Raw genomic sequence first — 57,671 nt, 5'->3', positions numbered from 1 at the left:
CATTAACGATATAAGCTATTTGGGTATCGCTTTGACCGGCTACGGGAAACTTTGCTCGTCTATTAAAGGTGATCTGTTTTTCACGTTCATCTTTTAAATTATATAGGAATACGTCATTCATTAAAGAGGAATTCTTCCCTCTAACTAGTCTTGAGTACAATAGTTGAGTTTCATTGCTCCAGCTTAAATCACTGTTAATAGCACCTTCACCTATCAAATTTGTGGTTTTAGTAGAGTCTAGGGTAATCAGGTGAAGCCTCTTAACCGGCCTTGACATTGATGTGAGCGATAAAACGGCTGCTACACTGTCATTTGGACTTATGGATGCATCGTAATAAAATTGCCCAGGAAATCTTAATTCATCTGCATTCAGAGAATCGGTACGCTCCATTTGTCCGGCTAGAGTATTGTAATAGACATTTTTATGTTTTCGCCAATTATCATAAAATTTACTGTACCCTCCTTCAATGGTTTCCTCAAATGCAGTTCCAAAATCGTGGTATCTGAATAACCCCCAAAGTTTATCTCTATGCGCCAGTAAATCTGCAAGAGTTGAATCGCCATATTGCTCCGCAAAGTAACGAAGTTGAGCATTTCCCAATGCATACCGCAGCCTGCCGTCTTCCATAGATTGACCAGATGCGTAGTTCAGGTTGTCATCAAATATAGCCTTTCGGAGCCATCGATCGCCTCTTTGGGAATCCCATTCTTCCGTTTCGTATTGAGCAAGTCCTTCTGTCCAAAAGCTAGGAAGGGGATTTGCGATGGCATACTGAAATAATCCCATTGGAGATTTAACAGCCTCAAAGTGAAAAATATGAGCCAGCTCGTGGGCTACTACTTTTCGGAGCCACTTCTCCTGCCCTGTCCAAATTTCACTATAGTCGTTTAAGTTAACCCAAATATCGGTGTAGGCGTTATTAAAAGGTACAGCAAAGCCATTATTAATCTCGTCTTCATCCGAAAGATAGATTCTAATTTTAAAATCAAATGTGACCTCAAGGTTCTTTGATAATACATCATAGGTCTCTTCTGCAATGGAAGCTGCTTTGTCTTCAATCCCCCTTAACCGTTCCGGAAACATGATTTTAAAATGCTCAGTTTCAGCAACCTGCCACTTTAATTCGGGGTGATTTCGTCCATTCGAGGAATTGAACCCTTGTGCGTATATAAGCTGTGATGAGAGGAAAAAAGTGAATAATAGCGATACGTATTTTATCAATGCCTTCTGCCTAATTTTTATGAACGAATAAAAAAGGAAATTAATCACTCAATTGCTGTTGATTTCCCTCTGAAAGCTGATTTTGTTCTTCCTCTACCAACTTCCACTCTTCTACTAATTTGTCATTCATCTCTTTAAGGAATCGTGAAGGTTGCGTAAAATAATCTCCATAAGCAGATTGAGCCAGAACAGGATAGCTGAAATAGAGCATATCTTTAGCTCGGGTTGCCGCTACATATAAAAGCCTTAACTCTTCATCCAGTTGATCCTCATCTTCCACGGAATATGCAGAAGGAATAATACCATCCAGGCACTGAATGATAAATACATGTTTCCACTCCAGTCCTTTTGCAGAATGGATGGTACTTAGGATTAAAGGAGCTTCTTCCTTGGTTTTTTGCTCGGTATCAACAGCTGTTGCATTAATAGGATCGAGAGCAAGTTCTTCAAGCATTTTAGGAAGTGAAGTAAAGCTTTCTGATACATTAACAAAAGCCTCTAAGTCTTTAAGGCGCTTTGGATAATCATCGTATCTATCTTTGCAGAAATTACGGTAATAGTCAACAATTAGCTCTATAACTTTGGATACTGAATGATCGTTTTCATTGAGCTCAATGAGTAATTTACTAAGAACCTTTAGCTGATCGAGGTATGCTTTACTCGTGGTGTCAGAAAGGTCTAGTTTGTAGGGATTCTTTGCTAAGCGAATCCAATCAAATAAATCCTGAGCTGTTTTTGGGCCAATTCCGTCCAGCAGCATAAGCACTCGATTCCAGGCAATGGTATCCATGGGATTTACTAAAACCCGGACATGGGCTAATACATCTTTAATATGAGCGGCTTCCGTAAACTTCTGCCCACCATACTTTACAAAAGGGATATTCTTGCGATTCAACTCTACTTCAAGATCAAAAGAATCACGACCATTTCTGAATAATACAGCCATCTCATTAAGTTCCATGCCTTGTTCCCGCAGCTGGAGTACCATCTGAGTTAGAAATCGACTTTGGTCATGCTCACTGGAAGATTGTACTAAAGCGGGCAACTCTCCTTCTTCATTTTTTGAAAAAAGCTCTTTCTCAAACTTAAAGTTAGCTTGCCTGAGTAGGTTGTTAGCCACTTCCAGAATTTGAGGTGTGGATCTATAATTCTCTTCAAGCTTGATCACTTTAGTTCCGTCAAAACGATCCGGAAAGTCCATAATGTTTTGATGGTCAGCTCCCCGGAATGAATAGATGCTCTGAGCGTCATCGCCAACGGCCATCACATTTCCATGAACACTCGAAAAAAGCTCGGTAAGTTCAGCCTGCAACTTATTGGTATCCTGAAACTCATCCACCATCACAAATTCATTTTTCGAAGCTACTTTAATCCGTATATCATCATGCTGTGTAAGAAGTTGCCTCGTTTTTATAAGGAGATCATCAAAGTCCATTACAAAGTTCTTCTCCTTATAATCCTGATACCCAAAAGCTACTTGCTCAATCTTTTCTTCCTGCTCCATAAACTGCGGGTATTGCTCCTGCAAAACGATTCGTAAATCCAGGTGCTTATTGATGCACGTACTGATGATATTAAGTAAGGTGTTTTTATTTGGGAATCTTTTTTTCTTTTTCTGAAGATTAAGCTCAGTCCGCACAAACTGTATCACCTCTAAAGCATCCGCTGTATCTATAATGGTAAAGTTTGATGGAAAGCCGATGACTTCTGCGTGCCGGTGAAGTAACAAGCTACAGTAAAAATGAAATGTCCCTCCTTGCACTTGTTTACACCGTTCGTCCAAAATATTACTGGCTCGGTTTAGCATTTCCTTCGACGCTCTCCGAGTAAAAGTAAGAAGCAGAATATTGGATGGGTTAATACCGCTTTCTACCAATCGTGCTACTCTGTGGACTAAAGTGCGTGTCTTCCCGGTCCCGGCTCCAGCTACAACTAAAGCCGGACCTTTTTCATGGAAGACGGCCTCTAACTGCTGTTCATTTAGTAATTCAGCATACGGAATGGAATAGTCTTCGGGGCGCTTTCGAGGCTCTTCTTTTTGGAGAACGAATTTTTTCATACCCTAAAATAGTAAATGATGGATATATGTAAAAATTATGTGTTAATTAAAGGGTATTTAATTATTCAATATCAGTAGAAATAAGAATGCAGTTACCTTTGTTTCGCGAAGATGTAAAGATCAGTGAAGTCTTGATTGTCATCGAACCGCCAAAAGAGATTGTTGAATATATTGCGTTGCTCAAGAAAGAGATCTCTGAAGAGTTTGGTGATTTCACTTCCCGCTACTCTACCGCACATGTAACAGTCAATGACTTTTTAGTAGCTGATGAACGAATGAAGCCGGTTTTATCTGCAATAGAAAAACATATCTCAGAGTTTAAAGCTTTTAGTATCAGACTCAATGGCTTCTCCTCTTTTGAGAATGGTAATACGATTTTTGTGAATGTTGAAGTACCCGACTCTTATAATAGCCTTATTGATGAATTCGAAATACTCAGGCAGGAAGTAGTAAAAACAAAAAAGAAAAATTTCTACAACAGCAGAACTCCACATATCACAATAGCTAATCAGTTAGCAAATTCTTCCTTTAAGGAGCTTAAAAAAAGGTTTAGCCCTATTCATTTTAATCACGAGTTTAGTGTTGAGAAGCTGGTCATTCTCAAACGAGATAAAAACCTGGGTAAATTTGAACACATCGGAGATATAAATCTTAAGAATTAGTTTTTCCAATTGTCCGAATACCCAAATATATTCCGTCCTCAAAATCAAAAGGTTCAAATATTAAGTAAACAGTAAATGATTAACGAACCTTCGTTAGCGCCAAGGGAATTTGGATGGATAGAAGTCGTTTGTGGCGGTATGTTTAGCGGGAAAACCGAAGAACTGATTCGCCGTGCTAAGCGCGCTCACATTGCAGGACAAAAAGTTGTGGTTGTTAAACCCGCTCTCGACAAAAGGTATAGTGACAACGAAGTCGTATCTCACAACGAGACAGCCCTTCCCAGTATTTTAGTTGATACTGCCGACCAGATTGTATTACTAACCGGTGATGCCAAGGTGGTTTGTATTGATGAAGCCCAGTTTTTTGACGACCGTGTAGTGGATGTGGCTAACTCTCTGGCAAATGATGGAAAGCGAGTCATAGTTGCAGGGCTTGACATGGATTTTGAAGGCAAACCTTTTGGTCCTATGCCCTACTTGCTGGCAATTGCCGAGTATGTAACCAAACTTCACGCCGTATGTGCTGAAAGTGGTACTATGGCGCATTATTCACAACGTATCGTAGAGAAGGAAGCTCAGGTTTTAGTTGGGGAGTACGATGCATATGAACCCCGGGCACGTCATTGCTTCCGCCCTCCCGTCGATCGGCGTCGTGGTCGGCCTATTAAGCCATTTATTATACCTGCTGCTCCTGAATCTGGAAAGCAAAAGGAAGAAAAAACAGAAGAAATCAACTCAGAAAACAGCTAATGGATATTATAAGAGGTCTTATCGGAATTGTAGGCTTAATTGGGCTTGCTTTTATTTTCAGTAACAACAAGAAAAATGTAAACTGGAGATTAGTCGGTATTGGAATAGGGATTCAGTTTATCCTGGCTATTTTTATACTCAAGGCTGATGTTCTTGCAGGCTTTTGGGGTCCGCTCGGATGGCCTATGATTTTGTTCCAGAAGATTGCCAGTTTCTTTGTGGTCGTTTTGAACTATACCACTGAAGGAGCTTCTTTTATTTTTGGGCGATTGGGACATGGCCCTCAATATGAGGATAGTCTTGGCGTCTTTTTTGCCTTTCAGGTGCTCCCTACTATTGTCTTCTTTGCTTCGCTGACGGCCATATTGTATCACTATGGCGTTTTGCAATTTATTGTAAAGATGGTTTCTAAAGGAATGCAGAAACTATTGGGAACCTCAGGAGCAGAAACCCTCTCGGTTGTCTCGAACATTTTTGTAGGGCAAACAGAAGCTCCCCTGGTTATTAAGCCATTCATTGAGAAAATGACTAAATCTGAACTCATGGTTGTAATGACCGGAGGTATGGCAACAATCGCCGGTGGTGTTATGGCTGCTTATGTAGCAATGCTTGGCGCTCCATTTGCTGAAGCGAATGGGTTGGAAATACAGGTTGCTCAACAACTTTTTGCTGAACGACTTTTAGGGGCCAGTTTAATGGCTGCTCCTGCTGCTTTAGTGATTGCTAAAATTCTTTATCCGGAAGATGGCGAACCGGTTACCAAAGGTGATGTATCGATGAACGTTGAAAAAACCGATGCCAATGGTATCGATGCAGCTGCTACTGGTGCGGGAACCGGCCTTCATCTTGCTTTAAATGTAGGCGCTATGTTATTGGCGTTCATTGCATTACTAGCGATGTTTAATGGAATATTAGGTTGGGGAAGTGATCTTACAGGTATTACCTCATTACTTGGAGAAAGCCTGACTATTGAGATGGTTTTGGGATGGGCTTTTGCCCCTATCGCCTGGCTCATTGGAGTTCCCTGGGCTGATGCCGTGAACATGGGTTCCTTGCTAGGTACTAAAATAGTACTGAATGAGTTTGTTGCTTATCTGAAGCTTGCTGAGAATGTTAGTGCAGCTTCAATTTCACCCAAAACAATAGCTATGGCAACTTTTGCGTTGTGTGGTTTTGCTAACTTTTCGTCTATCGCCATTCAAATTGGAGGTATCGGGGGGTTGGCTCCAAGCAGAAAATCAGATTTGGCTAAGTTTGGAATTAAGGCTGTTTTTGCCGGAACTTTAGCTAACTTAATGACGGCTACATTTGCCGGAATGCTCTTTTAATTAACCGTAATCATCAAGAAAATTAATCTTACTTCGTAATGGCGAACATAACGAACCGATATTTTTACAGCTTATTTATACTTCTATTTATACCGGCTCTTTTAATGGGTCAGTCAAAGAACGATAAGACCGTTGTTGGTACAGTTGGTGATCAGAAAGTCACCTATGCTGAGTTAAAAGCAAACTATAGCAGCGGTTCAACAGCAACACCTACCCTTGAAGATCTTGAAAGCTTCCTCCCTATCTATCTGGACTATAAAGCAAAATTGCTGGCAGCAAAAGATCAGGGTTACTATCAGGATTCAACGTTAAAAGCTGAGCATCAGTCTTACGTAAAACAAGCAGCTTACGCTTTTTGGCTTGAGCAAGAAATCAAGCCTTTGGCATTTGATGAATTTAAGGCGAGATCTAATGAAGAGTTAAAGACCTATCATATTTTGATTGCTGTAGGCCCGAATGCTTCTCAAGATGAAATCGATGCAGCCATAGAAAAGTTGAATGAAGCAAAGAAAGAGATTGAAAGTGGAGTTGCTCTTGATGAAGTGAACCAAAAGTATTCTTCCGTCCGAGGCGGCCGCAGCATGGGTGGAGACATTCCATGGATTTCAGCTGGAAGAACCGTTGCAGAGTTTGAGGATGTAGCTTTCGGGCTTGAAGTAGGAGAATTATCGGACCCCTTCAAAACGCAGTTTGGCTACCATATAGTTTTGCTTCAGGATAGAAGAGAACGAACTCCTGCCCGCCTGACTTCTCATGTTTTTGTAAGAGGAACTGGCGATTCTACAGCCTATGACAAGATTTATCAGGCGTATGAAATGCTTGAAAGCGGACAGGATTGGGGCGCTGTTGTAAATCAAATGACAGAAGATGCCGCATCCAAAAGGAATAATGGCCGCATTGGATGGATTAGTTACCAACAGAATTTCCCATCAGATATTGTAGAAGCTGTAGCTTCTGTTGATCCTTCAGATACATATTCGGAACCCTTCAAATCCCAATATGGGTTTCACATTTTCAAGATTGATTCCGTAGAGAGTTATCCTTCCGAAGAAGTCAGAGATGAATTGCTCATGCAAAAGCTTAAAGAAACACCCTATTATGAAGAGAGCAATGATTTTGTAGTCGATTTTCTTGAAGAGAAATTCGAGGGTACTTCATTCGAGAAAAACATAAACCAGTATAAAAGCTGGCTTCTAAGTAATGACACTACTACCATAGGTGCGATTCCATCCCCATCGTCAATGCAGAATATGGATGTCTATTCTTTTAATGGAGAGTCTTATTCAGTTCAGGACTTTCATAATTATCTGGTAGACACTTACGGCAGCAGGATGGCAAAAATTTATTCCGATAACTGGTTCAATACTTATACCCGTACAATAGTGGATTCTAAGATTGTTGAACTCACCATATCCACATACCCTGATTTTCAGCAGCAATCCGATAGCTATCTCAATGGCCTGGTTGTTTATAACATAAATGAAGCCAATGTATGGAGTGCAGCAACTGTTGATACTTCGCGCCTGCGTAGCATTTATAACGACAATATCAGCAACTACCAATATCCTGAGCGTCCTTTCTATTATCTGTTGACTGCACGCAACGATTCTACTTTGATGAAAGCAAAAGCCTTTGTTAATAATGGTGGATCACCGGATAGTCTCAGATCAAACATTGAGAGATTAGGTGTGGCAGTTGATTCCACTACTAATTTCACTGAAGATCCCTTCGATAGACTAGCTGAGATGAGCGAAAATAGTTTCTCAGAGCCCTTTGATTATAACAACAGAGGCATGTTCTGGCTGGAAGAACGCTTACCTGCTCGCAACATGACATTTGATGAGGCTTTTAACCGTGTCTTGTCAACGTACCAACCAATTCGAGAGCAAGAGTGGTTGGCCGAACTGCGAAGTGAGTACAATATTAAAGTACATCGGAATAAGCTAAAATCGGCATTCCGAAAAGACTCCTGATTATATAATGAAAGCAGCATCTCTCTTTTTAGTTAGCGCCTTGTTCTTTTTTGCAAGTTCATGCACAAATAACACAGGTAATTCTACGGTTCTATTAGCTGAAGTAGGCGCTGAAAGACTTACTAAAGAGGCAGCTAAAGCTGAAATACCCAAACACATATTTGAATCGGACAGTACTTCGGCCTACCTCAAATACCGTGAAGATTGGATTCGGCGGCAAGTTATTTTACAGGAAGCAGAACGGCTAAACTTCACCCGAAGAAGCGGAGTTGAAGAAAAACTACAGCGCATTCGGGAAGAATATATCCTCCAAGCCGTCCAGGATTATATCATTGCTGAATTTGAGGAAGACTCTGATGTAAGCGAACAAGAAGCTCGAAACTACTACCAGCAGAACAAAGATAAATTCACGCTCGATGAGCGTTATGTACGCTATCGACATTTGATAGCAAACTCAAATGCAGAAGCTGAGCAAGCTAAAAGGGATCTCATGCGAGGAATTGAATGGGAAACTGTCGCCCAGGATTATTCTAAATATGCTGAATTGAAGATCAGAGAATCTGAGCGATACTGGCCTATATCCATTGCAGGCGGCGATATTGCTATGTTGAATCGATATTTAACGATCATTGGTCCTTCCGAAATATCACCAACATATCGTTCGGGCAATGAATATCACTTTGTACAGTTAACAGATGAAAGGCCTGAAGGCGATCATCCTGATTTAGACTGGTTAATTGATCAGATTGAAGAATGGCTAACGCTTGAAAAGCGAAAAAGAGCATTCAACACATACGTAAAGAATCTTTATCTTCAGGGACAGGCCAATAATGAAATTAAAATTTATAACGTTACGAATGAAACGAATACAGCAGTAAGCGATACTGTTTCATTGAACCAAATTACTAATGAAGAATAATTACTTATTTCTCCCTCTCCTTTCACTATCCTTACTACTTACATCCGGTTTACAGGCACAGCAAAAACAAATTGCAGATCGTATTGTTGCTCATGTTAATGACAACATCATTCTAAAATCTGAGATCGATCAGAGTGTTGCTGATTACATGAGACAATCTCAAGTTCAGGGGCAACGAGTACAATTCAGTCGTGAACTTTGGTTTAACTTTCTAGAATCAGCTATTGATAATTACGTGCTTCTGGAAAAAGCTCAGATTGACTCTATTGTCGTTTCAGATGATGAAGTTGAACTCCGTATGGATCAGCGAATTCGTGAGCTAACAGCCCGTGCAGGTAGTGAACAAGCTCTTGAGGAAACATTCGGCAAATCAATTTTACAACTGAAAGCAGACTTCAGAGAAGACTTTCGTCAGCAAATGATTACAAGTCGTGTACAACAGGGTAAAATGCAGTCAATCTCCATTACCCGTCCGGAAGTGAATCAGTTTTTTGAAAACATCCCAACTGACTCCCTCCCTACTATCCCTGAACAAGTTGCTCTATCTCAAATTGTAATTCTACCTCCCGCAAAAGATAATGCGAAAGAAAATGCTTTTGAATTTGCCAAGCAGTTAAGGGATTCCATTTTAGTACACGGTAAATCAATTGAGGAGTTAGCACGTCGACACAGTGATGATCAAGGCTCTGCAAGAAACGGTGGTTTACTACCGCTTATGTCATTGGATGAATTGGTCTCTGAGTATTCAGCGGCGGCTTCTGCCCTGCAACCGGGTGGGATTTCCAAAGTAGTTGAGACTCAGTTTGGCTACCACGTAATTAAGCTAAACCGCAGGGTTGGTGACAGAATTGAGACTAATCACATCCTCATTACTGTAGATAATGAAGAGCTAGATGATGACTACGCTATTAACAGACTTAATACTATCCGTGATAGCATTATGACCAATCCAGAAGTTAAATTCCCTGCTGTTGCACGTGAACTCAGTGAAGATGAAGCAACGGCGAATTTAGGCGGAAAAATCTTTGATCCTCAAAGCGGTGAACGACTGATTGCTCTTAACCGTTTAGATCCGGCAATGTATAGAATTGTTCTTCTTATGGATGAAGTGGGATATATCTCTGAACCTAAGTCATTCACACTAAGAGGACAGAATAAGAAAGCCTATCGAATTGTTCGATTAGATAGACAGATTCCTGAACACATTGCTAACCTTGAACAAGATTATGAGCGTATTAAAAACATTGCGCTACAACAAAAACAGTATAGAGTGATGCAGACGTGGATGAAGGATCTGCGCGATGAAATTTATATTGAATATAAAATTGATGTCCCCGGTAAGGAGAATAGTTTATGAGCACAGATGTACAGGACCCGGTGAAGTTGGCGGATGAATTCCATAAGGTTTTTCATCAGATAAAAAAAGAAATACATAAGGCAGTTATTGGTCAGGATGATATTATTGACCTCCTGCTTATCAGTTTGTTCTCCAGAGGACATTGCGTTTTGGTAGGTGTTCCCGGACTGGCAAAAACGTTGTTAATCCGAACTCTATCAGAATCTCTTAGTCTGACTTTCAATCGTATACAGTTTACTCCGGATCTAATGCCTGGTGATATTACAGGTACCGAGGTTATTGAAGAGAATAAAGACACTGGGCGTAAAGAATTTACTTTTATAAAAGGGCCTGTTTTTGCAAACATCCTTTTAGCCGACGAGATCAACCGTACTCCTCCAAAAACTCAGGCAGCTTTGCTTGAGGGGATGCAAGAATATCACGTAACAACCGGTGGTAAGACCTACGACTTGGACACCCCCTTCTTTGTATTAGCTACACAAAATCCAATTGAACAAGAAGGAACCTACCCTCTGCCGGAAGCTCAGCTTGACCGTTTCATGTTCAATGTTTGGGTTGATTATCCTTCCCTTGAAGAAGAAAAGGAGATTGTTAGTAAAACAACGGCACATCAGGATATTAATATTCAAGCCTTGGTGACGAAAGAAAAAATCAAGGAACTTCAGGCGCTGGTTCGAGAAGTTCCGGTTCCCGATAATGTTCTAGACTTTGCGGTGGAACTTGTTTCTAAGACTCGCCCAGGCACCGATATGGCCCCTGATTATATTAATAAGTACATGAGTTGGGGTGCGGGCCCCAGAGCGTCTCAGTATCTAATTTTAGGCGGGAAAGCACGAGCCTTATCCCAAGGACGATATCATGTAACTGAAGACGATATTAAGGAATTAGCCATTCCGGTATTAAGGCATCGAATAGTCAATAATTATGCAGCCGAAGCCGAAGGTTATACTACGGTTAAGCTGATCCAGATGCTTATAGAAGAAGGCTAAATTTACGATGAGGAATTATTAAGGTGGATTTCCAGGGTTTTCAACATATTTTTCCGCCGGCTGTACTTATCCTTATTGCCGCAGGGCTTATTTTTCTTTCCTGGGCAGCCTATAGAAAATTTAGCAGCATCCCTCCCTTAAGCCGATGGGGACTGATTTCGTTAAGAGCTTCAGCCCTTATCATGATTCTTTTGCTTTTACTCAATCCCTATTTCTATTCTTCTCAGGAAATTGAACTGAAACCAAACATTGCCGTATTTCTTGATAATTCCGAAAGTATTGGGATAACAAAAGGCGATTATAACGGTCTCCAAACCTATAAGGAGCTTTTAAATACCCTCGATTTTGAATCACGTAATATTGCTGACATCCAGTTCTATTCTATAGGAGAAACGGTTTCGGAATTTAATCCTGATTCTCTCAATGCCTCCATAACCCAAACCAATTTATCTGATCCAATTAATGCTGTTTTGGAAATGGAAGAACAGGTTCAGGCCGGTGTTATCATTTCGGATGGAATCATAACTTTTGGCAGAAATCCTTCTGTAAATGCTTTTAACTCCTCCATCCCACTTTATACAGTAGCTATTGGGGATACTTCAAAGGTTCGTGATATTTCGGTTTCGAATGTTTTGACGAATGCCACCGGATATACAAATACAAATCATATCATTGAGGCTGAAATTACTCAGTCAGGCTTTGCCAACAACACGGTTACGGTTTCTTTGGTGTCTGATAACGAAACTCTGGACACTCAGGAAGTAAGTTTTGAAACTGATGATCAGCTAAAACAAGTGAGTTTTGAGCTGGAACTAACAGAACCTGGACTCAAGCAATACGACATACGAATTGCTCCTCTTGCCGATGAATGGACTCAATCGAACAACAACCGTTTGTTCACCATTGATGTTTTAGATAGTAAAGTGAAAATCTTACACGTTGCTTTTGAAATTCACCCTGATATAAAAGCTATTCGTTCCATCATTCAACAAGATGAAAGCAATGAGTTAACGACTTTAACCTGGCTTGGAGGCAATCGTTTCGTTGAAGACCTTCCTGAAGAATCAGACTTCAATCTCGTCATAGTTCACGGGGTCCCCAACACTCAGGAAGTATTCCCCTTTTTAGAAGACCTTGAAAACACTCCGACCTTATTTTTTGAATTAAGTACTTCAAGGATCAATCGGGTTCAAAACCAGAATCTTCTTGAGCTGATTAACAAACGGAACAATCAGGCATCACAAATAACATTGAATCAGCTGCTTGAAGCTGATGAACAACCTATTCTTGAATTACCGGCCATTAACTTAGCCGATTCACCTCCCCTTTACTCTCCCTTGCGAACCGAGCTCAGTGCTTTACAAAGCACGGCCTTATTTTCGATCAACTACGACGGCCTTAATACTGACTTTCCTGCTATTGCAGTTTTAGAACAGGGGAATATTCGAAGATCTCATGTTCTACCCTGGGGTTGGTATAGAATGACACAAAGCACAAATCCAAGTCAGCGTGAATTTGTAATAGCCCTGATCTCGAATATTGTATCATGGACCTCCAGCGATCCGGATAATCGCTTATTACGCATCTCACCGTCTAAAAAAACTTTTAGTACTGCAGAGTCTGCTATCTTGAACGGGAGCCTTCAGAACGAGCGTGGCGACCCTGAGGGTGATGGCATTATTGAAGTTGAGCTGGAAACTGAGGCTGGAGAATCCAGAACTTTTAACATGGAAAATTCAGGAAATGGAAATTACCGGTTAGATCTCCCCCGCCTTTCTGAGGGTTTATACAAGTATGATGCCGTTGCCAGAAAAGGTGAGCGAGAAATTGAGAGTCAAAGTGGAGAGTTTTTGATTTCAAACTCCAGTTCCGAGCTCACAAATACGATACGTGACGATGAACTTCTGGGTGCTATTGCAAGAAACTCGGGCGGCAGATTTTTTACCTATCAGGATGTGAGCACGTTTTGGGATAGCCTGAGAACAGCAAATGTCTTAGAAACTCAAACTCAGACTATTGAGAATTATTCCTTTCCAGTCCGTTCTGTCTATTGGTTTGTGATCGTATTGTTGTTATTGGGAAGTGAATGGCTGCTAAGAAAATACTATTCCCTTCCTTAATAATTCTAATACATTCTTTCTTCTACTGAAGCCTCTCCTTTTTCATCTATAGAAACGATGAAGATATTACCGTAAGCACTTTCATCCAGTTGTTCATACTTATCCTCTCCAAGAGCAAGATTTACCAGTGCCGGCGTGGTATTGGAATGCCCAACAATAAGCACGGTCTTCCCCTTTTTTGAATCCATCAAAAACCCAATAAAGCCTTGAGGATCTCTTGGATCATACGTCTGAATTTCAGAGCCAATCAAATCGGCAAGAGGTTTTGCTGTTTCCTGTGTTCGTTTATAGGGAGTACTATAGACGGCACTAACTTCAAAATCTTCCTGAAGCAAGTTAGCTAATCTTTCAGCTCTTTCTACCCCTGCGTCATTTAAGGAAGGATCTCTGGTTCCATCATCCATTTTTTCGGCATGGCGAACCATTATTAAAGTAGTTTCTTGTGCAGCATTATCTGTTGATTGTCCTAAAAGTGGTCCGCTGAAAAGAAGTATGGAGCAAAGTAAAAAAAGCTTTTTCATAGTACTGGGTTAGGTTTCTGAATTCAGGAGTTTGCTACGAAGAAAAGAACTTCCTGTTACTTTAGGATAATAAAAAAAGGCCGACTTTCCAGCCGACCTCTTTTGACAGTTAGTATATGGGGTAAATCTATCTTCGTGCAATTACTATGATGAGTCCGATTATGGTTAACAAACTGATGCCAAAGAGAATGGGGATTAAGAATGATTTTGGCTTAGCTTCATCTCTCCATGTCATCATTTCGCTATCAATGTTTGAAATTTGAGTCATGGTAAGAACTTCGCCTTCCTGCACAAATCGGCCCCAGTCACTTTTAATTTTTCCATTCCAGAAATCATAAAAAGCCTGAAAATCCTTATAGTTGTCTTCTGTTACGACTTTCTCACGGCTCGCATCAGTTGCCTTGCTAATAAAGCTATCAATAGCTTTGTAGAAACTTTCATTATTATCGAAAGCACCAAGATCAACATTATTCTCTTCTAGGTAGGTATCCATGGAAGCCCACATATTTTTAGAAGCACTGGCTCTCCAATCGTGCAGTTTTCCTTCAATATTATTCTCCCACTGGTTTGCTTTATCGCCGGCATAAATTCTGGTCAAGTCATCACCAATCTGGTTCCATACTTCTGAGAATCGGCTTTGCACCACATACATTCTTAGATAATCTTCCGTTTGAAGTGATCCATCATTTGATTTAAGAATCTGGATGTTTTCCTCTATCACGGATTGAATCAATTCGAGTGGGTTATCTTGTTGTTGAAGTGCACGAGAGCCGTTTTCTTCAGAAAACTCTGCCAATGCCTGGCCCTGCATGTCTTTATAAGTGATGAAAAGAGAATCAATCATATTGAGAACAAATTCATCTCTTTCCTCCATACTCTTACGGTAACGTTCTACAAGATTAGATAGGTTACTTTCACTTTGCTCTGAAGCTACAATCGCATTTCTCAGCGAATCCGTCCGGCTGTTTAAATTTGCTATTTCAGACTTATAGGAATTCAGTTCTGAAGTAAGGCTGGCAAGTTTCTCATCCTGATTTTCAATAATCAGTAGTTTATGCTCTGCAGCTCTGGCCCTTTGGTGAAGTTCGGCAATACTACCCTCAAAAGAATCAGGGTATAATGCATTATTAAGGAGCTTCTCGTGATCTTCATTGTAATATTCAAAATCCTCGATTTCACCCTTAAGACTATCAATTCTATTGACCGTCATCGCCTCTTCAATAGAGTTCTTTAGTTCAGCATAACGCTCTTCAAAGTTGTTCTTAATCTGATAATCTGAAGTTTGAGCAAATACACTTGCGGTTCCTATTATCAGTAATACTGCTATAAAAGTTGTTGTTATAAGCCGTTTCATGATTGTTCCTCCTTACTGTCATTATTATTCTTTTGGATGCCTTTTTCATTCAGGCTTACAATTTCATTGGTTTCAATCTTTACCAACTGTACAATTCCATCTCTCATATTAAAGGCAGGTTCTGAGACACCGGTGTCAGATACTTTGATTTTCTTCACCAGTTTTAGTGAACCGCTTTCTGGCTCCATCACGTATACATTTTTGAACTGATTAGCAGTGATAAAGTAGAATCCTTCCTCGTTTCTAATCAAGCGCACTTCTTTAATAAGAGTGCTGTCATTTTCTCCAAATTCCTTTTTCTGGAATGGCTGAACGTTGAATGAAATTCCGTGCCGAACGTCATTCACTGTTCCATTTTCATCAGGAGTAAGTACTGATTCAATTTGGTGAGCGTAGTTTACATTTTTGACCACAAACGTTTTGCAAGCCGTGCCTGCCATCACGATTGAAGCCAACAAAATAATCGGAATTAATCTTTGGGGTCTCATATCTGTGTCCTCAATTACTGTTAGTTGTTTGAGTAATTGTATCTACAAACTGAGATTATGTTCCGCTATTCTATGAGAATACTTTCAACCGGAACATTTGGGATAAGTTTTTCGCGGCCATTAAGAAAAGAAAGTTCAATAATGAAGGAATACCCTATTACTTCACCGCCAAGTCTTTGAACTAATTTTGAGGCAGCAGCAGCTGAACCTCCTGTTGCAATCAGGTCGTCATGAATAATTACTTTAGCTCCTTCAAAAATAGCATCCTCATGCATTTCAATGCTATCTTCACCATACTCTAATGCATATGTTTCTGAAATTGATTTTGCGGGAAGCTTGCCCGGTTTACGTACGGGCACAAAGCCGGCATGAAGATCCTGAGCCAGATTAGTTCCAAATAAGAAACCTCGTGACTCCAGCCCAACCACAAAATCAACATGTTCACCTATAAAAGGTTTTTCGAGCATATAGGAAGTAAGTTCGAGCGCCTGTTTATCCTGTAATAATGTTGTGATATCTTTAAACTGAATTCCCTCTTTTGGAAAATCAGGTACGGTTCGTATAGTTTCCGAAATGAAATCTATTATGCTTTGCTCTACTTTTTTCATCCTTTAAATTTATTGTAACTAGTTAGTTCTGAAAATACTTAATTTAGAACCTATTACCCTCCCTTCAGACTTTATATAAACTTTATTTTCACCGACTAAAAGATCTAAGTTCTCCTCAATGATATAGTTGCATTTTTCAATACCCATGGGTCTATAAAAATTAGTTGTTCTTTCGTTCCCATTAACGTCAAGCTTTACTTGTTTGTCATCAAATTCCTCTGAAACTAAACAAGCTAGTATTTTAAAATGATTACTGTTTGTGCGAACGTTTGTTGAATAAGGATTAAGCCAAACTAAAGAAACCTTATCTGAGTATTTAAAATTTTGAAGAGAAGGCACCTCAATACTTCTATTTTCTCCTTTATTTAGGTAAACATTCATATTGAAGGTTAAGTAAGATGAGGATTGAACTTTAATGTTATACAGTCCAACAGGTAATCTAATATCATTTTCTCTATCAAACCATTTTGCAACTAGATTCCCTTGATGGCGAATTGCAAATTCTGTATCAGAATATTTTTTAGAGTAAATTTTCATTTTTCCAGTACCACTAGAGAAATCTAAAAGGTATTTTTCAGGGTTAACTGTTAGGGCAAGTGTATCATTACTTTTTATAGAAATTTTTTGATTATATGTCTTTCGATTTAAGCCTTCAGCATAAAGTTCATAAAGACCAGGTTCTAATTGAAAAATACCCTCGCCAATCCAATTCTTAACCTTTGTTTTTCCTCTTTCCAAAGTGAATTCTAGTGAATCTTGGTTTGTATTTAATTTTAAATAAGAATTGAATCCACTCTTATTTTCCTCTTCATCAAAATTATTTTTTGACGCAAACATATCCTCAATGAATAGTGTCCATGATTTACCACTTTGAAGTTCTATGCCTAAATTTTTGAATACATATTTTTCAGGTATAATATATTCTCCGTTTACTTCTAGATAACTTGCATTGACAGGTACCAGAACTAAGTATCCATAATCTTTTTTGAATGTACTAACGACATTTTTATCTGACTTAAAATTTAATTCAAGAAGTTCAGTTTTTATTTCTATTCCTGCTGCAAGAACTCCAAACAAGTCTCTGTTCTCCTCCCAGTTAGGTATAAAAACATCGCTCTGTACAGGTTTAGATACTAGGCTTAATTGTATATTTTGAGCCTTCAACGGAATAAATACTAAGAAACAAAAAACTGAAATTGTCAAAATAAATAGAAATATAAACCTACTTTGCTCTACTTTTTTCATCAATATTGGATTAAGTTCGCGCCAAGGTAGTTAAAACCATCGATAGCAATCAAGTACTATGAATAAAATTGATCTTCCGGTTTGGCAACAACATCAGCGATTTATGGCTCGGGCTTTTATGCTCGCTGAACAGGCTTATGATGAAGGTGAAGTTCCGGTGGGTGCCATAGTCGTTCAGGATAATCAAATAATTGGAAAGGGCTACAATCAGGTTCAACGCTTAAATGATCCTACTGCCCATGCTGAGATGCTGGCTATATCGGCTGCATGTGAAACACTAAATGAAAAATACCTTAGTGATTGTACACTCTATGTAACGCTTGAACCCTGCCCTATGTGTGCAGGCGCAAGTGTTTGGAGCAAACTGGGAACAGTTGTATTTGGAGCTACTGATGCTGCAGCCGGTGGTTGCGGCAGTGTGTTTAATATCGTTGCAAATAATAAACTCAATCATAAAGTGTCGGTTATTCAGGGAGTAATGGAAGCTGATTGTGAGCATCTCATGAAAGCATTCTTCCAGGAAAAAAGAGAACGATAAAGCAGATTCACTTTTGTTGTATTTTTTTCCTACAATCGGTTAGCTATTCAAAATTAGACACGCTGGGCTTTAACCAAAACTAAATTGATTAATCATGTCTGAAGAGAATAAAAACAAAATACCCGTCTGGTTCTGGATTGTAGGATGGGGCGCACTGCTTTGGAATTTAATGGGTGTATTTGCCTATATCATGCAGGTAACAATGAGTCCCGAAATGATGGCAAGTATGCCGGAAGCTCAGCAGGAAATCATAGCAAACACACCAGCCTGGGCAACAGGAGCCTTTGCACTGGCTGTATTTGGCGGTGCATTCGGTTCTCTTTTTCTTTTGTTAAAAAAGAAATTAGCCCATCCACTTTTCATACTCTCGTGTGTTGCAGTATTAGTGCAGATGTATCATTCACTTTTTATGAGTAATTCCATTGAAGTGTATGGACCCGGTGGTGCTGTGATGCCTATTATGGTTGTATTATTTGGAATAGGACTTATTTGGCTATCACGACGTGCTATAGACCAAAACTGGATAAGCTGAATTAATACTCTATCTACTATTTCAACATATAGAATAACCTATATGTTGAAATAAAAAAGGGAATGAAAAAATGAACCCCAAAAACCCAAACCCTGAATCAGTCTGATTTTAAAAAAACAGAATGACTTATCATAATTAAATATCAATTTAATATACTTTCTATTTGATTCTGCTCTTCTTCTGTTAATTCAAGATTATCAAGAGCGGCTATATTGTCTAATAGCTGCTCTTTTTTACTTACCCCAATCAAAGCTGAAGTAACCACCTCATTTCTGAGAACCCATACAAGAGCTAACTGAGCAAGAGATTGCCCCCTCTTCTCAGCTACTTCATTTAAAGCTATTATCTTATCAAGCTTTTCTTGGGTAAGGTCATTTTCCTGCAGGAATCCATCTGGATCAGCAATACGAGATTTTTCAGGAATTCCTCCAATATACTTATTTGTCAGAAGCCCCTGGGATAAGGGAGAAAATGGAATACAGCCAATGCCCTCCTCTTTAAGTACGGGAAATAAATCTTCTTCAGGTCCGCGCACAAACATATTATACATGGGCTGATGTATGATGAAAGGAGTTCCTAATTCAGCCAAAATGTGTTTTGCTTGCCGGGTTTTTTCGCCTCCATAGTTTGAGATACCAGCGTATAGTGCCTTTCCTGAGCGTACAATTTGATCCAGAGCCATCATGGACTCTTCAAGCGGAGTATCAGGATCCGGACGATGATGATAAAACACATCGACATAATCAAGATTCATTCTTTTTAAAGACTGGTCGATACTGGAGATAAGATATTTTCGAGATCCCCATTCTCCATAAGGACCATCCCACATTCTGTAACCTGCTTTGGTAGATATAATCAACTCATCACGATAACCTTTAAAGTCAGAATGCAGGATTTTACCAAAATTTTCTTCAGCTGAGCCCGGAGGCGGCCCATAGTTATTGGCAAGGTCAAAATGGGTTATCCCATGATTAAAAGCCGTTCTAAGAATATCTCTGGCATTATCAAGATCTGCTTTACCTCCAAAATTATGCCACAAACCTAATGACAGTATTGGAAGCATTAGTCCACTATCACCACATCTGCGATAGGGAATTTGGCTATAACGATTTTCTGAAAAACTCATTCTTTACATTTCAGGTTAGCAGGTTTGTTTTACTAACTATTAGATACTGAAATTAATCTACTATTTCGGCTATTACTGAATAAATTTTTTGTAATTCTTTTTCCGAAGTACAATAAGGTGCCATTACATATAAAACATTGCCTAATGGCCGCAGCAAAACTCCATGATCAACACATTCTTCCTTAATCTTTTTAGCCGCTGAATTTAAATAACCACCTTCCTCATCATTCTTGATATCCATTGCGGCAATTGTACCAGTAATTCTAAAATGCTCGAGTTTAGGATGATTTTTCAGCTTTTGAATTTCTGTTTTGTGAATTTCCTCAACATTTTTGAAAGCCTCTTCCCTTTCCAGAATTTTCATTGACGCAACGCCTGCTGCACAGCCAATTGGATTAGCCGTATAGCTATGACCATGCCAAAATGTTTTTATGGGATCTGAAGAATTGAAGGTTTGATAGATTTCATCCGAGCATACGGTAGCAGCCAATGGCATGAATCCGGCTGTTATTCCTTTAGACAAACAAATGATGTCAGGTTCAACTTGTGCTCTTTTACAGGCAAAATAATCCCCGGTACGCCCAAAACCAGTCATAACTTCATCAAAGATAAGTAACACCCCAAACTGGCGGTTTACCCAATGTAGTTTTTGCAAGAACTCTTCACTACACATGCGCATTCCTCCGGCTCCCTGAACAAGAGGTTCCATTAAAATACCGGCGTATTTATCAGGGTTCTTAGCAAGAAGATCTTCCAGCTTCTCAATAATTTCATCTTCTTTAGTAGACCGGCTCTTGTCATCAATCCAGGTTTCAGGAAAAGGAAGCACTTCAACATCAAAGAGAAGATCCTTGAATACATCCGTAAAAACAGATCGCTCTCCCGCTGACATTGCCCCAAACGTATCTCCATGATAAGCGCCTTCAAAGCAGATAAACGTTTTACGGGTTTCACCTTTATTCCTCCAAAACTGATAGGCAAGCTTCATTCCTACTTCAACAGCTGTAGATCCATTGTCAGAATAGAAAACGCGGTTCAGGTTCTTTGGAAGTTTCTCAACTAACATCTCAGCCAGCTGTTCTGCAGGATCGTGAGTAAAACCGGCAAAAATTACATGCTCTAAGGTTTGAGCTTGTTCATAAATTGCATCTGCTACTTCAGGATGAGTGTGGCCATGAATGTTAACCCACCAGCTTGAAATTGCGTCTATAACTTCCCGTCCATCTTCAAGAGTAAGCCAAGAACCCTTCCCGCTTTTAACTTTAATAGGATCAGGAGCGTCTTTAAGTATGGTAAAAGGATGCCAGAGATTTTTATGCATATGAAATTTTAGATTTTAAATCTTGAACGCTTACTTAGATCCGTTCAGCATTCAAAACCCGTCATTTATAATTTTTTAAAAGCTTCTTTAAGTGAATGAAGACTGACTTCTTCTAATGGCTCAACCTCCCAAACCGGAATTTGTCCAAAATGCTCGATTGTTTCTTTATTGCTTTGGTGATGAGCACCATTCAAAATCACCCCAAACACCTCTACGTTTCGTCTTCTAAGAGCCTCTATAGATAATAGAGTATGATTGAGTGTCCCTAGCTCGCTGCGAGCTACAAGCAAAACAGGCAGGTCCAAATGAGTAATCATATCAAGTATGGATTCTTCCCAGTTAATTGGAACCCAAAGACCACCAGCTCCTTCAACGATTAGGTGATCCGTTTTAAATTCAGGAAGAGCAAAGTCTGTCAAAGAAATCTCGACATCATCAATATCAGCCGCGCCATGAGGAGACATTGGAGTATGTAGCCGATACCGCTCCGGGATAATTCTTTCTGAAGAAGCCTCAGAGACCCGTTCTACAAACTCGGTATCCGTTTCTTCGTCAAGACCTGCTTGTATAGGCTTCCAATAAGTAGCATCCAAAGACGACATAAGCATTGCCGAAACGAGTGTTTTACCAATTCCAGTGTCAGTGCCAGAAACAAAGAATTTCTTAGGGAAATTTATTTTCATTACGCCATATCTTTTTTGGCTGCCAAGTAAACGACATGCCATTTTACTTTAATTTTTTCTTCTGACTGTTCATCCCAGTGATTGATCAAAAGGCGAAATTGTTTTGAACTGAGCGAATTACCTTTCAAATTTTCAGATGCTCCGATACTCTTTAAATGCCGGAAAAAAGAAATGGCTGAATCAAATTCCTCAAATAAATCATTCTCGTAATAATCGATTTGCAGAGGTCCCATGGAAAGTTTTACCACCACCTCTTCTACCTCAGGCATTGGATTGGCCGTGTACGGTATGCCGAGTTTGAGGCAGTTTTCATACCACTGTTCGAAAGTATGATTCCCCGGGAATGAACATAGCAGAAGCCCACCGGGTAAAATGGATTTGGATAATTCTTCAAGTACCAGAGCGGTGTCATCAAACCATTGAGGTGCAAAGTTGCTGATTACCATGCTGTATTTTGGTTCATCAGCTTTGAAAGAGTTGGCATCCAAAACTTTAAACTCGATCTTTTCTGATAGTAAACCTTCTCTATCCAGTTCTGCTTTACAAAAATTCAACATACCAGGAGCTATATCAGAAATCACAAATTCCTTATCCGGGAAGTGTTTGATAAGTTTCTTAGTAAGAAAGCCTGTTCCACAGCCGACCTCTAAAATTGGTCCGGGTGGTAAGAGATCTCGCCAGGGTAATAGTGAAGAGATTAAACCCTCGGCTACTTTATTCTGAATTTTTGCTTCTTGATGATACTGCTCAGCAGCATTTCCAAAATTACGGGCTATACTACTGATGTCTTTTCTTTCTATAATTTCCATTGTGCTGAAAAATAGGAATCATTGCATTGATAAACGACCAGCAATCTTGAGAATGTGTAGCGGGCAAGCAATGACCTGCTTCTTTTATAAAATGATAAACCGCATTGCCTTCCGTGAATTCGGTAAAACCTTTTCCTCTATTCTGAAACAAAATGTGATCATTCCCACCGTCCAGACTTATGATAGGTTTACCATTTTCTAGATGATTAAGGTCAAAGGCACTTGTGTCCAATTTTTTTAAATCACTGAGCATCAATTCTTTATCATACCTTCCATCAGGAAATTGCTTTGGCTTCTCTGGATAGAATGCATTTTCTGCAAACTTTTTAAGCACTTTATCAGGATGTAGTTCTAACTCAGAAATCATCCTTTTTAGCACCATTTTAGATTTTTTTGTATCAACACCTATGCCTGTATGAAATTCTTTAAAACCGTTAAAAATAATGATGCAATTTGCTTCTTGGATGCTTTCTTTTGGGCACCAATGCAATCCAAATGAGTGCAGGAAGAGCACCTTCTGTGTAGCATCATTAGAGAATCGGGGTAACTTCTCTTCTAGATAATAGCCTCTATCAGCTGTTTTGAATGCAACGCTATCGGGTAAAACATCTTCCCAATTCTTCCAAAATGAGGCATTAAATCCCCAGCCATGGTAAGCAATTATTTCTGTTTCAAGCCGATTTCCAGTTTCTGAAGGCACTTAGCAGTTGGTTTATGTCTTTCTGTTGATGTTTGGCCGTTATTGTTATTCGAATCCGGGATGCACCGACTTCAACGGTTGGTGGTCGTATTGCTGTGGCTAAAAAGCCCTGTTTTTCTAATTCTTTAGATAAAGCCAGTGTTTCTTTTTCATCGCCAATTATGACGGGTATAATTTGCGAATTTGTGTCACCTGTTTCAAACCCTATTTCGTTAATACTATTCTTAAACAGCTCAATATTGCGATGTATTTCAGCTCTCTCATTATCCATAGTTAGAATGAGTTCTAAACTAGCATCAAGGGCTCCAATTACTGCTGGCGGCAAGGCTGTGGTATAAATAAAACCGGGACAGAAATTGATCAGATAATCCTTCATTTCTTTTGAACAGGCTACAAAAGCGCCAAATGAACCAAAAGCCTTCCCGAAAGTACCCAAAGAAATATGGATTCCACTTTTCCGAAAGTTAAATCCCAGTCCTTTTTCACCATATACACCAAGCGCATGAGCATCGTCGGAAAACAGAAGCGCATTATATTGTTCAGTTAAGGATATAAGTTGCTCTAAATCGCTTCGGTCTCCGTCCATACTAAAAACCGTTTCAGAAACCACCCAAATTCTATTATATGATTTATCCTGCCCTTTCTTTAGCAAGTCCTCTAAATGGTCATAGTCATTATGATTAAACCTTTGAAGATCAGCTCTGCTTAGAATTGCTCCCTGCAGTAAACTATTATGAACTTTCTTATCTGCTATTACTAAAGAATTGCGGTCGGCCAGTGTAGCTAATACCGTAGCATTTGCCTGGAAACCTGTATTAAAAAGCAGCGCCGCTTCGACTTCGAAAGTCTCTGCCAGCTTCTTTTCCAGTTCTTCATGAATAGAATAATTCCCGCTTACTAGTCTGGAAGCCGTAGCCCCGGCTCCAAACTTGGCAGTAAATTCTCTGCTTCTTTTTATGACCTCCGGATGACTAGCCAATCCGAGATAATCATTGGAGCAAAAATTTAACTTAGTCTGACCCGATTTTGATACTCTGGCGCCTTCAAGTTCCGGACGTATGGTTTCAAGATCCCGAAACTGAAGCTCAGTTCTACGTTGATTCAGAGCTTCGCTAATAAAATTCAGTTTGTTAGTTCTTTCACTCAAATGTTAAGAAGCCGGAGATTTTGTTTTGGAAGTCCAGGTAGAATCAGACTCGAATGTTCTTCCCATAGCTCTGAATTGCCGTACAAAAGGCAATTTCTTCCGCACACCTGGAGCAAACTGATTGTAATCGACCATAAACAATCTATTTGTATCTGGATCATAATAGGTGAAATTAACGAACGGGCCACCCATTAAACCATTAATCATGTGCCATGTACCGCGGGTTTCGTAAGCAATTAATCGTCCTTTTTGGAAAGATTCAGTAACAACAGGACGACCTACATCTTCATTCTCATAAGTCTGAACGTACATGGAATCACGAGCTCCTTTAATAAACTGTTTAGAAAGTGAGTCGCGTGTAGCAATGATCCAATCATCGTCGAGAAAGGAAATATCTCTTACATCGTCTTGGTACCAGATCCACATCCATCGATCGTTTTGAGGTAAAAACCGGCGATAACTAATAAAGTTTAGTGTGTCAATATTCTTGATATAGTCATGCTGGAATCGAACTTTGAAACCCCTGTTTGCCCATAACGAGTCAGATAGATAGGACTGTTCTTTTTTCTCGTAAACGAAATATTCCCACCTTTCTAATTCTTTTTGAAGCATATTAGTGAGCAAGGAATTTTCTGTATTTCTGATTTTTTGTGCTAAAGCAGAATCAGAAGTTGAACTCAAAATCAATACGTACTGATCTCGGTACCATTGATCTTCAACTTGAAATGAGAAACTTTCTCCGGATTTAACCCGCTCTTCAACCGGCTCATCAAGGAACCCGCGTATTTGTCTTCCTACGTTAGACTCTTCATTAATAGGAGCAGCAAAAATTAAGTTCTTTTGATTTCTGAGTCTTTCTAAATGGGCTTCAGATCTAATTTGCGTAAACCTGAGGTCGTAAAAAGGCTCTCCGTTCGGTACGGTTAAAACCCACTTTCCGAAAACATCTCGAATTGCAGAAGCAGTTTGGCTTTCCCACTGTGTTGAATCCATTACTACAACAACTTCACGGGTGTTGCCGTCTGCTAATGGACGATAATCCCCATCACAAGACACAAATAGTAAGGCTGTGAAAATTATTAAAAATGAACCTATCGATAATCGCATATTGAACTATTAATTTCCGAATTTCAATGAATGAACAAAGGAAAACAACTCAGATTGCCAGCCTTTATTCGGGTAATGTTGTTTGATGGTATCAATTAAGGCACTTCCAACAATAAATCCATCGGCATTTGATGCGATATCGGTTGCATCTTCATATGACTTAATTCCAAAGCCTACCATAACCGGATTCTTTGTGATATTTGATTTAACCCGCTGTATAAACCGATTTACAGATTTAGAAACTTCGCCTCCATCCCGAGCTCCGGTTACGCCCGTAACTGAAACACAATATACAAATCCTTCTGACTTTTCATCAGCCTGCTTCATGCGTTCATCAATGGTATTTGGAGCTACCAAATAAATTAAAGATAGCTTGGAATCTTTGGCTTGCTGCTCAATAATCCCTCCTTCTTCAATTGGAATGTCGGGTATGATAAGTCCGTCTACACCAGCTTCTTCGGCTTTCTTGCAGAACTTCTCGACTCCATATCGCAATACCGGGTTCATATATCCCATAAGGATAATTGGGATTTCGGATTGCTTTCGGACTTCCTTTACCATATCAAAAATCTTATCCATAGTGATACCATTTTTAATGGCAATATCACTTGAATATTGGATGGTTGGACCGTCTGCAAGCGGGTCACTGAAGGGCATCCCCAACTCGATGATATCAGCTCCGTTTTTTTCAAAGCCCAAAATTAGGTCCACAGTAGCATCCAGATCTGGAAAGCCTGCTGTAAGGAATAAACTCATGAGTTTTGATTCTTTTCCATTTTCTTCAAATACATTTTGAATTCTATTCATAGTATCGATCATAAATTCTCAGAAATAGTACCCATGTCTTTGTCACCACGACCTGAGCAATTCAGAATAACAATTTCGTCTTTTGATGTTTCGGGCATGAGTTTTTCTAACCAGGCGAAAGCATGCGCAGTTTCAAGTGCCGGAATAATACCTTCCAGCTTTGATAAGAGCTTTACTCCTTCCATAGCTTCCGTATCAGTAACGGCATTATATTCTACCCTGCCCAAGTCTTTCAAATGAGCATGCTCGGGACCCACACCTGGGTAATCAAGTCCTGCACTGATTGAATGAGCGAGTTCGATCTGCCCTTCATTACTTTGAAGAAGGTAACTTAGCGAACCGTGTAAAATTCCGGGCGTTCCTTTACTCATAGTAGCTGCTGTTTTTCCAGACTCAACGCCAAAACCAGCTGCTTCAACACCAATGATGTTTACTTCCTCATCATCAATAAAAGGATAGAAAAACCCGATAGCATTCGATCCTCCACCTACACAAGCAATTAGATAATCAGGATTCCTTCCTTCGTATTCATGAATTTGATTCTTGGTTTCCCGGCCTATTACTTCATGGAAATAACGAACCATCATTGGATAAGGATGAGGACCTACTACTGAGCCAATGATATAAAAGGTGGAATCAACATTCGTTACCCAGTCACGAATAGCTTCATTTGTGGCGTCTTTTAGAGTTTTTGAGCCACTGCTTACTCCACGGACTTCAGCTCCGAGAAGCGTCATTCGGTCAACATTCAATTTCTGGCGAACCATATCTTCCTCGCCCATGTATACGATGCATTCAAGGCCAAACTTAGCGCAGGCTGTCGCCGTTGCTACTCCATGCTGTCCAGCTCCAGTCTCAGCAATGATGCGCTTCTTACCCATTCGGCGAGCCAGTAAAACTTGTCCAATTGCATTATTGATCTTATGAGCTCCGGTGTGGCATAAATCCTCCCGCTTGAGATAGATTTTGGCTTTTCCGTAATGCTCTGTTAATCGGTTAGCATAAGTCAGCTTAGTTGGCCTTCCCACATATTCATCCAGCAGTAACTTGAATTCATTCTGAAATTCAGGATCATCTTTAGCCTTTTTGAACTCCTTTTCCAGTTCCTGTATGGCTGGGATGAGAATTTCAGGGACGAACTTTCCACCATAATTTCCATAATAGCCTCTGGCATCAGGGAAAGTGTATTTTTTAGCTTTTGTTTCTGTAGTCATGATATCGGTACTCAGTTAATTAGTCTCTATAGTCTTCATTTGATCCATAAAGATTTCTACCTTTTCAAAATCTTTAAGACCGGGTTTTTGCTCTAAACTGCTTGAAACATCAATGGCATAAGGCTGAACAGTTTCAGTGGCTTCTTTGATATTTTCTGCATTCAATCCTCCTGACAAGAAGAAAGGAATATCAATACTTGCTTCATTAAGCATATTCCAGTCGAATGATTTCCCTGTTCCGCCCCAAAGACCCTCGATCTTTGTATCGAAAAGAAGGAACTCAGCTACTTTAGAATACTTATCAATCTGATGTTCCAACAAATAAGGAACCGTTTCTTCTTCAATATGAATGACTTTGATGATCGGTTTATCCACAAGTTCACAATACTCAACTGATTCATCTCCGTGAAGCTGTACGAAATCAAGGCCGGTTTCTTTAGCTATACGATTCACGTCATCGAGGGGCTGATTTACAAATACGCCAACCTTTTCAGGACCTTCTATCCAGTTGATGATAGCTCCTGCCTCTCCGGGTTCAATGTAACGTGGGCTCTTTTCATAAAAGATAAACCCGAGGTAGTCTACTAAAGCACCCGCTGCAAAGCGTGCGTCTTCCAGGTTGGTGATGCCACAAATCTTAATTTTGGTGCGTTCGGTATTATTACTCATTGTTCAACAGTAATGAAAATGCTTCTTCAGTTTGCTCAATTAGGTCTTTTACGCCTTGTCCGGGATCTTTTTGTTTCATGAAATACTCTCCGATTAATGCCGAATGAATACCTTCCTTCTTCAATAAGGCAAGATCATCACCCGATGACAGTCCGCTTTCTGAAACCAATGTGGTTCCCTCAGGCGCTTGCTTTAAAATGGATATTCCACGATGGACATCCACTTCAAAAGTCTTTAAATCTCGATTGTTTACACCAAGGATGTCAATCAACTCAAAATCTATTCGGTCAAAGTCATCCTGATCATAACATTCTACTAATGCATCTAACCCAAATTCTCTGGCTGCATGAAGCAGTTCTTCAAGCTGACTCCCTTCAGTGATTGCAACAATTATTAAGGCAGCATCAGCTCCATAAGCTTTTGCCTCTTTCATCTGATAAGGGTCGATAATGAAATCTTTTCGGAGGAGTGGCAATTTGACCCGTTCAGAAATTGCTTCTAAATATTTTAAGTCTCCTTTAAAGAAAGGCTGATCGGTTAGAACAGAGATTGCTGAAGCACCTCCTTCCTCGTATCTCAAAGCGATATCAACCGGGTCAAAATCCGGCCGAATAATTCCTTTTGATGGAGAGGCTTTCTTTACTTCTGAAATTATGGAAACTGATTCGTTACCAGAAAGAGCTTTTTTGAAAGATATTGGTTCTTTCTCAAAACCAGCAAAAGAGTTAAAATCGTTAAACGATACCTTTCCCTTACTTTTGGCAAGGTCTTCAGCTGTTTGCTCTACTATTTTGTCTAAAATGGTACTCATTAATACTTAAACGTCCCCATCGCGTCATTAGTAGCATCTACAAAATCATTTAGCATCTTGCGAGCTTTACCGGATTCAAGGGCGTCTATGGCTAATTCTTTAGCCTCTTCCAGTTTCTTTACTTTTCCTGAAGCTTGAATTGCAAAAGAAGCATTCAGTAACGCAATGCCTTGTTGGGCCTCTGTTGCTTTATTAGACATAATGTTGGTCAAAATTTCGGCATTTTCTTCTTTCCCACCGCCCATCAAAGCATCCATTTCTACTTTTTTAAAGCCAATTGATTCAGGATCAAACAATATCGAAGTTGAAACAACCTTGTCTTTAAGTTCAAAAATTTCAGATTGGGAAGTCAGGCTGACTTCATCGAGTCCATCATGAGCGTTAAAGGTATAGGCAAAATCGGTATCCAGATTAGCCAGGATATGCACCATTTTTTCCGCTACTTCTTTGTTGAAGGCTCCAATAACATAGCGTTGGACTCCCGCCGGATTTACCATTGGCCCTAAAATATTAAAGAACGTTCTGAACCCAAGCTCACGGCGGGTAGGCATTACATACTTCATTGCAGGATGAAACATTGGGGCAAACATAAAAGCCATCCCAACTTCACTAAATACCTGCTCTACGCCCTCTTTTCCAAGCTCTATAGAAGCTCCTAAATGCTCCAAAACATCTGCACTTCCACATTTACTGGATGCACTGCGGTTTCCATGCTTGATAACTGCAACTCCAGCTGCAGCCGTAATAAAGGACGATGCTGTAGATATATTGAATGTACCTGACTGATCTCCTCCCGTTCCTACTAAGTCAATTGCTCCTTTGATATCTACATCAACTTTAACAGCTTTAGAACGCATTACTTTTACGAAAGCAGTGAGTTCTTCCACCGTTTCACCTTTAAGCCGCATAGCTGTAAGAAAAGCAGCAATTTGCTCCTCAGAAACTTCACCTGTCATGATAAGGTTCAGAGCTGTTTCGGCCTCGATTTGGCTTAGGTCTTCAGAGAAAGAAAGTTTATTTAATATGCTTTTGAAATCCATTATTGTCGTAACCAGTTTGAAATGAGTTTAGGTCCTTCGGTGGTTAAAATGCTTTCGGGGTGAAATTGGATGCCCTGAATGGGGAATTCCTTATGCCTGACACCTTGAATTACTCCATCATCAGAATGAGCGGTAATTTCGAGAACATCTGGAATAGTATCGGGGTCTAGAATCAGGGAATGGTAGCGGGTTGCTATAAAATCTTTTTCGGCCCCATCAAATATAAATTTCCCATCATGTGAAACTTTTGAGACTTTGCCGTGCATGAGCTTAGGGGCATGAACTACTTTAGCTCCAAAGACTTCCCCAATGGCCTGATGCCCCAGACAAACGCCTAAAATTGGAGTCCCTTTACCTAGTTCTCTTATGATCTCTTCAGTGATTCCCGCTTCATGAGGTCGCCCCGGTCCGGGTGAAATTAAGATCTTCGACGGCTTTAGCTCTTTAACTTCTTCCAAAGTCATAGCATCGTTTCGGATAACTTTATAATCATCGGTTTCTGCAGCTACCAGATGGACCAGGTTGTAGGTAAATGAGTCGTAGTTATCAATTATTAAAATCATAAGTTAAAATGCCTCACAATACCGGTTACTTCTCTAATCGGTTGCATGACAGTTTCAGCTCTTTCACGAGCTTTCTTACCACCTTCCCGGAGAACATCGTGCACGTAATCTAAATCTTTGGCTAATTCTTTTCTGCGTTCTCTGGCTTCACCAAAATATTCTTCAATCATCCCCAAGAGTTCTTGTTTAGCGTGACCGTAGCCATAACCACCCGCTTTATACTTCTTAGCAATCTCTTGCTGTGTTTCCTTGTCAGCAAAAAGCTTGATCAGAGCAAATACGTTATCTGTTTCGGGATCTTTGGGATCTTCAAGTGGCGTAGAGTCAGTATCAATAGACATCACACGTTTCTTTAAGGCCTTTCCTTCCGCAAAAATATTAATGGTATTTTTGTAGCTCTTACTCATTTTACGTCCATCGGTACCCGGTACTATGGCAACCGACTTCACTATGTGCTCTTCCGGAAGCTTGAGGTATTCCCCATCAAAAGTATGGTTAAACTTACCAGCCAAATCACGTGTAATCTCAATATTCTGTTTTTGATCTTCTCCCACCGGCACAACATCTGAGTGGTATATCAGGATATCTGCCGCCTGAAGAATTGGATACGTGAACAAGCCAATGTTAGGGTTGAGACCAGCTGCGATCTTGTCTTTATACGAAACGCCTTTTTCCATCATAGAAACTGGAGCTAAAGTTCCAAGTATCCAGGCTAGCTCGGTAACCTGCGGAACATCAGACTGAGCAAAAAACGTCGCTTTTTCAGGATCCAGACCCAAAGCCAGATAATCCAGCGTAACATCAAGGGTATTCTGTTTAAGTTGTTTTCCATCATTCAGCGACGTAAGTGAATGATAATTGGCTATAAAATAGAAAGCCTCTCCCTTCTCCTGCATTTGAATATGCTGGCGGATGGCTCCGAAATAATTTCCAATATGAAGTTTGCCTGAAGGCTGAATTCCGGATAAAATTGTTTTAGTATCGCTCATTGAATATCTAAAGCTACGCTAAGCGCCTGAATAAGTGCGCCTGCTTTGTTTTGTGTTTCTTCAAATTCTTTGGTGGGATTACTATCGGCTACAATCCCGGCACCGGCCTGAATATAGGCTTTGTTTCCTGTTACAACCATGGTTCTAATGGCAATACAGGTGTCCATATTTCCTGAGAAATCGAAATAACCGACTGCACCAGCATATGTGCCACGCTTAGTTGGCTCAAGTTCGTCAATAATCTCCATGGCTCTGATTTTAGGGGCTCCACTAACCGTGCCTGCAGGGAAACATTGCATCAGAGCATCAACGGAAGTTTGATTGTCCTGAAGTTCACCAACTACGTCACTTACAATATGCATCACGTGTGAATATCTCTCTATAACCTGATTTCGTTCCATTTTAACGGTTCCGGCTTTGCATACACGGGATAAATCATTGCGTCCTAAATCCACCAACATAATATGCTCGGCCACTTCCTTAGGATCGTTTTTCAAATCCTCTTCTAACGCTAAATCTTCTTGATGCGTTTTACCTCTTGGTCGTGTTCCGGCAATAGGCAAAACGCGGGTCTCTCCCTCTTGAACTCTAACCAAGACTTCCGGTGATGAACCCACGAGTTGGAAATCCTCAAAATCTAAATAAAATAAATAAGGAGAAGGATTAACCATTCTTAAAGCTCGATACAGCATAAAAGGGTCTCCACTCATATCAGCTTCAAACCGCTGTGAAAGAACTACTTGAAAGATATCCCCTTCATAAATGTATTCTTTCCCTTTCTCTACGATCTTCTCAAAGTAATCCTGTTTCATATTACTAGTAAGTGAATCTGTATCAATAGTAAAGGGTCTGCTTTCATAATTAGAGCTGAGAGCCGCTGCTTCCATTTCATACAGACTTCGCTGAGCTTTTTTATATGCCTGATCCAGGTCTTCTTCTTCCTCAACAAAAACTGTTTTAATCAATACGATTTGGTGTTTCACATGGTCGAAGGCAAAAATTTCGTCGTAGAATGCCCAAATCGCTTCGGGAAGATTCAAATCATCATCGGGTACATTAGGCAAGTCTTCAACCAACCGAAAAGTATCATAAGCTGAAAAACCGACGGCACCGCCTTTGAGTCTGGGTAATTCAGGGAGTGTTGGTTCAGAGTAAGCTGTAGTGAGTTCTTTCAGCTTCTCAAAGTAGCCTATATCAATGGTCTCTTTGTTTGATGAAGTTTCCAGTTTCGTTTCCCTCCCGTCAAATACTAGCTTTTGATATGGATTCCTTCCAATAAAAGAATATCGGGCAAGCTGTTCCCCTCCCTCTACCGATTCGAGTAGAAAAGGGAACTCGGCTCCTTCTCTTATATTCATAAATAGAGAGACGGGTGTTAGTACATCAGCGAGTAATCTTCGGTAAACCGGTACTGCTGTATATTCGTCACTTAGTTTTAAAAATTGTTCTTTAATCATAGAATTTCATTTCAACAATCAAAATAGTTGCACCGACGCAGAGCGTCAGGATCGAGTCGATGTCCATACGCGACTCAAATCATATTTCTTTAGAAACCTGAGCCAATAAATTCACTGTTGGTTCCGTACGCTCCGCGTCGGAACCATTATAGTCATTACTGGTTATTTGAAGACTGATGAACACTTCACGAATAACCAATGACGAACTTTTATAAACAAAAAAACCCACAATTCCGGCGGAACAGTGGGTTTGGTTACATTCTTTCTCTATCGCTCAATCACATACGAGACCCACTGTTATTTTCTACAACAGGCCACCACCAAGAATTAAGTTGAACGATTTGGTTTTTCATAACGCGACGAATATAACGGCATCATAGAGTACATGCAATATCAACTTCCACAATTTAATAAGTTTGAAACCGTATTGGATTTAAGAATGATGAATCCTTACCATTACAGATCAATCTTTTAGCAGCTATATTATTTTGAAGCACCTATTCATCTACGGTACTCTTTTGGCATTTTTAAGTCTTGGTTTTATTGCATGCGACCAGACTGCAGGTCCGGACGAAATTTTCCAGGATACATCCGCTATAGTTAATTTTGAGATTACTCCCTCTGAGGTCAACTTTACTTCTGCAAACGACGGAATTAAAGACACTACCGTTCAGGTATCTTTTGAGGCTTCCACTATTAATCTTGGAAATGATGAGCAGCTTACTCTTTCAGTATTCAACCGATCAACAGATGAATTGGTTTTACAACGAACTTTGACTGAAAGCTCCACGGCTAATCTTTATGAGGAAACCATTCCCTTCGAAACTAAAACTACTTTTTTCAGTGATTACATCGTGTATCTGAGAATTTCCGGAGACAATTCAAGTACCAGTTATGCACAAGGGAAGTTAAAAATTTCCGGTTTTTCCGTCGTCCCTCCTACAATTATCAGTGTAAATAACCCCGAATCTATAATACGACCAAATCAGGGTAACAGAGCAGTAGCATTTCAGGCTAAAGTATTTGACGATGAAGGCATGGATACTATTGAAGGAGTTTATATGAGGTTAATAAGCCAACAAACTGGTAGTGAGGTTTCAGGATCTCCATTTCAGCTTTATGATGATGGAGATAACGGTGGTGACCCCGCAGCCAATGACTCTACCTTCACCCTGGGTCTACAGATCAATTCATCAAATCAACTACAGGATTATGATCTGGAATATTTTGCCATTGACAGAGGTGGATTGGTAAGTGATACCGTAAAAAGCACATTTAGTATTATTGAATAAATGAAAAAATTATTAGTTGCTTTTACTTTTATACTCATCCCTTTTATGGGTCTAGCTCAAGTATATGGTCCGCTGGGCGAAAATACAGAAACCTTCAATACTATTCGTTTTAACGGTGTGAGTACCATTCTTGCTTATGGTGACACCGTCTGGATCAGCCCCGAGCTAAACAGAAATATTGGTAACGCATCTGAATGGTTCCGCCCAGAAGGTGCTGATAGTGTAACGGACAATGTTGGACGGGTTTATTCTTTAGAACTTGGGCAAGATACTGTGCTGGCTGGGTTAGGATATACAAATTCAGATGCTGAAGGTTCTCCACAAACAGCTTTTGGTTATTATTTTTCTGTTGATGGAGGAGATTCATGGAGATTTGAGCCAGATGTAACCGATCCAGACCCTCCTTCTAAATGTTTTTCTTCTGATCCGGATTATGAACAGCCTTCGAGTCTTGATGATTACGACCCTGATTGTGACATTCAGTTTACGTATGGCGGAGTAACTTACAATAGAATACGATTCACAGTCCCAGAGCTGTCCCCTCCTTATGAAGTTGATTTTAAGGACGAGGTAGTTTTCTCAGCAAATTTTAGTGGCGGCTTATTGCGAAGCACAGATTTTGGACAAACATGGGAAAGAGTCATCCTTCCGCCTGATAATGTCTCTGAACTTACTCCAGAAGAAGACTATTTGTGGAGCTCGAACCTTAGCCTCTCAACAGGAAGTAGCGTTCAAATTAACAGATATGATCCAAGAAGTGATTTCTTATTCAATCTCAGAGTATTTGGGGTTTACATTGATACCCAAAATCGGGTTTGGGTTGGAACCGGAAATGGAGTAAACGTTTCGGACAACGCTCTGACTGCCCCAACAGATAGCATCAGGTGGTCTCACATTGTGTTTGATGGTTCTGTAGATGGACTGATTGGGAATTGGGTTATTGAAATTAAAGAAGAACCCAGTACCAATAGAATTTGGATGACCAACCGTGTAATTGAGGCTGGAGTCGAAAAACAAGGGATTGTTTATACAGATGACGGTGGTGAAACATTTACTCAGATGCTCGTTGGCGAACGTATCAACGATATTGGGTTTAAAGATGGATATGTTTTCGCTACAGGCGAGAATGGACTTTTTATATCTTCCAATGGTGGGGATACCTGGATCAAATCTCCTGAGATAAGAAGCCCAAATACTTTTATTAAGCCTTCTGCAGTGTATTACTCGGCAACTTCAACAAACGATAGAATTTGGATTTCAACAGAAGATGGAATCGCCTCTCACCAGTGTTGTACAGCTGGGCAAACTTTTGATAACTGGGAAATCACTCGCGTCAACTTCCCACTTAAAGGCGGTAATATACATGATGAGGGACGGGATGTTAATACCTATGCCTACCCAAACCCGTTCTCTCCTACTGTTCACGAATTGGTTCGAATTAAGTTTGAGGTGAAGAATCAAAGTACTGTTAAAGTCAGAATTTTTGACTTTGGAATGAACTTAGTTCGTGAAGTCGAAAATAATTCTTTCCCGCCCGGAACCTATGAAGCTGTTTGGGATGGACTTGACGGTAAAGGACGCAAAGTAGCTAATGCACCTTATATCTATGTGATTGAAAACGGAAGCAGGCAAGTGAACGGTAAAATTTTGGTGGTGGATTAATGAAGATTTCACACAGATATCAAAATAGAGCTCTCATATTTTTTCCACTGCTTATCGCCTTGTTGATCTCTCCTTCTTTATATGCTCAAAATGGTGGTTTTGCTGGAGCATCCAACAGAATTGGCTATAGCGCCCGTGGAATGGCTATGGGGAATGCTATGTCGGCCGTTACAACGGAAGGCGCTTATTCCTACTACAACCCAGCTCAGGCAGCCATGCTTATCGACAAGCGCCAAGCTGATTTCAGTATAGGGGCCCTACAATTTGACCGGATATTTCAGAGCTCAGGAGTTCAATTTAAACTCCCTCCAACGGCTGGCTTATCATTTAATCTGCTTAGAACAGGTGTGCAAGACATCGATGGGCGAACCGTCAGCGGTTACTCAACCGGTTTATTTGATATCAATGAATATCAGCTATCTAGTATTTTTGGAATCCGGCTCAGTAATAAAATGAAAGCAGGAATCGGCCTTAAGTTTAATATGGCTGACTACCATTCTGAATTGGACAACGCAATTGGCGTTGGCTTAGATTTTGGGATATTGTATCATGCAGGAATTCACACCAATATTGCCTTGTCTATCAAAGATTTGTTTGCCAATTATAAATGGAATGCTCAGGACTTATACGGTTTATCACAGGGCCGTGATGTTATAAACAATTTCCCTACCCGATATACCCTCGGCGTTGCTTACCAAAAGAATCAGGTTACCGTTTCAGCTGATTTTGAGATCCAATCCTACACTTCAGAAATTCAAACAACCTCTACTTTTGTGGAAGACGGTGTCCCAACTACTATCACTTCTTCGGAAGAAATTAACACCAGCTCCACCCAATTACGTTTGGGAAGCTCTTGGAGAGCTCATCAGCGGTTTACCCTTCGTGCCGGATGGCAACTACCTGACACTGAGGATTTTGATAGCTGGGCTTTAAGCAGTGGTTTTTCCATTCATCTCCCTTTTGATGTATTTTCACCTTCCATCGATTATGCCTTTGTGATGGAACCGTACCAAATTTCTAACATGCATGTATTTTCACTCCGATTGAATTTATGAAATCAGCATTATTGAGTTTATTTATTGTTTTAAGCAGTGCCACTTTATTAGCACAAGGAAGTGGATTTGAAGTGTTAAGTATTGCACCTACTCCTTACTCATTGTCAAAAGGAGAAGCTACAACTTCCATATCTGACGGGGCGGGTTCTATCTTTTCAAATCCCGCTCTGCTTTCTATGAATGAAAGTTCTTCCATCGACCTAGGCTATTCGTTCTGGATTGCAAATATCACTAATATTTTTGGAGGCGTGAATTTTAAAAACGATCGTCAGGCTATCGCATTTTCGTTTTATAGTTCAGGGGCGGATGACTACGAATCCAGAAATAACCCTGGACCTCCAACCGGAGAGTTCTCAATTCAATACATCTCCATAGCAGCTGCCTATTCGTATGATTTCGAATATTTTGCTTTAGGAGGGGCTGTTCAGTATTTGAACGAAGAAAATTTCACTTACCGGGCCAATGGTTATGCTTTCAATCTTGGTATTGCCAGTGAATTTTTAGAAGAAAGGGTTCGTACTGGAGCTTCTGTTTCTAATCTTGGAGAAATGCAAAACCTCAATATCGACGCCACTCCGCTTCCAACCAATTTCAAAGTCGGAACCTCGGTAGATGTTATCAACTTCAGCCCTCCCAAGAATAGTGACTTACCGATCCTCTTTACCGCATATGCCGATTATGTCTATCCTTTGGTTGAAACCGAGGACAAAGATTATGCTGATTATACAGTTCCGGGGTCATATTTCAATCTTGGGGTTTCGTTCACTGTTGCTGAAGTTTTACAGCTCAGCGGAGGCTATAAGACTCAAAATAACGTCCGACCTGTTTCTTTTGGCGCAGCGTTCTCGACTAGTGAGGTGACATTTAATTATGCGCTCATTCCTTTCAATACAGGCTACGGAACAGTACATTCCATCGGGATTCAGTACAAATTTTAAAGAAGGACTTTTATGGAGTCTACATCTCTTGATGAGATATATGCATCAATTAATAACGATGCGCACACGATTTATGTGGTACCCTTGATTCGATATTCGCACAAAAAGTCTGATTATTTATATCTCCTATATAAAGATCTGATTGAAGGTGACGAGTATGATATTAAGTCAATCAGTGTTTTCAACCATTTTAAGTTGGTTGCAGGCATTGTTGCTAACCGAAATGCTATTCTTCACTATCACTGGTTTGAATTTCAGGATCTTAAGTCCTTGCTGGGGATGCCTTGGAAAATAGCCTGTATATGGCTCTTTAAGATGCTTGGAGGCAAGATTGTTTGGACTTTGCATAATGAATTTCCACACGATCAGCGCTATTTACCACTTCATAAGTATCTGCATAAGAAGATGGCCAGATGGGCCAACGTGCTTCATGTTCATTGCCAGAAAGCAATAACTTTAATGAGTAAGAATCTTGAAGCTCCCAAAGATAAGTTTCAATTGGTTCCCCATCCTGAATTCCCGGCAAAACCAATCGACCGTTCTGAAGCCAGAGACCATCTCAATAAAAACTATGAATGTGAACTAACTCAAGACATACCGCTACTATTGATGTTTGGTAATATCAGCCGCTACAAACAGTTAGAGCACACAGCTGATTTAGTCATGGGTTTAGAAAAGGAATGTAGATTGCTGATAGTGGGACCGGTTAAAAAAGGAAATATTTCCTTATATGAAGAACTTCAAAAGAAACAAAAGCAAAGCAACCGGATACAACTTATACCCCAGTTTATAGAAGAGGATCGTGTACCTTGGTTTTATAGCGCTGCTGATATCTGCGTTTTTAACTACCGGGAAATTTTATCCTCCGGCGGATATCACATGGCAAAAGCATACAACAAACACATCATTGCCCCCGACCTTGGATGCCTATCCGAAGAAGGAAACAAAACCAATGTGCAGCTTTTTAATAAACCGGAAGAACTGAAATCATTACTCACTCAGCAAATAGACTCAATTATTAATGGCCAGGCTTAAAGAAAAAGCATTTTGGATTGCTGTTGGTGATGTTGCCGGACGGGGACTTTCATTTCTTACGTCTATTTATCTGGCTCGAACCCTTGGCTCAGAGTTTTATGGGCTAATTACGGTTGCTATATCTATTCTTGGTTATGCTACCTGGGTTTCAGACATGGCCTTAATAAGTATTGGAACTCGGGAAACAGCGAAGGAGCCTTCAAAAAGGATTTTCAGAGTTCTGGAAATATTCAGGATGAAATTGGTCCTCGGTATCGTTGTACTGATTATTTCTACCATTGTGGTCTCCACTGTAAATGCAGGAGAAATTGAAAAACAGGTCATTTTAGGGTACCTGTACTCCATTATTCCTTATATAGCTTTAATGGAATGGTTCTATTCCGGTAAGCAAGAGTTTGGTAAAATCGCCCTTTCTAAAGTTCTAAACGGCTTAGCTTACTTTCTTTTGGTCTATTTCATGGTTGAATCTGTTGAAGATGTCACACTGGTTCCTGTTTTATATACAGCCGGCATTGCTGTAGCAGCCTTAACCCTTGGCACCTTTGCCATTAAGGATAAGCCATTTTCTCTCCCTTCCCGTGGGGTTCAGGTATATTCTGATCTCCTTAAAACAAGTTCTATTCTGGGTCTTGGGAAATTCTTTGCCCAGATTGTTCACCTTTTACCGCCTATCCTCATCGGTGGCATTATGTCGCTTAAAGCAGCCGGATTATATGGAGCGGCTTTCCGAATTGTCATCATAGCCATGATGATTGACCGTGTTTTTGTGAATTTACTTCTACCCAACCTTTCTTCGCTTTGGAGCATAGACCGCGTAATGGCTACTAAAAGGATTGAGGCTGTATTTCGCTTAGTCGCAGCGGGAGGAGCACTGATTGCTATGATTACTGCCATCGGCGCTGAGCAAATCATTCAGATTCTTTATGGTGCACAATACGCTGAGAGTGTTATTCTATTGCAAATCTTATCTATTCTAATTGCGGCTACTTTTATTAACAGTCTTTTTTCTTTTGGTTTGATTGCCACCAATAGAGACAAAGAATACTTCTTAGCCACCTGCTTTGGAGGAACCATTTCAGCGATTCTGATATTCAGTTTTGCGGCTTTCGGAGATTCATTGAAGGTGGCAATATCAGTATCTGCGGCTGAAGTCATCATCACATTATTCACTTATTTCTGGTTTAGGAAAGTAGTTCCCCTAAATTATCTTAAACCTTTATTGATTTGCTATCCGGTGGCAATTTTGCTGTTCTTCGTGTTTACAATGAGTCCGCTTATGCCGCTGCTAAATGCACTGATTGCATCCATTATCTTTGTAGCAGTAACCATTAAGTTCGGGATTTTTAGCCGGGAACAATACGACTGGGCAATGGAGAAAATATCAGGATGAGAAGGCGTTTATGCATAGCGATCCAAAAACGTACTCCTGATTGGGATGCTGTCCTGAATTACCTTGGAGTCTGGTTTGAACAGGTTGATTACAGCAAGTCCTTAGCTCAAAACTATAGCGTAATAATCCTAAATGATCAGCCTGAATCTGATCAAGTTGAATTATTGAAAGTCTATCTCAATAACTCCGGAAGCATTCTTGAGATCGAAGACAACCTGATATTCACCAAAAAGAGCGATACCAAAAATTCATCGGTTCAAACCCTAACCCGAAATACTCGACATAAAAGCTTTGAACATATTTCATTTGTTGATCTTTTTGAAAATGTGAGGTTACATAACGATTCAGAGCTATTTGAAGGCCTGATTCATTTTCAGAAACAAAAAAAGGGTGCTATCGGCTTTTTTGGAGCTAATTTAGCATCTCTGACTCAACAGTCAGGATACATGCGCAAGCGGTTTTACAGTTCTGCCGGCGAAAATCCTGACGAGATTGTAAGTAAAGTTTCCAAACATGAATTGCTTGAACTTTTTGCTGCCACGTTAAAAGAGCTTCATTACCATCAGGGACTCCCCTTTATATCTAAATGGACTTCACCCACAGAGAAACCGGTATTTGGCTTTCGAGTTGACAGTGATTTTGGAGATCAAAAATCCATTCATGACTTATACGATGTATTGAAGAGACACGATATAGCCGGAACCTGGTTTCTTCACGTTGAAGCGCATGAAGAATGGCTTAATCACTTTAAGGAAATGGAAAAGCAGGAAATTGCCCTCCACGGTTATGAACACGGCACTTCCTCCTCATATCATAAAACAGTAAGGAATATTGAAATCGGGGAAGAAAAGCTAGAAGAAGCAGGAATTAACATTGATGGATTTTGTGCCCCTTATGGAATTTGGAATGAGGCTTTAGAAAAATCATTAAGTGAAAAATCTTTCGTCTACAGTTCTGAATTTACTTTGGCGTATGATGGCTATCCTGTTGAACCTGCCAATGAGAATCTACCCCTTCAGATTCCAATTCATCCTATTTGTACAGGAAGTTTGAATCGCAGAAGATATTCCTATTCAGATATGGAAGTCTATTTCGAACAAGTCCTCAATCAAAAGCTAGGTAGATTCGAACCAGTATTTTTTTATCACCACCCCTTGCAGCCGGGTTTGGATGTTATTGATGCTATTCTGAAAAAAGTCAGTTCCCTCCCTTTTGAGAACTTAACCTTCTCTGAATACGCCGGTTTCTGGAAACGAAGGAAAGAGTTTAAATTTGAGGCTTGGTCAAATGACGGTATGCTTGAAATCCAAAGTGACTCACAACAGAATGTGTTACTTCAGGTTTCAACCTCTATGGATGGCTTTGATTTGACTGATGACACTGGGAGTAACATTGACCTTCCAAAAACACCAAAATTTAAGTATTCGAACTCCTATCTTCTTGAATCTGAACAGGTTCATAAGCTGAGAAATAAAGATCTCAGACTTTTGAAGACATCACTTTTAGATTGGAAAAACAGGATTAAGCTATGAAAGTGGGTTATATAGCGCCAATGAGTATTGCAGCCGTAAACGGAGGACTCCGAACGCAAGCCCTACAAACTATTCACCATATTCAGAAATATGATGTAGAACCCGTTCTTCTTTCTCCCTGGGATGAACTAGAATCAAAATCTATCGATTTGGTTCATGTTTTTGGGGCTTCCATAGAAAATGTAGGTATTGTTGATCAGTTACATGCTCAAAACATTCCAATCGTACTTTCTCCCGTTTTCTTTTCTAATCGAAATGCAGCAGTGATAAAACGATTTCTAAAACTTGAGCAGCTTAGCGATACCATATCTGGTGCTGTGCGGTCTGATTTTAGCATTAAAGCCGAGCTATGTGATAAAGCGAACATAATACTGCCAAACACTTCTGAAGAGGCTCAGCTTATACAAGAGGGCTTTTCAATACCTTCTAGTAAACTCAACGTAGTTCCCAACGGAGTCGAAACCTTTTTCACGGAATCAAAACCTGATCTGTTTGTAGAAAAATATGGCTTGAAAGACTTTGTACTTTTTGTGGGTCAAGCGGGAGCAAAACGGAAAAATGTAATCAAACTTTTGGAAGCTGCCTCTAAGGTTGACGCTCAGATAGTGATTATTGGCTCATTCTATAAAGATGAATATAGCAGGAGATGTTTAGATCTAGCCCAAAAAGCCGGCAATGTTACATTGATTGAGACTTTGGATCATAACTCAGAATTATTAGCCTCGGCTTATGCAGCAAGTAAAGTTTTTGTACTCCCCTCCCAATTCGAGACTCCGGGAATTGCAGCCATGGAAGCAGCTTTAGCGGGATCACAGATTGTTATCACCCAAAAAGGCGGAACTAAAGATTATTTTGAGGGCTTTGCTGAGTTTATTAATCCCGATTCAACTGACTCTATTTTGAATGGAATACAGAAAGCTCTAAAGAAGAAATCCTCAGAGAATTTAAAAGATCATATTCTTTCTAATTTTACATGGACTAAAGTAGCTGAGCAAACTTCAGATCAGTATAAAAAGGTATTGGCATGAAGAAAGTTTTAATCGCATTTGGCACTCGACCTGAAGTCATCAAGCTGGCACCTGTAATAAAGGAACTGAAGGGAAATTTTGAATTAACAGTCTTGCATTCCGGACAGCATAAAGAATTGGTTAATCCCATGCTTTCCTTGTTTCGGATTGAACCGGATATAAACCTGAATATCATGCAGCCGGGGCAGGATTTATTTGAGCTGACCCAGAGACTTCTTCCTAAACTAAAAGATACGCTGCAGGAGGCAGAGCCTGATTATGTTATTGTTCAGGGCGATACGACGACTTCTTACTTAACCGCCTTAGCAGCTTTTTATAAGCGGATACCTGTTCTCCATGTCGAAGCAGGTTTGCGAAGCCACAATCCATACAATCCTTTTCCTGAAGAGATGAACCGCAAGCAGATTTCACATCTTGCACATCACCATTTCGCTCCAACTCAGCTTAACCAAAAGAATTTATTGGATGAGGGAATTTCTTCTGAACAGATTACTGTCACAGGAAATACGGTAATTGATGCCATGGAGTTCATTCAGAGTTCCAAAGAATATGATACTGCACAACCTGATATTCTCTCAAAGATCCACTCTCAGGACAAGCTATTGGTTCTAACAGCTCACCGACGGGAAAATCACGGTAAGCCCTTATTGGATATTTTTAAAGCGGTAAATCACCTTTTAGAAAGCCACCAAAATTTAAAGGTAATCTTCCCGGCTCATCCCAATCCAAATATAGAGAAAGCTCTTTTGGAATCCGGAGTTCAAAATGAGAGGCTCTTACAAACTTCCCCTTTTGACTATCTTTCTTTTCTGCATGTACTCGATAGAGCCGATGTTATTTTAAGCGATTCAGGAGGAATACAGGAAGAAGCTTCTGCTCTGGGAAAACATGTACTTGTGCTAAGAAATGAAACGGAAAGGCAAGAACTTATTGATTCCGGTTTGGGAACATTGGTTGGTACAGAATTTGAGAGAATAGTTTCTGAAGTCAATGATCAGCTTGTTTCAAATTCTAGTCAAGATAAATCATCTATTTTTGGAGATGGAAAAGCAGCTGAAAAGATTCGTGAAGTACTTTTAAATCAGCTGTAGTCCTGAAATTTATCTACCCCTTCAGGACCGTAATCATCCGTGAAAAACTGTATTGCTCCAATTACTATTCCCTTCAGCATAAAAATGGTAAATACGGCCATTAGCCCATACTCTTGAAATGCCAGGATAAGTATCAGATAGACAAAGAAAAGAATAAACTTACCTCGATTTTGGCGGATTGTTTTGCGATCAAATCGGGGGATTTTGTCAAATGGAAGTGTACTGACCATCAGAAATGAAATAACTACAATAATGGGAATGAGCGCTGAGTTCACCCCGTTTTCAAGGAATGAAAAGATCTCGAGTGAATCTCTAAAAGTCAGGAAGAAAGCCCCTAAAATAATAGCCTGAGCCGGAATTGGGAGCCCAATAAAAAAGTCTTTAGTAGGTTGAAGTCGTGCGTTTACATTAAATCGCGCCAATCTAACTGCTCCACAAAGAGGCGGTAAAGCGCTCACGATAATACCAACAAAACCCAGCTCATGAAGAGACCAGGTGTACATCAAAAAGCCAGGTGCTACCCCAAAGGAAACCATATCACTGATGGAATCGAGTTCAATACCGAAATCGCTGGTAGCATCTGCTAAACGGGCCATCAACCCATCAAAAACATCAAATAATCCAGCTAGAGCGATAAGCCAAGCAGCTCTTACAAATTCTCCGTCAGAGATGGAAATGATTGCCAAAAAGCCACTGAACAAGTTCATAAGGGTAAAGAAACTTGGAACAGCAATTTTCCTGTTTACCGGTGGTTTACTTTCTTTACGCCTTTTCTGGCGCTCCTTAAAAGAGTGATATTTTTTTTGAATGGGATATTTCATCAGTTGATTACTCCAATCACAGATTCGCCGGCTACAGTGGTATCTCCGGGTTGTACTTTCACTTCTACATTCTCTGGAACAACAACATCCATTCGTGAGCCGAATTTCATAATCCCAAAACGTTCTCCAGCTTTAAGTGTATCGCCTTCATTGATATTATATACAATGCGACGTGCTAAAAATCCGGTTATTTGTCGGAAAAATATCTTTGTATTTGAGGGGTGAAGTACTCCAAAATCTGCACGTTCGTTAAGCTCGGAGGCATGTTCAGTCCATGCCATTAAATATTCACCGGGATGATATTTCAAGTACTCCAGTGAGCCAGAAACTGGATTTCGGTTCACATGTACATTCAAAGGCGACAGAAAAATACTAATCTGAGTTGCTTTGCCTTTCAAATAAACACCCTCCTCTATCTCTTTCACAAAAACAACTTTTCCATCGGCAGGTGAAATTACCAGATTCTCTCCTTCTGGAATTGTTCTGTCGGGATCTCTGAAAAAGTAAATAATCAATCCAGACAGTGAAGCCATTACAGCATAAATTAAATATGCGAACCAATGATCGAGAAAATAAAACGCGAAACCACAAACCAATGCAGAAATGATGAGAATAAAAGCAATTGTGGAATAACCGTCGCGTGCGAGCATATTAGAGTCCGAAATATCTGAATGCGTCATTAAACATAACAAAAATGAAAAGTCCAACCATAATGAAGAACCCTATTTGCTGAGCAACCATACGTACTTTTTCTGAGGGTTCACGTCTGGTGACTCCTTCATAAATTAAGAATACGAGATGCCCACCATCTAATGCCGGAATTGGAAGAATGTTCAAAATAGCGAGGGTGATACTAAGTAAAGCCGTGATATTCCAAAAGCCGATCCACCCGGCCTGATCTGTAGCCTCGCGGGTAATACTGGCAATTGCAATAGGCCCACCTAAGTTTTGAGATACTGAAATATCACCTGTAATCATTCGCGTAAATCCTTGGATAATACCAACCGTTTGCTCTACTGTTTGATTATATCCTTCCTCTAAAGATTCCAAAAATCCGTAATCAATACGCTCAAATCCTAAAGTTTGGGGATTTGGTGAAGCAATTCCAATGGTTTTGGTTTCCTGATCTGGAGTGATGGAAGCATAGAAAAGAGAATCTTCCCTTTGTACTCCGAATGTAACTGCTGTATCTGCATTTTGAATGATTTCCACCAGCTGAATCCAATATTTTACCGGTTCACCATCAGCTGAAACAATTCGATCTCCTGCTTTTAAACCTGCATCAGCTGCAGGGCGGCCGGCAGGGACTGATGAAACCGAACTTGGAAGTATATAAGAAGGATCTAAAAAACCGCGGGTTTGAATGCTATCTAAGTAATTTGGAGAAACTGATACATTAACCTCTCCTCCATTTCTAAGTACAGTATAATTTAAATCACTTGAAGTAAGCTCGGATGCAGAAACTAGTTCGTTGAAATACTGAACCCGCTGGTTGTTAACCCCAACAATCTTATCGCCGGTTTGGAAGCCGATTTCATATAAAATGGATGTTTCCGGCACATAAATACCGTCAGTTTCCTCTATAGGAAGAACGGCTTTACCTTGCGAGAAAGTAAGTCCAAAATAGATAAAGAAAGCCAGAATCATATTAAATATTACACCGGCAGTTATAGTTACAATCCTTTGCCAAACCGGTTTGCTTCGGTACTCCCATTCTTCGGGTTCTTTATCCAAATGCTCGGTATCCATGCTTTCGTCAATCATACCGGTAATCTTCACATAACCTCCCAAAGGAGTGGCACCGATACAATAGTCAGTATCTCCTTTTTGGAAACCCCAAATTCGTGGAGGGAAACCAATTGAAAAACGTTCTACTCGCATACCAAAAAACTTTGCAGCAAGGTAATGCCCCAACTCATGTATAAAAACGAGGATCATCAAAGCCCCGCCAAAAATCAGAATTGTGTTTAATAAGTTTAAAAACCAGTCCATATAATTATTTAATTGAAGCCGCGTAAATGCGCGTCTCTTTGTCTATTTCTTTTAGCGTCTCTACGTTCAAACTATCGCTTGATTCTATTTTAGCCAAACTTTTTTCTACAATTTTAGAAATTGAAATATAACCAATTTCTTTGTTCAAAAAGCGGTCTACAGCTACTTCATTAGCCGCATTTAAAACGGCCGGAGCATAATCACTTTCTTTAAGACTATCCATTGCTAACTTCACACAGGGAAACCGTTCAAAATCAACGGGTTCAAAAGTAAGATTCTGTGCTTCCTGCCAGTTCATTCTTGGGGTTTCCAGGTCCAATCTTTCCGGATAACTTAGTGCATAAATAATGGGTACTTTCATGTCCGGCAAACCAAGCTGGGCTTTACTTGAACCATCTATAAAAGTTACCATAGAATGAATAATACTTTGAGGATGAACAACAGGCTCTATCTTCTCAACAGGAATATCAAAAAGCCAATGCGCTTCAATAATTTCAAGTCCTTTATTCATCATGGTAGATGAATCGATCGTAATCTTTGCACCCATGTTCCAGTTAGGGTGATTCAAGGCCTGTTCAACCGTCACCTCTTCCATCTGTTTTTTGCTAAACTCACGAAAAGGTCCACCGCTGGCAGTGATTATGATCTTCTCAATATCATCCATAGACTCCCCAACAAGGCACTGCAACATAGCACTGTGTTCAGAATCGACCGGAATAAGTTTGGCATCTGTTTTTTGAAGCTCTTGATTAATCAGCGCCCCACCTACTACCAGTGACTCTTTATTGGCAAGTGCTACCTTTTTTCCTGACCGAATGGCTTCAAGAGTAGATTCAAAACCGGCAAAACCAACCAAACTGTTCAAGATAATATCGGCTTCATCCAAGGTAGCTATGGATGGCAAGTTTTCTGATCCGGAAATAATCTCAACTCCGGAAACCGTTGCTTTTAAATCGTCGAGATGGTCTTCATTGCTAATTGCTGCAAAGCTTGGAGTGAATTCTTTTACCTGTTGAGCCAGTAACTCCCAATTTGAATGAGCAGTAAGTGCAATTACTTCAAATTTGTCCGGATGCTGGCGTACAATGTCAAGTGCTTGTGTACCAATGGATCCCGTTGATCCAAGAATAGCCAATTTTTGTTTATTCAAAATCTATCTTGATTTAGTTCTTCCTCAAATTAAGAAATGATTATTCAAAACCCCATTTCTTTTGCCACTTCATACATTTGTGCATGGGCAATAACTGTTTCTTCCAACGTCGGTGCATATCCACCAGAAAGTAATAGAACCAAAGGGTAATTTTTTTGTGTGATGGTTTCTATAACAATACGCTCTCGCTCTCGAAGTCCCTTTAGTGTTAGCGAAAGTCTTCCAAAGTGATCGGTAGCAAGCGGATCTATTCCGCCTAAATAGTAAACAAGGTCAGGCTCGAAATCATTGAGAATAGAGTCAAGCGCTGCAATTAGTGATTTGTGATATTCACTATCCTCCGTTTTATCAGGAAGGCCAATATCCAAATCAGATGGTGGTTTCTTAAATGGATAGTTCTTAGCTCCATGAATTGAAAATGTAAATACACTAGGATCATCTGCAAATATATAAGCAGTTCCATTCCCTTGATGGACATCACAATCAATCACCATTACCTTGTTTACCCACTTAGATTGTTGAAGTACTTTTATAGCAACTGCAACATCATTGAATACACAAAAACCTTCTCCCAGATCAGGCATAGCGTGGTGTGTTCCGCCGGCAAGATTACCTGCTATTCCATCTTGCAATGCCATCAGACCTGCATTGAGGGTTCCCTGAACAGCTAATCTAGATCGTACAGCTAACGATTGAGTCCATGGCAAACCCATTCGCCGCTCTTCCTTTCGATCAAGTGTGCCGTTCAGTATTGCCTTCACATATCTTTGAGTGTGAGCTGTGATAAGATTAGACTGGTCTGCCATTGAAGGTTCAACAATCTCTGACTCTGACAGTATTCTTTTGTTCAAAAGATAAGAGTGAAGCCCTTTGAATTTCTTCATTGGGAAAATATGTTCATCAGGAATAGTAGCGTAATATCCGGGACTGTAACTGACTCTCAATGTAAATTAACTGCTTTTGTTAGTTTAGCTTTATGATTCCCATCATTCGTCCGCTTTGTTCTTTTTGACGACGGTATGAATAAAAATTTTCATTACTGATGGTGCAGGAAGCATCTATTTCAATATTCTGTTCATTAATACCTTCATTTAATAGCTGGTATTTGATGAATGCTTTCAAATCAACATGAGGTTTTGCATAATTCGTTCTATCTACAAACTGATCCGGAAACTCAGAAGCAACCTCCTCTCCCACTTCAAAGTTCTCAAGTGATATACACGGGCTTACAAAGACCTTTATAGATTCAGACTCTGCGCCCAAACTTTTCATTTTTGAAATAGTCTCAGGGACAATTCCACCCGCTGCTCCTCTCCATCCAGCATGTGCTGCACCAATTACTTCGTTCTTATCATCACCAAATAGAATAGCGGCACAATCAGCAACCTGTATTGCTAAGGCTAAACCCGGAGTGTTAGATACAAATCCATCGGTATCCTCAAAGACACCTCCTTTACTTATCTCTCTCACATCTGTCTTATGCACCTGAACGGCATAAGCTATTTTATCAGGTTCAACATCAATCTGATTGATCAGGGATTGCCTGTTACTTAAAACAACTGAGGCTTTTTCTGAAGTATTAAGTCCTAAATTAAGACCGCGAATGCTGCTCTTTTCCTGTACCAAGTCCTGATTTCGAAGTGTAAACCAGCTCGATATCTGTTCAGTGTTCAACAGTTTGGGTTTTATGAAATCAATGTGGGAAGACATCATCCAGCTTCATTTTTATAAGTCCTAAAGGGAATTCCTGTCCGGTCCACATTTTAAATGATTTTGCTCCCTGATAAATCAACATATCTAATCCCCCGATTGGAATACCATCCACATCTTCCGCTTGTTTCAGGAATTTAGTTTCTCTGGGATTGTAAACAGCATCATAGCAAATTTTACCCGCAAGGACTTCAGCTTCATGATCTTTAACTGGCGAAGCATCAGTATTCGGTACCATTCCAAGCGGAGTCGCATTTATGATAATCGCTGAATCTTCTGCGTAGGCAGACCAGTTCTCATAATTGCACATAACGATATCAGATCTTTCATCATACTGCCCCGGCCGCCTTGAAACCATTACAATTTCTTCAATACCCATTTCACGAAGTGCATAACAAATAGCTTTAGTCGCACCTCCGGTTCCAAAAATAATTGCTCGTTCTCCGGCTAGTTCATCTTCATATTCCTCAATGGGAACTCTGAAACCATACTCATCCGTATTTTCTCCGACAATTTTACCATCTCTTTTCACAATGGTGTTAATGGCACCAATCTGAGCTGCTTCCATACCAAGAGTATCCATCGCATCATATAAAGTCTCTTTGTAGGGAATGGTAATATTGGCTCCAAGAAACTCAAGCCTGTTAAAGTGAGCGATAAGGGTAGAAATCTCACTGTTCCGTACGCCCACGGCGTGATAGCTCGCCTTTAAACCATGATGATCTAAGGCTGTATTGTGCATCAATGGTGAGACACTGTGATTTATGGGACTGCCAATAAGCAAATAGTGCGGCTGTCGGCTTGATTCGGATGCTAAAAACTCGCTGAAATCCATAGGCTCTTAAATTTGGACAAAAAAAATGCGCATCCTAAAGATGCGCATCAAGTAATGTGTATAAAATAATGAAATACCTTATGCGGTTACTTCTTCTTCCTCGGTCTCTTCTGTTGATTCAATTGGAGTTTCCTTGAAAGTTCCGCCTTCAGCTAATTCCTTAAATTTCTCAAGGTCTTTCTTAAGCTGTGCAGGAGAATCTTCAATGAAAGAAGCCAATTCTTCTTCAGGATCGCCGAAAAATGTGCGGTAATCCAAAGAAAATTCAACGCGTGTTCGTTCACCATTGTCAAGTGGAGTGAAACGGATTGTTCCGGTTTGGTTTAGATTGCCATTAATAGTAATCCAAGCAAAACGGGTGTTACGAAGATTATCGATTAGATTAGTAGTCCACTTATATTCTTCTCCACCAATGTCAGTTTTGAACTCAAAAGTCTGAGAATTAATTTTCTCAACTAAATCAATGCGGTCCAAAAATTTTGGGAACTCAACAGGGTTACTTAAGAGCTCGTATACTTTGGCAAGAGGTAGATCAATTTCGATTCGTTCGTGCGCCATAATTTATTGCTTCGTAGTTATGATCGTTAGAATTGTATTCTTTTGATGAACTGGGTGTCATGGAAAAAGGCAGGACTCATCCAGATTGCTCTAAATTTACGGATAAAAAGATTAAGCCTCAATGACCATTGGCTATAAAAAAAGAAATAGGCGTAAAGTTTTAAAAAAAAATGTTACTATACCTCTCTTTTATGCACAAAAATAGCGCCTATTCTAATTATAAAGCATTTCTTAAAGCGCTGATTTCAGAATATTAAATATCTCAGCATGTATAGATTCGGGAGCTAACCCTGCATTTATTGTTTTAAATCGGGATTCTGTACGGGCTAAATGTTCGAAGCCCTCAAAAACTCGCTTATAAAAGGAGTCTCCTGAGAGTTCCATCCTATCCTTCTCAAAGTTCTTGGTGCGCTCAGCTGCCTCTTCTAAGCTCAATCTTAGATAGAAGGTAAAGTCAGGGATCATTTTGTGAGTGGCCGCAGCATTTATTTGGTGAATTTGTTCGATGGGCATGCTTTCCCGACCAAACCCCTGATATGCAATTGTAGAGTCATAAAAACGATCCAGAATAACAATAACGTTCTCCTTCAATAATGGCCTGACTTTCTCTGCAACCAGCTGTGAACGAGCAGATGAAAACAGCAGTAGCTCTGTAACCGGATCAATATCTATTTCAGGATTAAGAAGCATTCCGCGAATCATTTCCGAGACATCAGTCCCTCCGGGCTCCCGAAATACTTCTACTCTATGCCCCAACTCAATAAGTTTTTCTTTTAACAGGGAAATCTGTGTAGACTTCCCGCTTCCGTCTATTCCTTCAAATGTAATTAGCATGTAGCAAAGTTAAGGAGAAATGAGGTATAGATAAATTTGTTTCTACTCGGCAATACTAGTTCAATAAATTTTAATCGCTTTTAAACATTAAACCTACCATTTCTTATCTTCGGTAAAAAGACGGATAAAACTCATTCATGCCCAATAAAAAACGAATTCTTATTACTTCGGCGCTTCCTTATGCTAACGGACCTATTCACCTTGGTCACCTTGCCGGAGCCTACCTCACCCCTGATTTTTATGCTCGATATAAAAGAAGAACTGACGCCGATGTAGCTTTCATCTGCGGTTCGGATGAGCACGGTGTGCCTATTACCATAGCTGCCGAGAAGGAAGGCGTTTCCCCACAGGATATTGTGGATCGTTATCATGGAATGAATAAGAAAGTGTTCGAAGATTTCGGGATTACTTTCGATTACTACGGTCGCACCAGTTCTAAAGTGCACCATGAGACATCTCAGGAATTTTTCACAACTCTTTATGATAAAGGGTTCTTCAAGAAGAAAACGGAAGAACAGCTTTATGATCCTAAAAAGAATATGTTTCTTCCGGATCGCTATGTAAAAGGAACTTGCCCGAATTGTGGTTTTGAAGAAGCGTACGGTGATCAGTGTGAAAACTGTGGAACCTCTCTTTCCCCTACTGAGCTCAAAAATCCTGTCAGTGCCTTATCCGGTGAGAAACCTGAACTGAAAAAGACTGAACATTGGTACATGCCGCTTGGTGATGTACAACCCAAGCTCGAAAAATGGATTGAGACCCGTGAGAATTGGAAGCCTAATGTAATGGGTCAGGTAAAAAGCTGGCTCAACGACGGGCTTGCCGATCGTGCCGCCACCCGCGATTTAAGCTGGGGCGTTCCCGTTCCTTTGGAAGAAGCTGAAGGAAAAGTTTTATACGTATGGTTTGATGCTCCGATTGGATACGTATCGGCTACCAAAGAATGGGCTCAGGAACAAGGAAAACCAGAGCTATGGAAAGACTTCTGGCAGGATGAGAATACCGAGCTGTACCACTTTATTGGAAAAGACAATATTGTATTCCACTGCATTATGTTCCCCGTGGTATTAATGGAGCATGGCGATTATGTGCTTCCTAAAAACGTACCTGCCAACGAGTTTCTAAATTTAGAAGGACGGAAACTGTCCACATCCAGAGGCTGGGCGGGTTGGTTACATGAATATTTAGAGGTCGATGAATTTGAACCTGATTTACTTCGCTATGCATTAGGGGCTACTCTTCCAGAGTCAAAAGATTCTGATTTTTCATGGAAAGATTTTCAAACCCGTATCAATACAGAGCTGGCTGATGTTTTAGGGAACTTCACCAACCGTTCTCTCTCCTTCACTGCAAACTATGCGGAAGGAAAAGTACCGGAATTGATAAAACCTTCTGATCTGGATAAAGAAACGCTGCAGGCAATCGAAGATCAGAAAGAGAAAGTCACTCAGGCTTATGAAAACTTCCGATTTAAGGAAGCAATTAACGAGACTATGAACCTGGCTCGAATTGGAAACCGGTATTTCACCGAAACCGAGCCTTGGAAAACCCGCAAAGAAGAGCCGATCAAATGTGGAAACACCTTGCATGTTAGCTTGCAGATCAGCGCGGCACTCTCCTGCTTGTTTGACCCGATTCTCCCAGCCAAAATGAAGCAGCTTAGATCCCAATTCAGCTTAAATGATGATTTTAGCTGGGATGATATCACCCCAAATATGCTGGAAAAAGGAACTCCTGTAATCCAGGGCGATATATTATTTGATAAAATTGAGGACGAACTCATCGAAGAACAAATTCAAAAACTACACGACAAAGCTAAAGCCGCTGACCCAGCACCTGACGTTCCGGAACTCAAAGATGACATTGACTTCGGAGATTTCATGAAGCTGGATTTGCGTGCAGGTAAAATCCTGACGGCAGAGAAAATCGAAAAATCTAATAAACTCCTGAAGTTTACGGTAGACATCGGACTTGAGAAACGGCAAATTGTTTCAGGAATAGCAAAGCACTTCAAAGCAGAAGATCTGCCCGGACAAAAAGTAAGTGTGGTAGCAAATCTGGCTCCTAAGAAATTGATGGGCGTTGAAAGTCAGGGTATGATACTGATGGCTGAAGATTCTGAAGGCAATCTCAAATTTGTTGAAACAGAAGCTGAACCGGGAAGTCCGATTACCTAATCATTTGCATTCCTGATTTCACATTCTTCCTAAATAATTGAACACATTGAGTATTTCTTCAGACGACATAAAAGACTGTACTGTTAGTGGGTTAGAAAATTATCCCCTTGGTTACAGTATCGATAACAATCAGACGATTTTTAGGCTCTTTGCTCCCAAAGCTACTGAAGTAGTGGTCGTTATATATGATAGGTACGAAGCTAAAGAAGGACTGTCTTTTCCACTTCAGCGAAGTGATGAAGGGATATGGGAAACAATTATTCAGGATAACTTCATCAATAAATGGTATGCTTATAAATTAGATGGGCCATCTGATGATCCGGCTTTCATAAAAACTGACTACCCTATCGCAGATCCGAGAAGTCGTCATGTCACTTCTGTGAATCATCACCTTCAATTCCCTAAAACAAAGATCACAGATGATGCCCAGTATGACTGGGAAGGTGATAACTTTGTTGCTCCTGAAGATCCAAGAGATCTGATCATCTACGAGACACATATTAAGGATATGGTGGCTCACTCCTCTGCGAAAACATATGTTCAGGGAATCTATAATGATTTCAGGGAAGCAGAAGTCGGTGGAATAAAGCATCTAAAGAAGCTTGGCGTAAATGCTGTTGAATTCCTTCCATTACAGAAATTTGGCTTTTTTGAGCCTCCTTTTAACGAAAAGACGGAAGAAGGCATTAAAAACACCTGGAACCCTTACGCCCGCAATTATTGGGGCTATATGACATCCTTTTTCTTTGCCCCGGAAACCATTTATGCTTCAGACGCAGATTTAACTCCCGGAGCCGTTACAGGGAAATCAACCAAAGCTGAATCAGAACTTAAAGACTTGGTGAAGGCTCTGCATAAAGAGGAAATTTCTGTGATTATGGATGTAGTGTATAATCATGCCTCTCATTATGATTTAAATCCCCTCAAATACACCGCTAAAGATCATTACTTCCGGTTGGATGAAAAAGGAAACTTCCTGAATGACAGCTGGACCGGTAATGACATTAATACCCAGGCTGCACAAAGCCGTGAACTGATTGTTGAATCAGTAAAGCACTGGATGACCGAATACCATATTGACGGTTTTAGATTTGATTTAGCAGGCATTATAGACTGGGAAACAATTGATTTAATCCGCGAGGAAGCTCAGAAGATCAATCCCAATGTTATCCTTATTGCCGAACCTTGGGGCGGTGATTATAAGCCTCAAGGATTTTCCGATCACGGTTGGGCTTCTTGGAACGATAAAATCAGAAATGGCTTCAAAGGATATCACCCTACCGAAAGTAAAGGATTTGTTTTTGGTAACCTTGACCCGTCGATGACTCGATATGGTCTTGAAAACCTGATTAGAGGAACTCTGGAATCTGGAGAGCACGGTTTATTTAATCATTCCGCCCATTCAGTAAACTACATAGAAAGCCACGACGGGTATACACTTGGGGATCATATCAGAATTGCATTAGATCATGCCAAAGCCGAGCAGGTCTTTGATGATAAAAGTCAGATAACCACACTTTCTAAGACGGAAATGAAGATATCCAAACTTGCTGCTCTCTCTTTATTTGTGTCTCAGGGAATAACAATGATGCATGCCGGGCAGGAATGGGCTCGCTCAAAAGTAGTCCAAGATCCCGCCGGCGTTGATCCCAAAAAAGGTAAAATTGACCGTGACACCTACAATAAGGATGATGAGACGAACTGGCTGAATTTCAATGAAATTTCCATCAACCAATCTTTATTCAAATACTATCAAGGATTAATTAAGCTGAGATTAAATGCCCCAGCTCTAAGGAAGGCTAAACCGGAAGAAATAAATTTCAAAGTTTATAACGATCCGCTTCATGTTACATTCTCAATTGACGGAAAAAGTTCAGGTGATATGTATGATTACTTTGTATCATTGAACGCGAATAAAGACCACGCACACGAAATTATTCTTCCCAGTGGTTACTGGGAAGTGATCATTAATCCTGATAAAGCCGGCTTTAAGACCTTGCAAAGTGTAGAAAAATCATTGCACGTTCCGGCTAGTTCAGGAATCGTTTTAAGAAAGTTGCGTGTGAGCAAAGCTTAAAATATTTTACGACTCTAAATTAATCATCCTAAGGAGGAAAACACTTGGCTGAAACAACCACAACCGATCGCGGTTCCTGGAATTCAAAACTTGGTTTTATATTAGCTGCTGCCGGTTCTGCAGTAGGGCTCGGTAACATCTGGGCTTTCCCAACAAAAGTTGCAACCGAAGGTGGCGCAGCATATCTGTTGGTTTATTTGATATGTACATTTGCCATTGGCTTTCCCGTGATGGCAGCCGAGCTTGCAATAGGACGCCGATCTGGTAAAAACCCCGTTGGTGCGTTTAAAGCTATTAGCTCTAATAAATTCTTCCCCTTAGTAGGTCTGTGGGGTGTAATTTGTGGAGTGATGATTCTCTCCTTTTATACCGTAATTGCTGGTTGGGCATTTGGCTTCGCCTTTGAAGAGATTTTCTTCTACTTCGGATGGGATACCGCTGCTAATTGGCTCACCGACACCAATAATGGCTTCAGAAACGCGATTATAGCTACTGTGTTTATGTTAGGTACCATTAAAATTATTACCGGTGGGGTTAGTGATGGTATTGAACGCGCCACAAAAATGATGATGCCTTTACTTATTGGTATTATCGTCATCATGATCATTTACGTATTGATGCAGCCTGGTAGCGCTGAAGGTGTGAGTGTTTATCTGTTGCCTGACTTCAGTAAAATCAATGCCGGTTTAATATTCTCGGCCATGGGTCAGGCTTTCTTTTCTCTTTCTTTAGGGATGGGTGCTTTGATTACTTACGGTTCTTACCTCAATAAAAAGGAGAATATCCCACAAGCTGCCGCTTTTGTAACACTTGCTGATGTTGGGATCGCTTTCCTTGCAGGGCTTCTGATAGTTCCAGCAATGTACTTAGCGCAAAGCCAGGGAATTAATATTAATGCTGGTGGGTCTTTAGCTTCAAGTACAGACCTTGTATTTCAGATACTTCCCGCACTATTCCACACTATTGGTGGCGCAGTGGGATTGATTCTGGGAGTAACGTTCTTCCTTCTGCTAAGCATAGCTGCCCTGACTTCTACAATTTCATTATTGGAAGTACCGGTTTCCTATGTTATTGATGAATTTGAAGTGAAGCGAAAAAAAGCAGCCTGGTCGGTTGGTCTATCTATTCTTGTTGTTTCAATTGTAGTAGCCTTCTTCCCTTCCCTTATTGGGTTATTCGATTACCTATTCAGCAGTATAGGTCTTCCATTGGGTGGATTCTTAATCTGTATTTTTGTGGGCTACTTTTGGACTACGGATAACGCAATCAATGAAATGGAATATGGCTTTGCAGGAATCAAACAAACTTTATTTGTGAAGGTTTGGCCGATATTTATCAAGTATATTTGTCCGGCTGCCATACTTTACAACCTGATTTCTAATTTCA

The 57,671-nt window shown here is 40.2% G+C and carries 52 protein-coding genes (2 of these 52 cut by a window edge); 22 read left to right on the top strand and 30 right to left on the bottom strand.

All coding sequences use genetic code 11. From position 1 onward, the window contains the following. Positions 1-1,270: the beginning of a hypothetical protein gene (locus CL667_01675; protein ID MAL16393.1), read on the bottom strand. It extends 1,709 nt beyond the left edge of the window; the window shows 1,270 of its 2,979 coding nt (coding positions 1-1,270); it begins with the start codon at positions 1,268-1,270; its stop codon lies off the left edge, out of view. Then, a complete protein-coding gene (locus CL667_01670) occupies positions 1,263-3,281 on the bottom strand; it encodes an ATP-dependent DNA helicase (GenBank protein ID MAL16392.1) in 2,019 nt (672 codons plus the stop codon). The genes CL667_01675 and CL667_01670 overlap by 8 nt, the downstream gene beginning before the upstream one ends. Before the next feature lie 86 nt (positions 3,282-3,367). Here CL667_01670 and CL667_01665 point away from each other — a divergent pair, with 86 nt between their 5' ends. From CL667_01665 to CL667_01630, 8 genes are all read left to right on the top strand, one after another. Next, positions 3,368-3,943, top strand: coding sequence for a hypothetical protein (locus CL667_01665; protein ID MAL16391.1), 576 nt, complete (start codon positions 3,368-3,370; stop codon positions 3,941-3,943). Positions 3,944-4,018: 75 nt separating this feature from the next. Then, positions 4,019-4,693 (top strand): thymidine kinase, encoded by a 675-nt coding sequence (locus CL667_01660; GenBank protein MAL16390.1) that lies wholly within the window; start codon positions 4,019-4,021, stop codon positions 4,691-4,693. Then, positions 4,693-6,021, top strand: coding sequence for a NupC/NupG family nucleoside CNT transporter (locus CL667_01655; GenBank protein ID MAL16389.1), 1,329 nt, complete (start codon positions 4,693-4,695; stop codon positions 6,019-6,021). The genes CL667_01660 and CL667_01655 overlap by 1 nt, the downstream gene beginning before the upstream one ends. Positions 6,022-6,059: 38 nt before the next feature. Beyond that, entirely contained in the window at positions 6,060-7,994 is a 1,935-nt protein-coding gene (locus tag CL667_01650) for a hypothetical protein (GenBank protein ID MAL16388.1), read from the top strand. Between the two features lie 7 nt (positions 7,995-8,001). Next, positions 8,002-8,913: a hypothetical protein gene (locus CL667_01645; protein ID MAL16387.1), complete on the top strand. Its 912-nt coding sequence runs from the start codon at positions 8,002-8,004 to the stop codon at positions 8,911-8,913. Then, on the top strand, positions 8,903-10,270 hold the full coding sequence (locus tag CL667_01640) for a hypothetical protein (GenBank protein ID MAL16386.1): 1,368 nt from the start codon (positions 8,903-8,905) through the stop codon (positions 10,268-10,270). The genes CL667_01645 and CL667_01640 overlap by 11 nt, the downstream gene beginning before the upstream one ends. After that, entirely contained in the window at positions 10,267-11,259 is a 993-nt protein-coding gene (locus CL667_01635) for an AAA family ATPase (protein MAL16385.1), read from the top strand. The genes CL667_01640 and CL667_01635 overlap by 4 nt, the downstream gene beginning before the upstream one ends. A gap of 23 nt (positions 11,260-11,282) precedes the next feature. Next, a complete protein-coding gene (locus CL667_01630) occupies positions 11,283-13,379 on the top strand; it encodes a hypothetical protein (protein MAL16384.1) in 2,097 nt (698 codons plus the stop codon). A gap of 5 nt (positions 13,380-13,384) precedes the next feature. Here the strand turns inward: CL667_01630 and CL667_01625 are convergent, their stop codons facing one another. The 5 genes from CL667_01625 to CL667_01605 all read right to left on the bottom strand — a co-directional run bounded on the left by CL667_01625 (position 13,385) and on the right by CL667_01605 (position 17,595). Next, entirely contained in the window at positions 13,385-13,900 is a 516-nt protein-coding gene (locus CL667_01625; GenBank protein MAL16383.1) for a phosphoglycerate mutase, read from the bottom strand. A gap of 127 nt (positions 13,901-14,027) precedes the next feature. Continuing rightward, positions 14,028-15,254: a hypothetical protein gene (locus CL667_01620; GenBank protein MAL16382.1), complete on the bottom strand. Its 1,227-nt coding sequence runs from the start codon at positions 15,252-15,254 to the stop codon at positions 14,028-14,030. Then, positions 15,251-15,712 (bottom strand): hypothetical protein, encoded by a 462-nt coding sequence (locus CL667_01615; protein ID MAL16381.1) that lies wholly within the window; start codon positions 15,710-15,712, stop codon positions 15,251-15,253. The genes CL667_01620 and CL667_01615 overlap by 4 nt, the downstream gene beginning before the upstream one ends. A gap of 95 nt (positions 15,713-15,807) precedes the next feature. Beyond that, on the bottom strand, positions 15,808-16,350 hold the full coding sequence (locus CL667_01610) for an adenine phosphoribosyltransferase (GenBank protein MAL16380.1): 543 nt from the start codon (positions 16,348-16,350) through the stop codon (positions 15,808-15,810). Positions 16,351-16,368: 18 nt separating this feature from the next. Beyond that, positions 16,369-17,595 carry a hypothetical protein gene (locus CL667_01605; GenBank protein MAL16379.1) on the bottom strand — a complete coding sequence of 409 codons (1,227 nt, stop codon included), beginning with the start codon at positions 17,593-17,595 and terminating at the stop codon, positions 16,369-16,371. A 58-nt stretch (positions 17,596-17,653) separates the two neighbouring features. Here CL667_01605 and CL667_01600 point away from each other — a divergent pair, with 58 nt between their 5' ends. Beyond that, positions 17,654-18,133, top strand: coding sequence for a tRNA-specific adenosine deaminase (locus CL667_01600; protein MAL16378.1), 480 nt, complete (start codon positions 17,654-17,656; stop codon positions 18,131-18,133). A gap of 94 nt (positions 18,134-18,227) precedes the next feature. After that, positions 18,228-18,665: a hypothetical protein gene (locus CL667_01595; GenBank protein MAL16377.1), complete on the top strand. Its 438-nt coding sequence runs from the start codon at positions 18,228-18,230 to the stop codon at positions 18,663-18,665. A 142-nt stretch (positions 18,666-18,807) separates the two neighbouring features. Here the strand turns inward: CL667_01595 and CL667_01590 are convergent, their stop codons facing one another. The 14 genes from CL667_01590 to trpE all read right to left on the bottom strand — a co-directional run bounded on the left by CL667_01590 (position 18,808) and on the right by trpE (position 33,108). Then, positions 18,808-19,791: an L-glyceraldehyde 3-phosphate reductase gene (locus CL667_01590; GenBank protein MAL16376.1), complete on the bottom strand. Its 984-nt coding sequence runs from the start codon at positions 19,789-19,791 to the stop codon at positions 18,808-18,810. Positions 19,792-19,843: 52 nt separating this feature from the next. Further along, positions 19,844-21,112, bottom strand: a complete 1,269-nt coding sequence (gene bioA, locus CL667_01585) for an adenosylmethionine--8-amino-7-oxononanoate transaminase (protein ID MAL16375.1) — start codon at positions 21,110-21,112, stop codon at positions 19,844-19,846. Between the two features lie 65 nt (positions 21,113-21,177). Next, positions 21,178-21,837 carry a dethiobiotin synthase gene (gene bioD, locus CL667_01580; GenBank protein ID MAL16374.1) on the bottom strand — a complete coding sequence of 220 codons (660 nt, stop codon included), beginning with the start codon at positions 21,835-21,837 and terminating at the stop codon, positions 21,178-21,180. Further along, on the bottom strand, positions 21,795-22,604 hold the full coding sequence (locus CL667_01575; protein MAL16373.1) for a hypothetical protein: 810 nt from the start codon (positions 22,602-22,604) through the stop codon (positions 21,795-21,797). Before CL667_01575 ends, bioD begins: the two co-directional genes overlap by 43 nt. Before the next feature lie 671 nt (positions 22,605-23,275). Beyond that, on the bottom strand, positions 23,276-24,451 hold the full coding sequence (bioF, locus tag CL667_01570; protein MAL16372.1) for an 8-amino-7-oxononanoate synthase: 1,176 nt from the start codon (positions 24,449-24,451) through the stop codon (positions 23,276-23,278). 3 nt (positions 24,452-24,454) lie between these two features. Beyond that, positions 24,455-25,558 carry a DUF4837 domain-containing protein gene (locus tag CL667_01565; GenBank protein ID MAL16371.1) on the bottom strand — a complete coding sequence of 368 codons (1,104 nt, stop codon included), beginning with the start codon at positions 25,556-25,558 and terminating at the stop codon, positions 24,455-24,457. 9 nt (positions 25,559-25,567) lie between these two features. Further along, entirely contained in the window at positions 25,568-26,365 is a 798-nt protein-coding gene (locus CL667_01560) for a tryptophan synthase subunit alpha (protein ID MAL16370.1), read from the bottom strand. Between the two features lie 8 nt (positions 26,366-26,373). Continuing rightward, entirely contained in the window at positions 26,374-27,579 is a 1,206-nt protein-coding gene (trpB, locus tag CL667_01555) for a tryptophan synthase subunit beta (protein MAL16369.1), read from the bottom strand. A 15-nt stretch (positions 27,580-27,594) separates the two neighbouring features. Beyond that, positions 27,595-28,248 (bottom strand): phosphoribosylanthranilate isomerase, encoded by a 654-nt coding sequence (locus CL667_01550; GenBank protein ID MAL16368.1) that lies wholly within the window; start codon positions 28,246-28,248, stop codon positions 27,595-27,597. Beyond that, complete coding sequence (locus tag CL667_01545; GenBank protein MAL16367.1) at positions 28,241-29,059, bottom strand: hypothetical protein; 819 nt, start codon at positions 29,057-29,059, stop codon at positions 28,241-28,243. Before CL667_01545 ends, CL667_01550 begins: the two co-directional genes overlap by 8 nt. Continuing rightward, positions 29,059-30,099, bottom strand: coding sequence for an anthranilate phosphoribosyltransferase (gene trpD / locus CL667_01540; GenBank protein ID MAL16366.1), 1,041 nt, complete (start codon positions 30,097-30,099; stop codon positions 29,059-29,061). Before trpD ends, CL667_01545 begins: the two co-directional genes overlap by 1 nt. After that, entirely contained in the window at positions 30,099-30,662 is a 564-nt protein-coding gene (locus tag CL667_01535; GenBank protein MAL16365.1) for an anthranilate/aminodeoxychorismate synthase component II, read from the bottom strand. Before CL667_01535 ends, trpD begins: the two co-directional genes overlap by 1 nt. Next, the gene (gene trpS, locus CL667_01530) at positions 30,659-31,651 is read right to left on the bottom strand and encodes a tryptophan--tRNA ligase (protein ID MAL16364.1); all 993 of its coding nucleotides are present in this window, start codon (positions 31,649-31,651) and stop codon (positions 30,659-30,661) included. Before trpS ends, CL667_01535 begins: the two co-directional genes overlap by 4 nt. Beyond that, positions 31,648-33,108, bottom strand: a complete 1,461-nt coding sequence (trpE, locus tag CL667_01525; GenBank protein ID MAL16363.1) for an anthranilate synthase component I — start codon at positions 33,106-33,108, stop codon at positions 31,648-31,650. Before trpE ends, trpS begins: the two co-directional genes overlap by 4 nt. Before the next feature lie 518 nt (positions 33,109-33,626). Here trpE and CL667_01520 point away from each other — a divergent pair. From CL667_01520 to CL667_01480, 9 genes are all read left to right on the top strand, one after another. Continuing rightward, on the top strand, positions 33,627-34,400 hold the full coding sequence (locus CL667_01520) for a hypothetical protein (protein ID MAL16362.1): 774 nt from the start codon (positions 33,627-33,629) through the stop codon (positions 34,398-34,400). After that, on the top strand, positions 34,401-36,062 hold the full coding sequence (locus tag CL667_01515) for a hypothetical protein (GenBank protein MAL16361.1): 1,662 nt from the start codon (positions 34,401-34,403) through the stop codon (positions 36,060-36,062). Positions 36,063-36,127: 65 nt separating this feature from the next. Then, positions 36,128-37,117 carry a hypothetical protein gene (locus CL667_01510; GenBank protein ID MAL16360.1) on the top strand — a complete coding sequence of 330 codons (990 nt, stop codon included), beginning with the start codon at positions 36,128-36,130 and terminating at the stop codon, positions 37,115-37,117. Next, a complete protein-coding gene (locus tag CL667_01505) occupies positions 37,114-38,055 on the top strand; it encodes a hypothetical protein (GenBank protein ID MAL16359.1) in 942 nt (313 codons plus the stop codon). The genes CL667_01510 and CL667_01505 overlap by 4 nt, the downstream gene beginning before the upstream one ends. Before the next feature lie 12 nt (positions 38,056-38,067). Continuing rightward, positions 38,068-39,090, top strand: coding sequence for a hypothetical protein (locus tag CL667_01500; protein ID MAL16358.1), 1,023 nt, complete (start codon positions 38,068-38,070; stop codon positions 39,088-39,090). Then, positions 39,077-40,480, top strand: a complete 1,404-nt coding sequence (locus tag CL667_01495) for a hypothetical protein (GenBank protein ID MAL16357.1) — start codon at positions 39,077-39,079, stop codon at positions 40,478-40,480. The genes CL667_01500 and CL667_01495 overlap by 14 nt, the downstream gene beginning before the upstream one ends. Beyond that, positions 40,477-42,012, top strand: a complete 1,536-nt coding sequence (locus tag CL667_01490; protein ID MAL16356.1) for a hypothetical protein — start codon at positions 40,477-40,479, stop codon at positions 42,010-42,012. The genes CL667_01495 and CL667_01490 overlap by 4 nt, the downstream gene beginning before the upstream one ends. Continuing rightward, complete coding sequence (locus tag CL667_01485) at positions 42,009-43,040, top strand: hypothetical protein (GenBank protein MAL16355.1); 1,032 nt, start codon at positions 42,009-42,011, stop codon at positions 43,038-43,040. Before CL667_01490 ends, CL667_01485 begins: the two co-directional genes overlap by 4 nt. Next, complete coding sequence (locus CL667_01480) at positions 43,037-44,131, top strand: UDP-N-acetylglucosamine 2-epimerase (non-hydrolyzing) (protein MAL16354.1); 1,095 nt, start codon at positions 43,037-43,039, stop codon at positions 44,129-44,131. The genes CL667_01485 and CL667_01480 overlap by 4 nt, the downstream gene beginning before the upstream one ends. Here CL667_01480 and pssA read toward each other — a convergent pair. The 9 genes from pssA to tmk form a co-directional block, all read right to left on the bottom strand. Further along, on the bottom strand, positions 44,122-44,952 hold the full coding sequence (gene pssA / locus CL667_01475; GenBank protein ID MAL16353.1) for a CDP-diacylglycerol--serine O-phosphatidyltransferase: 831 nt from the start codon (positions 44,950-44,952) through the stop codon (positions 44,122-44,124). The genes CL667_01480 and pssA overlap by 10 nt on opposite strands. Next, entirely contained in the window at positions 44,952-45,602 is a 651-nt protein-coding gene (locus tag CL667_01470) for a phosphatidylserine decarboxylase family protein (GenBank protein ID MAL16352.1), read from the bottom strand. The genes pssA and CL667_01470 overlap by 1 nt, the downstream gene beginning before the upstream one ends. 1 nt (position 45,603) lies before the next feature. Further along, the gene (gene rseP, locus CL667_01465) at positions 45,604-46,944 is read right to left on the bottom strand and encodes an RIP metalloprotease RseP (protein ID MAL16351.1); all 1,341 of its coding nucleotides are present in this window, start codon (positions 46,942-46,944) and stop codon (positions 45,604-45,606) included. Between the two features lie 4 nt (positions 46,945-46,948). Further along, positions 46,949-48,094 carry a 1-deoxy-D-xylulose-5-phosphate reductoisomerase gene (locus CL667_01460; protein MAL16350.1) on the bottom strand — a complete coding sequence of 382 codons (1,146 nt, stop codon included), beginning with the start codon at positions 48,092-48,094 and terminating at the stop codon, positions 46,949-46,951. A 44-nt stretch (positions 48,095-48,138) separates the two neighbouring features. Then, positions 48,139-49,038 (bottom strand): hypothetical protein, encoded by a 900-nt coding sequence (locus tag CL667_01455; protein MAL16349.1) that lies wholly within the window; start codon positions 49,036-49,038, stop codon positions 48,139-48,141. 19 nt (positions 49,039-49,057) lie between these two features. Then, on the bottom strand, positions 49,058-49,807 hold the full coding sequence (locus CL667_01450; protein MAL16348.1) for a polyphenol oxidoreductase: 750 nt from the start codon (positions 49,805-49,807) through the stop codon (positions 49,058-49,060). Next, positions 49,788-50,639 (bottom strand): shikimate dehydrogenase, encoded by an 852-nt coding sequence (gene aroE / locus CL667_01445; protein ID MAL16347.1) that lies wholly within the window; start codon positions 50,637-50,639, stop codon positions 49,788-49,790. Before aroE ends, CL667_01450 begins: the two co-directional genes overlap by 20 nt. A 78-nt stretch (positions 50,640-50,717) precedes the next feature. Continuing rightward, positions 50,718-51,197: a hypothetical protein gene (locus CL667_01440; protein ID MAL16346.1), complete on the bottom strand. Its 480-nt coding sequence runs from the start codon at positions 51,195-51,197 to the stop codon at positions 50,718-50,720. 231 nt (positions 51,198-51,428) lie between these two features. Further along, complete coding sequence (gene tmk, locus CL667_01435; GenBank protein ID MAL16345.1) at positions 51,429-52,031, bottom strand: dTMP kinase; 603 nt, start codon at positions 52,029-52,031, stop codon at positions 51,429-51,431. 137 nt (positions 52,032-52,168) lie between these two features. Between tmk and CL667_01430 the strand changes: the two genes are divergently transcribed. The 3 genes in view from CL667_01430 to CL667_01420 are tightly spaced (at most 44 nt apart) and all read left to right on the top strand, a layout consistent with a single transcriptional unit that may run on beyond the window. Next, positions 52,169-54,208, top strand: coding sequence for a methionine--tRNA ligase (locus tag CL667_01430; protein MAL16344.1), 2,040 nt, complete (start codon positions 52,169-52,171; stop codon positions 54,206-54,208). A 37-nt stretch (positions 54,209-54,245) separates the two neighbouring features. Next, positions 54,246-56,285 carry a pullulanase gene (locus CL667_01425; GenBank protein MAL16343.1) on the top strand — a complete coding sequence of 680 codons (2,040 nt, stop codon included), beginning with the start codon at positions 54,246-54,248 and terminating at the stop codon, positions 56,283-56,285. Positions 56,286-56,329: 44 nt separating this feature from the next. Next, a protein-coding gene (locus CL667_01420; GenBank protein MAL16342.1) for a sodium-dependent transporter crosses the window boundary here: on the top strand, positions 56,330-57,671 show its 5' portion. The gene runs 5 nt beyond the window's last position; the window shows 1,342 of its 1,347 coding nt (coding positions 1-1,342); its start codon is at positions 56,330-56,332; its stop codon lies beyond the right edge, outside the window.

It is taken from the genome of Balneola sp. (assembly GCA_002694685.1).
Lineage (GTDB): Bacteria > Bacteroidota > Rhodothermia > Balneolales > Balneolaceae > Gracilimonas.
Note: the sequence above shows the minus strand (reverse complement) of the source record. Positions and strands in the feature narration are given on the sequence as shown.

What these genes read in the sequence shown, in the direction of transcription:
- CL667_01670 (MAL16392.1), bottom strand. Translation starts at nt 3,281, where the DNA reads ATGAAAAAATTCGTTCTCCAAAAAGAAGAGCCTCGAAAGCGCCCCGAA.
- CL667_01665 (MAL16391.1), top strand. Translation starts at nt 3,368, where the DNA reads ATGCAGTTACCTTTGTTTCGCGAAGATGTAAAGATCAGTGAAGTCTTG.
- CL667_01660 (MAL16390.1), top strand. Translation starts at nt 4,019, where the DNA reads ATGATTAACGAACCTTCGTTAGCGCCAAGGGAATTTGGATGGATAGAA.
- CL667_01655 (MAL16389.1), top strand. Translation starts at nt 4,693, where the DNA reads ATGGATATTATAAGAGGTCTTATCGGAATTGTAGGCTTAATTGGGCTT.
- CL667_01650 (MAL16388.1), top strand. Translation starts at nt 6,060, where the DNA reads ATGGCGAACATAACGAACCGATATTTTTACAGCTTATTTATACTTCTA.
- CL667_01645 (MAL16387.1), top strand. Translation starts at nt 8,002, where the DNA reads ATGAAAGCAGCATCTCTCTTTTTAGTTAGCGCCTTGTTCTTTTTTGCA.
- CL667_01640 (MAL16386.1), top strand. Translation starts at nt 8,903, where the DNA reads ATGAAGAATAATTACTTATTTCTCCCTCTCCTTTCACTATCCTTACTA.
- CL667_01635 (MAL16385.1), top strand. Translation starts at nt 10,267, where the DNA reads ATGAGCACAGATGTACAGGACCCGGTGAAGTTGGCGGATGAATTCCAT.
- CL667_01625 (MAL16383.1), bottom strand. Translation starts at nt 13,900, where the DNA reads ATGAAAAAGCTTTTTTTACTTTGCTCCATACTTCTTTTCAGCGGACCA.
- CL667_01620 (MAL16382.1), bottom strand. Translation starts at nt 15,254, where the DNA reads ATGAAACGGCTTATAACAACAACTTTTATAGCAGTATTACTGATAATA.
- CL667_01610 (MAL16380.1), bottom strand. Translation starts at nt 16,350, where the DNA reads ATGAAAAAAGTAGAGCAAAGCATAATAGATTTCATTTCGGAAACTATA.
- CL667_01605 (MAL16379.1), bottom strand. Translation starts at nt 17,595, where the DNA reads ATGAAAAAAGTAGAGCAAAGTAGGTTTATATTTCTATTTATTTTGACA.
- CL667_01600 (MAL16378.1), top strand. Translation starts at nt 17,654, where the DNA reads ATGAATAAAATTGATCTTCCGGTTTGGCAACAACATCAGCGATTTATG.
- CL667_01595 (MAL16377.1), top strand. Translation starts at nt 18,228, where the DNA reads ATGTCTGAAGAGAATAAAAACAAAATACCCGTCTGGTTCTGGATTGTA.
- CL667_01590 (MAL16376.1), bottom strand. Translation starts at nt 19,791, where the DNA reads ATGAGTTTTTCAGAAAATCGTTATAGCCAAATTCCCTATCGCAGATGT.
- bioA (MAL16375.1), bottom strand. Translation starts at nt 21,112, where the DNA reads ATGCATAAAAATCTCTGGCATCCTTTTACCATACTTAAAGACGCTCCT.
- bioD (MAL16374.1), bottom strand. Translation starts at nt 21,837, where the DNA reads ATGGCATGTCGTTTACTTGGCAGCCAAAAAAGATATGGCGTAATGAAA.
- CL667_01575 (MAL16373.1), bottom strand. Translation starts at nt 22,604, where the DNA reads ATGGAAATTATAGAAAGAAAAGACATCAGTAGTATAGCCCGTAATTTT.
- CL667_01565 (MAL16371.1), bottom strand. Translation starts at nt 25,558, where the DNA reads ATGCGATTATCGATAGGTTCATTTTTAATAATTTTCACAGCCTTACTA.
- CL667_01560 (MAL16370.1), bottom strand. Translation starts at nt 26,365, where the DNA reads ATGAATAGAATTCAAAATGTATTTGAAGAAAATGGAAAAGAATCAAAA.
- trpB (MAL16369.1), bottom strand. Translation starts at nt 27,579, where the DNA reads ATGACTACAGAAACAAAAGCTAAAAAATACACTTTCCCTGATGCCAGA.
- CL667_01550 (MAL16368.1), bottom strand. Translation starts at nt 28,248, where the DNA reads ATGAGTAATAATACCGAACGCACCAAAATTAAGATTTGTGGCATCACC.
- CL667_01545 (MAL16367.1), bottom strand. Translation starts at nt 29,059, where the DNA reads ATGAGTACCATTTTAGACAAAATAGTAGAGCAAACAGCTGAAGACCTT.
- trpD (MAL16366.1), bottom strand. Translation starts at nt 30,099, where the DNA reads ATGGATTTCAAAAGCATATTAAATAAACTTTCTTTCTCTGAAGACCTA.
- CL667_01535 (MAL16365.1), bottom strand. Translation starts at nt 30,662, where the DNA reads ATGATTTTAATAATTGATAACTACGACTCATTTACCTACAACCTGGTC.
- trpS (MAL16364.1), bottom strand. Translation starts at nt 31,651, where the DNA reads ATGAGCGATACTAAAACAATTTTATCCGGAATTCAGCCTTCAGGCAAA.
- trpE (MAL16363.1), bottom strand. Translation starts at nt 33,108, where the DNA reads ATGATTAAAGAACAATTTTTAAAACTAAGTGACGAATATACAGCAGTA.
- CL667_01515 (MAL16361.1), top strand. Translation starts at nt 34,401, where the DNA reads ATGAAAAAATTATTAGTTGCTTTTACTTTTATACTCATCCCTTTTATG.
- CL667_01505 (MAL16359.1), top strand. Translation starts at nt 37,114, where the DNA reads ATGAAATCAGCATTATTGAGTTTATTTATTGTTTTAAGCAGTGCCACT.
- CL667_01500 (MAL16358.1), top strand. Translation starts at nt 38,068, where the DNA reads ATGGAGTCTACATCTCTTGATGAGATATATGCATCAATTAATAACGAT.
- CL667_01495 (MAL16357.1), top strand. Translation starts at nt 39,077, where the DNA reads ATGGCCAGGCTTAAAGAAAAAGCATTTTGGATTGCTGTTGGTGATGTT.
- CL667_01490 (MAL16356.1), top strand. Translation starts at nt 40,477, where the DNA reads ATGAGAAGGCGTTTATGCATAGCGATCCAAAAACGTACTCCTGATTGG.
- CL667_01485 (MAL16355.1), top strand. Translation starts at nt 42,009, where the DNA reads ATGAAAGTGGGTTATATAGCGCCAATGAGTATTGCAGCCGTAAACGGA.
- CL667_01480 (MAL16354.1), top strand. Translation starts at nt 43,037, where the DNA reads ATGAAGAAAGTTTTAATCGCATTTGGCACTCGACCTGAAGTCATCAAG.
- pssA (MAL16353.1), bottom strand. Translation starts at nt 44,952, where the DNA reads ATGAAATATCCCATTCAAAAAAAATATCACTCTTTTAAGGAGCGCCAG.
- CL667_01470 (MAL16352.1), bottom strand. Translation starts at nt 45,602, where the DNA reads ATGCTCGCACGCGACGGTTATTCCACAATTGCTTTTATTCTCATCATT.
- rseP (MAL16351.1), bottom strand. Translation starts at nt 46,944, where the DNA reads ATGGACTGGTTTTTAAACTTATTAAACACAATTCTGATTTTTGGCGGG.
- CL667_01450 (MAL16348.1), bottom strand. Translation starts at nt 49,807, where the DNA reads ATGATGTCTTCCCACATTGATTTCATAAAACCCAAACTGTTGAACACT.
- aroE (MAL16347.1), bottom strand. Translation starts at nt 50,639, where the DNA reads ATGGATTTCAGCGAGTTTTTAGCATCCGAATCAAGCCGACAGCCGCAC.
- CL667_01440 (MAL16346.1), bottom strand. Translation starts at nt 51,197, where the DNA reads ATGGCGCACGAACGAATCGAAATTGATCTACCTCTTGCCAAAGTATAC.
- tmk (MAL16345.1), bottom strand. Translation starts at nt 52,031, where the DNA reads ATGCTAATTACATTTGAAGGAATAGACGGAAGCGGGAAGTCTACACAG.
- CL667_01430 (MAL16344.1), top strand. Translation starts at nt 52,169, where the DNA reads ATGCCCAATAAAAAACGAATTCTTATTACTTCGGCGCTTCCTTATGCT.